The organism is Aureimonas sp. ME7, assembly GCF_903970965.1.
Lineage (GTDB): Bacteria > Pseudomonadota > Alphaproteobacteria > Rhizobiales > Rhizobiaceae > Aureimonas.
This window is the reverse complement of sequence record NZ_CAJCKW010000017.1, coordinates 1-53,160: the sequence shown is the minus strand read 5'-3', so window position 1 is coordinate 53,160 and position 53,160 is coordinate 1. Positions and strand designations below refer to the sequence as shown.

Below are 53,160 nucleotides of genomic sequence, written 5' to 3'. Positions count from 1 at the left end.
CGGCACCTGCCGCCGCGCTATGGCCGGCTGCGCCACCCCAACCCGCTTCGCCGGCCACCTCAACCGTGGTCGCCAAACCTACCATGCATTAGATTTGAACCGGACCACCTGATAGGGGCAGGCCAGCTTACCGCGTATGATGAAAGCCATCTCGCCGCCTATTTGCGACTACTCGACGCAGATTATGCAGGCGCTAACTGGAAAGAGGTTGCGGCGGTTATTCTGGGCATAGACGCAACTGCCGAGCCGCAGCGAGCCAAAGTGATGCACGCTAGGATCAGGCCCCCTTGATTCGATGCGTGCCGTCTGATTCAGGCTTCGTCCGGGGGGACTGGATATGAGCGATCTGTCCGGGTTGACGGACGAGCAGATGGCGCGGTTGCGGCCGTTCCTTCCCAGGAGCCAGGGCAGGCCACGGGTCGATGACCGGCGGGTTCTCAGCGGCATCATCTTCGTCAACCGCAACGGTCTGCGGTGGCGCGATGGGCCCAAGGACTATGGGCCTGCGAAGACGCTCACCAATCGCTGGAAGCGCTAGGGCGAAGCGGGCGTCTTCGTCCGAATGATGGAGGGTCTGGCCGCAGTCGGCGCCGATCCGCAGACGGTCATGATCGAGGCGACCGACCAGAAGGCGCGCCGCACGGCTTCGAGCCTTGCGGTCAAAAAGGGGGGCTTGGTCGCCTGATCGGCCGCACCAAGGGCGGCATGAACACCAAGCTTCACGCCGTCGCCGATGCGAACGGTCGCCCGCTCAGCTTCTTTCTGACCGCGGGGTCGGTGAGCGACCATACCGGGGCCGCGGCGCTTCTGGACGAGTTGCCGAAGGCGCGATGGCTGCTCGGTGACCGCGGCTACGACGCCGACTGGTTCCGGGACGCCGTGCAAGCGAGGGGCATTAGGCCCTGCATTCCAGGGCGCCAGTCGCGCAACGCACCCGTCAAACACGACAAGCGCCGCTATCGGCGCCGCAACCGTATCGAGATCATGTTCGGGCGACTGAAGGACTGGCGGCGCATCGCAACCCGCTACGACCGGTGTCCGACCGTCTTCTTCTCAGCCATCGCGCTCGCAGCCACCGTTCCGTTCTGACTGTGAGCTACGAGCCCGGAGCCCAACCCTGCTTTCCCCGTTATGTCGCGTAGGGGATTCCGACCCCGAAGGGCTTGAAATGACGGGTATGCTGGACCTTCGGCTTTGCCCGATTGCCTGCTCGCCGATAGATTTCCCCGTAAATTCCCGCAGAACACTGAACGCGGCTTCGGAGAAGGGTTCGCTCACGACGTCTTCCTCCGCCAGACAACCCGCAAGGTCGATTTCTGGATCCGAAGCAGAGACTTAGGCTATATAGCGATCGCCTTCCGCGAGGGTTAACTTCTCAGATCCCACAAATCGACGATTCCGACCGCGAAGCTCCTTCTTTTTCAAGTTTAGGTGCTACCGTCGAGGCGCAACGCTTGCGTGTAGGGACGCCGCGACATTCCATCGCGACGGCTCGAGGAGGGGATGTCCGCCGATGCTGGGACGCTTGAACCATGTGGGCTTGGCAACGCCCTCGATCGCGCATGCGCGCGATCGCTATGCCCGGCTCTTCGGTGAGGCGGCGGTGGGCGCGCCTTTCGACCTACCCGAACGAGGGGTGAAGGTCTGCTTCGTCGATGCGCCGAACACGCAGCTCGAACTGATCGAACCGCTCGGCGACGCCTCGCCCATCGCAGGCTTTCTCGCGCGCAACCCGGCGGGTGGGCAGCATCACCTGTGCTTCGAGGTCGCCGATCTCGACGCGGCGATGGCCGATGCGCAAGCATTCGGGATGCAGGCGCTGGGAGTTCCTCGCCTCGGCGCGCATGGCACGCGGATCGTCTTCCTGCATCCGCGCGAGACGGGCGGCATCCTGATCGAGCTGATGGAAGCACCCGATGATGGACACTGATCGTCCGGCGCCGGCCGACTGGGAAGCGCTGGCCGCCCGCGAGACGAAGGGGCGCGACCTCGACTGGCGGACGCCCGAGGGCATCCTCGTCAAACCGCTGTATACGGCGGAGGATACGGCCGGCTGGGAGCCCGGCCTGCCGGGCTTCGCGCCCTTCGCGCGGGGCGTGCGCGCTTCGATGTATGCCGGGCGGCCGTGGACGATCCGCCAATATGCCGGCTTCTCGACGGCCGAAGCCTCCAACGCCTTCTATCGGCGCAATCTGGCAAGCGGGCAGAAGGGCCTGTCGGTCGCCTTCGATCTCGCCACCCATCGCGGCTACGATTCCGATCACGGTCGCGTCCACGGCGACGTCGGCAAGGCCGGGGTGGCGATCGACACGGTGGAGGACATGAAAATCCTCTTCGAGGGCATCCCCTTGGGCGAGATGTCGGTGTCGATGACCATGAACGGGGCGGTGATCCCCGTTCTCGCCTTCTTCATCGTGGCGGGCGAGGAGCAGGGCGTGCCCCGCGCCCGGCTCGAAGGGACCATCCAGAACGACATCCTCAAGGAGTTCATGGTTCGCAACACGTATATCTATCCGCCCGAGCCCTCGATGCGGATCGTCTCGGACATCTTCGCCTACACGAGCGCCGAGATGCCGCGCTTCAACTCGATCTCGATCTCGGGCTACCATATGCAGGAGGCGGGAGCGACGCAGCTCCAGGAGCTGGCCTTCACGATCGCCGATGGCATGGAATACGTGCGCTACGGCGTGGCCTCGGGCCTCGACATCGACCGCTTCGCCGGGCGCCTCAGCTTCTTCTTCGCCATTGGCATGAACTTCTTCATGGAGATCGCCAAGCTGCGCGCCGCGCGCGTTCTGTGGCACCGCGCGATGACCAGGCTCGGCGCGCGCGACGAGCGCTCCAAGATGCTGCGCACCCACTGCCAGACGAGCGGCGTCTCGCTGACCGAGCAGGACCCGACCAACAACGTCATGCGCACCACGATCGAGGCGATGGCCGCGATGCTGGGGGGCACCCAGTCGCTCCACACCAACGCGCTCGACGAGGCGATCGCCCTGCCGACGGAGTTTTCCGCCCGCATCGCACGCAACACGCAACTCGTGCTGCAGGAGGAAACGGGCATGACGCGCGTCGTCGATCCGCTCGGCGGCTCCTACTACGTCGAAAGCCTGACGAAGGCACTGGTGGACGGCGCCTGGGCGTTGATCGAGCGCATCGAGGCCGAGGGGGGCATGGCCCGGGCCGTGGCGGCAGGTTGGCCGAAGGCGATGATCGAGGAAGCCGCCGCCGCCAAGGCCGCGCGGATCGACCGCGGCGAGGACGTGATCGTCGGGGTGAACCGCTATCGGCTGGATGCAGAAGCGTCGATCGAGATCCTCGAGGTCGACAACCATGCGGTGCGCGAAGCGCAGATACGCCGGATCGAACAAGTGAAGGCGGCGCGTGATCCAAACGCCGTCGCCGGAGCGCTGGACGCGCTGCGCGAGGGCGCGCGCGGCCGTGGCAACCTCCTGGAACTGGCGGTCGTCTGCGCCCGCGCCCGCGCAACGCTCGGCGAGATTTCCGCCGCCTTGGAGGACGTGTTCGGCCGCTTCGACACGAGCCCGAAGCCGGTGAAGGGCGTCTATGGCGGCGCCTATCGCGACGACCCGCGATGGACGCGCCTGACGGACGCGGTCGCGGCCACCGGGCGCCGCCTCGGCCGGCGCCCGCGCATGCTCGTCGCCAAGATGGGCCAGGACGGACACGATCGGGGCGCCAATCTCGTGTCCTCGATGTTCGGCGATCTCGGTTTCGAGATCGTACCGGGCCCGCTGTTCCAGACACCGCGCGAGGCGGCGGCGCTGGCGGTGGAGCGCCAGGTGGACATCGTCGGCGCTTCCTCGCTTGCAGCCGGCCACCGGACGCTGATCCCCGAACTGATCGCCGATCTCGCCGAGCGTGGGCGGGCCGACATCAAGGTGGTCGCGGGCGGTGTCATCCCCGCGCAGGACTACGAGGAGCTTCGCCGGGCCGGCGTCCAGGCGATCTTCGGGCCCGGTACCAACCTCGTGGAGGCAGCGGCCGAGGTGCTGCGCCTTCTCGGCCAGAACATGCCCCCGCTCGACCAAGGCGCCGACGGTTAGAAGCGCCGCCCATGTCGTGAGACCGCGATCGCGGCGAGGTCTCGATCGCGCTGGTCGGCCGGCTCAGTGCCTCGCGCGGCGGCGAGTCGCGGCTCGATATGGCCGGTTCAAACCTCCGGCGGATCGAAAAGCGAGCGGCTTGGACGGAGCGAGGCGATCAGCGCGTTTCGATCGACCTGCGCGAGCGAAGCGGGACGCCAGACCGGACGGCGATCCCTATCGATCACCGCCGCCCGCACGCCCTCGAAGAAGTCGTGCCCTTCCAGGATCAGGGCGTCGGCGGCATACTCGCGGTCGAGACACGCCTCCAGCCGCTCGGATCGGCAGGCTTCCCGAAGGAGATGCAGCGTCAGGACGAGGCTCGTCGGCGACCGGGCGTCGAGGGTCGCGAGCGTTTCCGCCGCAAAATTGGAACCATCGCGGCGAAGGGCCTCGCGTATCTGCGTCATCTCGTCGCCGGCGAAGGCCGCCTCGATCAGGGGGGCGTTCGCCAGCAGACGCGAAGGACCGGGATCGACGGCATGAGCTGCCAACGCCTCGTCGGCGAGACGCCCGCCGGCCAGATCCGTTAAGAGGGCCGGAATGGCATCGGAAGGGATCATCGCGTCGGCAAGGCCGGCGGCAAGAACGTCGGCGGCACCGATGCTCGACCCGGTCAGCCCGAGCCAGAATCCGAGACGATGGGGCGCGCGCGACAGCGCGAAGGTGCCCCCCACATCCGGGAAGTAGCCGATGCCGGTCTCGGGCATGGCAAAGCGCGTGCGCTCGGTGACGACGCGGTGGCTGCCATGGACCGAAAGCCCGACGCCGCCGCCCATGCAGATGCCGTCCATCACCGCGACCCAGGGCTTGGCCGAGCGCGCGATGCGCGCGTTGAGGCGGTATTCCTCGGCCCAGAAGCGGAGAGCCGTCTCGGGCTCCGTCCGCCCGGCGCGCCAGATCATCTTGATGTCGCCGCCCGCGCAAAGGCCCCGCCCCTCGCCGGTCAAAGCGATGGCGCGCACCGCCTCGTCGTCCTCGAACCGGTCGAGCGCTGCCGCGATCGCACGGATCATGGACAGGTCGAGGCTGTTCAGCGCCTCCGGCCGATCGAGGTGGATACGCCCGAGCGCGCCCTCGACGCTTGCGCGCACGAAGGGGCGCGTCACGCGGCATTCTCCGAACTTGCGAACGCGACACAGTGGGGTTCGCTCAAGCGGGGCGCGTGCTTGTAAAGGCCTGCGCCCGCACCCTGGCGCCGACCGGACGATGCGAACGGGCGATGAAGCGAGGCGTCGCCGACGCGCCGCGCGGCGCTCGCCCTTACCGGCTGGTTCGGCAAGACGTTCGCAGCGTCGCCAGCGCGCAGGCTTTCGGTCAGGTCAGACATTGGATCTCCCTTGCAGAACTATCGGCGAACACGGGAGGTCATCCCCTCATTCTGTGGCCATGGTTGGCGCCAACGGCGAGCGAGGCGATCGGGAACCTGACTTTACAGCGCTCATACAACTGCGAAACAGCTCTCGGCTTCGATGTCAAAAAAGTATCGAACGCTTGGAATAGTCGAGGTAGTTCGACCCGGCGAAGGCTGGTAGCCTCCCCTTCAATAACAAGAAAGATCGCCGCTCGCAGCGGCAAGGCGCTCGCAAAAGGCCCGAAGAGGTCGAGCGTTGGGAGGATGCGAGATGAATCCGGACCTGGAACTCGTCCAGATCAGGCAGGGTGAATCGTTCAAGGCGTGGGTCCACGGTTATCCGTTCCACACGGTCCGCTGGCACTTCCACCCCGAATACGAGATCCACCATGTCGTCGCCACCAGCGGCCATTGCTTCGTGGGCGACTTCATCGGCTCTTTCGAGCCGGGACAGCTCGTGCTGACCGGTCCCAACCTTCCGCACAACTGGGTCAGCGACGTTCCCGGCGGCACCGAAATTCCGTTGCGCTGCCGGATCGTCCAGTTCTCCGAAGCCTTCGTGGAAGGAGCGATGCGGGCGATGCCCGAGTTCGGCGGATGCGCACCGCTTCTGAGCCTCAGCCGGCGCGGCGTATGCTTCGGTCCGGATGCCGTGCGCGATGTGGGCCCGATCCTCGGCGAGATCGTCGAAGCGCGGGGCCTGCGCCGCCTGACCCTGTTCATGGCGCTGATGGACATCCTGTCGAACGACACCGACGCCCGGCCGCTGACCAGCACGCATTATCTACCGGACCCGTCGGGCTTCATGAGCGGGGGAATCAACGAAGCGCTCGCCTTCATCAGCCGTCACCTGACGGAGCACTTCACCGAAGGCGATCTCGCCGCGATCTCGGGCCGCAGCCCCAGCATCTTCTCGCGATCCTTTCGCCGCCACACCGGCATGACGCTCGTCCAGTACGTCAACCGGCTGCGGATCAACCTCGCCTGCCAGCTTCTGACGAGCGATCCCCATCGCTCGATCACCGACATCTGCTTCGCCAGCGGCTACAACAACGTGTCCAACTTCAATCGGCAATTCCTGCTTCAGAAGGCGATGTCGCCGTCGCGCTTCCGCGCGCTGTCGCAACGAAAGGAAGGCGCGCGTTACGCGGCCTGACCTTCGCCCTCGGCCCCGCATACCTGGACCGGCCGGCGCGGGAGGGCACCGGCGGTCCAGGCGAGACGGCTCCGCCGCGAGCCCTCGCGACGCCCAGCATGCCCAATCACTTCAAAAGGGAGAACAAGTGATGACGTATCGCAATATCAGGATCGCCGGCCTGTCCGCCCTGGCCGGGGCGCTTCTCGCCGGAGGGTCGGCGCTCGCCCAGACGGCGGACGCGACCGTGGCCTTCCTCATGCCCGACCAGGGCTCCACGCGCTACGAGGAGCGCGACTTTCCCGGTTTCAAGAACGAGATGGAAAAGCTCTGTTCGAGCTGCACCGTGGTCTACCAGAACGCCAACGGCGACGTGTCGCTGCAGCAGCAGCAGTTCAACTCGGTGATCGCGCAAGGCGCCACCGTCGTCGTCCTCGACCCCGTGGACTCCAGTGCCGCCGCATCCCTCGTCCAACAGGCCCAGTCGCAGAACGTCAAGGTCATCGCCTACGACCGGCCCATCCCGGACACGCCGGCCGACTACTACGTGTCCTTCGACAACAAGGCGATCGGCCAGGCCATCGCCCAGTCGCTGGTCGATCATCTGAAGGCCGAAGGCGTGCCCGAGGGCGCGGGCGTCCTGCAGATCAACGGCTCGCCGACGGACGCGGCCGCCGGCCTGATCCGGGACGGCATCGACGCCGCGCTCGACGCCTCGGCCTACAAGACGCTGGCCGAGTTCGACACGCCGGACTGGCTGCCCCCGGAAGCGCAGCAGTGGACGAGCGGCCAGGTCACGCGCTTCGGCGACCAGATCAAGGGCGTCGTCGCGGCCAACGACGGAACGGGCGGCGGCGCGATCGCCGCGTTCAAGGCGGCAGGCGTCACCCCGGTGCCGCCCGTGACGGGCAACGACGCGACCACCGCCGCGCTGCAGCTCATCATCGCGGGCGACCAGTACAACACCATCTCCAAGCCGAGCGAGATCGTGGCGGCGGCGGCCAACATCGCGTTCCAGATGATCTCCGGACAGACGCCGAAGGCCGAAACGACGCTCTACAACACGCCTTCGCAGCTTTTCGTCCCGCTCGTCATCACCAAGGAGAACATCAAGGCGGAAATCTTCGACAAGAACATCACGCCCGCCTCCACCGTGTGCACCGGCGACTACGCGCCCGCCTGCAAGGCCATGGGCATCCAGTAGCGCCCCGAGCCGCATCTCGGCCGCCGCGCCCTGCCGGCGGCCGGTCCCGTTCCCCTTCGATCGAACGAGGTTCGCCCATGTCCGTGACCGACGTCGCCGCAAGCCGCCCTGCCCCGCCCCGAGCCGGCGGCACGGAGCCCGTGATATCGCTGCGCAACGTGTCCAAGAACTTCGGCGCCGTTTCGGCGCTGACCGATATCGAGCTCGACGTCCATCCCGGCGAGGTGGTGGCGCTCGTGGGCGACAACGGCGCGGGAAAGTCCACCCTCGTCAAGGTGCTGGCGGGGGTCCATCAGCCGACATCGGGAAGCATCCGGTTCGACGGGCGCGACGCCGCGCTGACGAGCCCCTCGGCCGCGCTCGACCTCGGCATCGCTACCGTGTTCCAGGACCTCGCGCTCTGCGAGAACCTCGACGTCGTCGCCAACATCTTCCTCGGGCGCGAAAAGGACGCCTGGAAGCTCGACGAGGTCGCGATGGAGGTTCGCGCCTGGACCCTGCTCAACGAGCTGGCGGCGCGCATTCCGTCCGTTCGCGAGCCGGTCGCCTCCCTGTCGGGCGGCCAGCGCCAGACGGTCGCCATCGCCCGCTCCCTGCTGCTCGAGCCCAAGCTCATCATGCTCGACGAGCCGACCGCCGCGCTCGGCGTCGCCCAAACGGCGGAAGTCCTCAATCTCATCGAGCGCGTGCGCGACCGGGGCCTCGGCGTGATCGTGATCTCGCACAACATGGACGACGTGCGCGCCGTCGCCGACCGCATCGTCGTCCTGCGCCTCGGGCGCAACAACGGCGTCTTCACGCCCGACGATTCCCACAACGACCTGATCGCGGCGATCACGGGCGCCGCCGACAACTCGGTGTCGCGCCGGGCCGGGCGACGCGCCGTCCACGAGGAGGGAGCCCAATGAGCACGAACCCGAATTCTCTCGCCGGCCGGACTCTCGACCGGGCGGACGCGCGCGTTCGCCAGGACGAGGGCCTCGGCGGCGCCCTGCGCGGCTTCCTCGACCGCGTCCGCTCGGGCGATCTCGGCATGATCCCCGTGGCGGTCGGCCTCGTCCTGATCTCGCTGATCTTCACCTCGCTGAACCCGGTCTTCATCCGGCCGGGCAACATCTCCAACCTTCTCTACGACTGCGCCACGACCGGCATCATCTCGCTCGGGATCGTGTGCGTCCTCATCCTCGGCGAGATCGACCTCTCGGTCGGGTCGATGTCGGGCCTCGCGTCCGCGATCCTCGGCGTCCTCTGGATCAACAACGGCTGGCCGGCGGGCGGCGCGATCCTCGTCGCGCTGGGCCTCGGAGCGGCGATCGGCGCGCTCTACGCCACGCTGCACAACCGCGTGGGAATGCCCTCCTTCGTCGCCACGTTGGCCGGTCTTCTCGCGCTTCTCGGGTTCCAGCTCTATCTTCTCGGCCGGGCCGGCTCGATCAACCTGCCATTCAGCCTGGCGCTCGTGCGTTTCGGCCAGAACGCCTACATGCCCAACGCCCTGTCCTTCGTCCTGGCGCTGGTTCCCGGCGCGGTGGTCCTCCTGTCGGGCCTGCGCGCCCGCACGCGCCGGCAGGCGGCGGGTCTCAGCGGCACCTCGCTCAGCGTCATCGTCGTCAAGGCGCTGGTCCTGACGCTGGTGCTCGTGGGCGTCGTTTCCTATCTCGCACAAGGCCGGGGCGTGCCCTGGATGTTCGCCCTCTTCGTGCTTCTCGTGGTGGCGATGGACTACGCCTTCCGGCGCACGAAATGGGGCCGCTCGATGTTCGCGGTCGGCGGCAACCGCGAGGCGGCGCGACGGGCGGGCATCGACGTGCGCCGCATCTATCTCAGCGCCTTCGTGCTGTGCTCGACGCTGGCCGCGCTCGGCGGCATCTTGTCGGCGGCCCGGCTCGGCTCGGCCTCCCAGCAGGCGGGGTCGGGCGACGTGAACCTCAACGCCATCGCGGCGGCCGTGATCGGCGGCACGTCGCTCTTCGGCGGGCGCGGCTCGGCCTATTCGGCGCTTCTCGGCATCATCGTGATCCAGGCGATCTCCAACGGGCTGACGCTGCTCAACCTGTCGTCCAGCCTTCGCTACATGATTCTCGGCGGTGTCCTCGCGCTCGCGGTCATGGTGGATTCGCTCGCCCGCCGCTCGCGCGCCTCGCACGGTCGCGGCTGAACACCGCCTTCCCACGAGTCCCGCCGCCATGGCGGGACGCCTCGCCGCCCTTCATCCATCAGGAACCTTCCCCATGAGCCAGGATCTTTCCGGCAAGGTCGCCGCCGTCACGGGCGCTGCGTCCGGCATCGGCCTCGAATGCGCGCGCGCCATGCTCGACGCGGGTGTCGAGGTCGTCCTGATCGACCACGCCGAGGACCGTCTACGCCGCGCCTGCAACGAGCTCGGCCCCCGCGCCCATGCGCTGCGCGTCGATCTGACGGACCCCGCCGACGTTTCCGCGATGATGCCCCGCATCCTCGAACGGACGGGCCGCCTCGACATCTTCCACGCCAATGCCGGCGCCTATGTCGGGGGCGAGGTGATCGAGGGCGATCCCGACAGCTGGGACCGGATGCTGAACCTCAACGTCAACGCCGCCTTCCGTTCGATCCACGCCGTCCTGCCGCACATGGCCGAGCGGGGAAGCGGCGACATCATCGTGACGAGTTCGGTGGCGGGCTTCGTGCCGGTGGTCTGGGAGCCGATCTATACGGCCTCCAAGTTCGCGATCCAGGCCTTCGTCCATACGCTGCGGCGGCAGGTCATCAAGCACGGCATTCGCGTCGGCGCGGTCGCGCCCGGCCCGGTCGTGACGCCGCTGATCGACGACTGGCCGGCCGCCAAGCTGGAGGAAGCGCGCGCTTCCAACAGCCTGATGGAGGTTCGCGAAGTCGCCGAGGCGGTGCTCTTCATGTTGACGCGATCGCCCGGCGTGACGATCCGCGACCTCGTGATCCTGCCCAAGGGCGTCGATCTGTAAGGAGCATCCCCTCCCCGGGGATAGCCGTCATTCCGGCATGGGCACCGCAACGACCGGCCGTTGCGGCGCTTCAAGATCAAAGGATCTCCCTGCGGGTCGCCGTCAGCCGCCTGCCGCCGGATGGGGTGACGACGACCGTTTCGGAAAAGCCGAGGCCTTCGGCTGATGTGTACACGTGGAAGACCATGTTCTCCTCCAACGCCCAGGTCTGATCGGGCAGGAAGACGCGCGAGAAGTCGCTGGAACGCGGGGTGCGGATGTAGAGGCCGAGCGTATAGGCGGTGACGTTGGCGTACTCGGCGCGCAGTCCCGCATTGAGGACGCCCTGCCGCACGATGCGGTCGACGTCGGCGGCCACGGTCCCCGGCTTCATCGCCGCGATCTGCGCGTCCTGCAACGCGACGAGTTGCCGGGCGACGTCCCTTTGGCGCGCCGTCGGCTCGCCGACGACGATCGGGCGCATCAGCCGCGCGCCGTAGCGCGAAACGCAGGGGATCAGCTCGACATGGAGGATGTCGCCGGGCGCCAGCGCCTCGGCGCGGAACAGGCCGTGCAGGAACTCGTGGTCGCCGCGCCCGCGCACGATCGGCCCGGTCTCGCCGGTATCGGCGCCGTTGCGCAGGAAGCTGGCCGCCGCCGTCGCGGCCGCTTCGCGCGTCGTGAGACCGACGCGGGGGAGCGCGGCCACCTCCGCCATCGCCCGGTCGGCGATCGCGGCCGCCCGCGCCAGATGCGCGATCTCGGCCTGCGACTTCACCCAGCGCAGCGAGTCGGTCAGCCCTCGAAGATCCACGAAGGCCGCATTCGGCAAGGCGCTGGACAGGGCAGCCATTCGCGCCGGATTCCAGCTGATCGAGTTGAAGTCGACACCAATCCGCGCACGGGCGAAGCCGCGCCGTGCCATTTCACCGGCCATAACGCTTACGGGGGTCGCCATGTCGGGGTAGCCGACGACGTCGCCGACCCAGCTGCCCTCGCGGCAGGGCACGGCGTCGAGCTCGCGCAGGACGAACCAGGGCTCGCCCTCGCGCGGCAGGAACAGGGCGCGATACATCGTCTCCGACACCGAATAGCCGGTTGCCCAGGCGAGGCTTTCGCCGCTGTCGAGGAGGAGCACATCGCAGTCGGCGCGTCCCATCGCGACGCGTGCCTTCTCCACGCGCCAGGCGAACTCCGATGGGATCTCAGGCATCGTCGGCGACGCCGCAGACGTTGAGGATCGTCAGCATGTAGACCTTGATCATGTCGACGTAGTCCACGATGTCGACGCGCTCGTCGGGCATGGTGTTGTAGCGCCCGCCGCAGCCGCACACGATGCCCTCCATGCCGCCGAGCTCGTGGAGATGGCCGGCGTCCGAGCCGTAGAACCGGGTCGGCGTGATGGCGCCGGTCGGCTGCTCTGCGCCGCGCACCTCGCGGTAGGCCGCATTGATCGCCGACACGATCGGGCTGTCGCGCCGCACCTCGTAGGGTGGCATGAGCGCGAGGCCCTTTTCCTCCATCGTGTCCATGGAGATCAGCGTCGTCCGGAGACCGGGGAAACGCCCGCGAAGCGCTTCGAGCTCGCGCTCCATGTCGGCGAGCACCCCTTCGCGCGTCTGGCCGGGCGCGTAGCGGGCCGAGCCCTTGAGTACAGAGAAGTCCGCGACCTGGGGCGGGCGCCATTCCTCCAGCTCGCGCCCGAGCGCGCCCCGGAAGACGCCGACATGGCAGCGGTTGACGGACGCATGCTCGGGCGAGAGCGCGCCCGAAAAGGTCATCGCGTTGAGCCGGGGCACGAGGTCGCAACCGGCGGCGAGCGCATCGACGGCCGCCTCGCGCTTCGACAGGTGGCGCGTGTCGCCGGTTAGCTCGATCTGGAACTTGAGGGCCGCCGCGTGCATCGTCACGGCCACGAGGTCGCTCGGCTCGCCGTTGACGAAATAGTCCGCCCTCAGGCCCTCGCGCAGGAGCGCCTCGGTGCCGACGCCCCCCTGCAGCTCGCCCACCACATAGGTGAGGATCACGTCGCCACGCAGCCGGACGCCGGCTTCGCGCAGCGTCTTCACGGCGCAGAACCAGGCCGCATCCGAAGCCTTCATGTTGGACACGCCGATACCGTAGACGAAGCGTTCGTCGACGAGGCCGCCCCAGGGATCGACGGTCCAGCCTTCCGTCACCGGGTTGGTGTCGAGATGGCCGTTGAAGAGAAGGCTGGGGCCTCCGCCCTGTCCGGCCCAGGTGCCGACGCCGTTGCACCGGCCCTTGTCGCCGAAGGGGCGGACGGCGGCGTCGAGGCCGATGTTTCGCATCTCCCGTACCATCCGCTCGACGAGGACGGTCTCGCCTGGCGTCTCGGAATAGGTCTTGTGCTTCACCATCATCGACACGAAGTCGAGACACGCCGTCTCGTCGACGCGCTCGAGAAGCGCTTTGCGGTCCATGGACGAACTCCCGGAAAAAGCTGTGACGGGGCGCCGTCGCAGGCCCCCTTGGACGGGTCAGGACGGCGCGCGATCGGCGCCGGGGGTCGAGGCGGGCGACGTGACGGCCGCCAGGAGTTCGCGCGTGTAAGGCCGTCGCTCGGGATCGGCGATGTCAGACGTTTCCGCGATCTCGACGAGATCGCCGCGATACATCACCGCGATGCGATGAGCGATCTGGCGCACGAGGTTGATGTCATGCGTGATGAAGACGAAGGCCGCGCCGGTTTCGCGGTGCAGCTCTATCAGAAGCTCGATCACCGACGCCTGAACCGAAACGTCCAGTGCCGAGGTGATCTCGTCGCAGATCACAAGGCGCGGGTTCGCCAGAAAGGCGCGCGCGATCGCGATGCGCTGCTTCTCGCCGCCCGAAAGCTGGTGGGGATAGCGGTCGATATGGCCGACCGGCAGCCGGACGCGCTCCAGCATGGCGGCGATGCGCTGGCGCGCCGGGGTCTTGTCCGCGGACCCGTAGAGCTTGATCGGGCGCGACAGGATCTCGGAAATCTTCTGGCGCGGGTTGAGCGAGGCGTCCGGGTGCTGGAAGACGATCTGCACGTCGCGGCGATAGCGCCGGTCCATGTCGGCAAGGCCGCCGATCCGTTTCCCGTCGAACTCGATCGCCCCCTCGAAGCGGTTGAGACCCGTCATCGCCTTGGCGAGCGTCGACTTGCCCGAGCCGCTTTCGCCCACAACGCCGAGCACCTCGCCGGAACGGATGTCGAGCGTGATCGCCCGGTTGCCCGCCACCCGCTCCGGCTCGCGCCGCAGGAGAGAATCGAGAAGCGTCCGGCGGCCGTAATGGACCGACAGGTCGCGGATCTTCACCAGCGGCTCGACGGCTGTGTTGAGGACAGGCTCGACCAAGGAGCGCTCGGGCCGGGGCACAGCCTCGATCAGGGCTCGGGTGTAGGGATGGGCAGGCGCACGGAACAAGGCGCCGGTCTCGCCGGTCTCGACGATGGTGCCCTTCTGGAGAACCGCGACCCGGCCTGCCGTCTGCGACAGGAGCGCCAGATCGTGGGAGATGTAGAGCGAGGCGACGCCGGTTTCCGCCTGGAGCGCGGCGAAGAGGTCGAGGATCTGGCGCGCGGTGATGACGTCGAGCGCCGTGGTGGGCTCGTCGAAGACGATGAGCTCCGGGTTGCAGGCAAAGGCGGTGGCGATCACCACGCGCTGCTTCTCGCCGCCCGACACTTCGTGCGGAAAGCGCCGCATCATCTCCGCCGGCGTCTTCAGCCCGACATGGGCGAGCCGCGCCTCGCCCTCGCGCCAGGCCTGCGACCAAGTCAGGCGCCGGTGACGCACGAGCACCTCCGCCAGTTGCTCGCCGAGCCGCAGCGTCGGGTTGAGCGAGGTCGCCGGATCCTGGAACACCATGGCGATGCGGCGCCCGCGAATGTCGGACATCGCCCGCTCGCCTTGCGCCCGCAGGTCGGTGTCGCCGAGTCGGATCCGGCCGTCGTTTTCCTCCGCGTTGCCGGGAAGGTGGCGCAGAACGGCGCTGGCCAGGCTCGACTTGCCCGAGCCGCTTTCGCCCACCAGCCCGACGATCTCGCCGCGGCCGATGGCCAGGTCGATGCCCTTCAGCACCTCGACCCGGCCGCCGCCCGTGCGATAGGCCAGCGAATAGTTCTCGATCGACAGCACCGGCTTGGTTTCGAGGGTCATGGCGTCCGCCCTCACGTGCGTGGGTTCAGGGCATCGCGAAGCCCGTCGCCCAGGAGGTTGAAGCCGATGGCGGTGATCGCGATGGCCGCGCTCGGCCACACGAGGATCCAGGGCGAGCGATGGAGGAACTGGCGCGCCTCCGAAACCATCAGCCCCCAGTCGGGCGCCGGCGGCTGGGCGCCGAGCCCGAGAAACGACAAGGTGGCGAACAGCATCACCGCGAAGGATACGCGGATCGTCATCTCCACCACGATGGGCGCCGCGACGTTGGGTAGCATCTCGCGCCAGACGATGTAGCCGGCGCCCTCCCCGCGCGCGACGGCGGCGCTGACATAGTCCTGCTTGCGCACGGTCAAGGCGACCGAGCGGCTGATGCGCGCCATGCTGGGCACAAAGGCGATCGAGATGGCCAGAAGCGCGTTGGCGGCATTCGAGCCGAGAAGCGATACGACGAGAAGCGCCAGGAGCAGCGAGGGAATCGCCATCACTGCGTCCACCGTGCGCATGATGAACTCGTCCGCCCGTCCGCCGAGATAGGCCGAGCCGGTGCCCAGCACCGCGCCGCCGAGCGTGCCGACGACCGTCGCCACCACCGCCATCACCACGGTGGAGCGCGCGCCCGCCAGAAGCCGGCTGAGGATGTCGCGCCCGTACTGGTCGGTTCCGAGCCAATGCTGGGCGGAAGGCGCCTTGTAGCGCGCGAGTGCCTGCATGTCGCTCGCGCCGTAGGGCGTCAGCCAGCCGCCGGCCACCACCGCCACGAGAACCAGGCCGACGATCGCGCAGCCCAGAAGCCCCTGCGGCGTGCGCAGGAGACGGCGCCAAAACTCAGTCATACTGGATCCTCTTGTCGAGCGAGGCGTAGGCGAGGTCGGCCGCGAAGTTCACGAGCGCGTAGGTGGCGGCCATGATCATCACGCCGGCCTGGATCACCGGCAGGTCGCGGGCCTGGATCGCCGACATCAGCGCGCGGCCGATGCCGGGAATGGAAAAGATCTCCTCCACCACGATCACGCCGCCGAGGAGGTAGCCGACGTCGAGCGCGACGATGGTGATCGTCGGCAGGAGGGCGTTGCGCAGTCCGTGGCGAAACAGGACGCGCCGCGGGGCAAGGCCCTTGAGCCGGGCGGCTCTGATGTAGTCGGTGTGGAGCACGTCGACGAGCTCGGAGCGTACCATGCGCGACACGTGGGCGATCATCATCACCGACACGACGAGAACCGGCAGAACGAGGCGCTGAAGGCCGCCCCAGAGGTCCTCGGTCAGCGGAACGTAGCCGGCCGGCGGCAGGAGCTTCCACCAGTCGGCGAGAAAGAGCACGGCGAGCGTCGCGGTCACGAATTCGGGGAGCGACACGCCGACATAGGATACGAAGCCGACGAGGAGATCGGCGACCTTGCCCCGGCGCACCGCCGCCACGATGCCCATCGGAACCGCCAGGATCAGCATGAAGACGAGCGCGAAGGCGGCCAGCGTCAAGGACGTGCCGAGCGCCGAGAACAGGGCGGGGCCGACGGGCTGGCCGGTGCGCAGCGAGATGCCGAAATCGCCCTGGAGGACGCCGCCCGCCCAGTGGAGGTACTGCATCCATACCGGGTCGTTCAGCCCCATGGTCTGGCGCAGGGCGTCGAGCGCTTCCCTCGTGGCGTTCTCGCCCAGCATCATCACCGCCGCGTCGGCCGGCAGGACCTGCGTGATGGCGAAGACCAGAAGCGAGACGACGACCAGCGTATAGAAGGTCAACGCGACACGTTTGAGGAGATAGCTGGCTGACACGTCGGGGCGGCTCCTATGATGGCGGGCGGACAAGTCCTTCCCGGCCGAACGGGCGAAGCGTTTTCATGGCGTCTCGCGGGAGCCGGCAACCCAAGAGTGCCGGCTTCCGCGAAACCGCGGGACTCAAGCCTTGCGGGTCGGGGCGTCGGGCCCTAGCCAGGCGAAGTCCAGCCGGAACACGGAGGCGCGCGGGTGGATCTCGTAGCCCTGCAACCAGCTGCGCTTGGCGCCCAGGACGTCGAAGAAGGCCGGGATCAGCGAGGGCACGTCGTCGTGCATCAGCTGTTGGGCCTGCGTATAAAGCCGGGTGCGCTCGGCCTTGTCGGCCACCGCGCGCGCCTTGGCCACCAGCTCGTCGAAGGCCTTGTTGTTCCAGCGCGTCTCGTTCCAGGCGGCGTCGGAGGTGAAGAGGAGCTTCAGGATGCCGTCCGGCGTCGGCTGCATGTTGTAGAAGCCGACATAGAAGGCGCCCTTGGTCCAGACCTGATCGAGATAGGTCGCATGCGGCATGGTGTTGACGTTGATCGTGATGCCGGCTTCCTGCGCCATCTCCTTCAGCGCCACGGCGAGCTGGGTGCGGATGGCGGGGCGGTCGGAGGCGACGAGCTCGGCCGTGAAGCCGTCGGGGAAGCCGGCCTCGGCCAGAAGCGCCTTGGCCTCCTCGATGTTCTTCTCGCGCTGCGTCAGCGCCTCGAAGAACGGATAGGACGCGTTCAGCGGCGTGTCGTTGCCCTTGGTGCCGAAGCCCTCGGTCATGAAGTCGACCATCGCCTCGCGATCGATCGTGAGCGCCAGCGCCTTGCGCACGCGCACGTCGTTGAAGGGCGCGATGTCGGTGCCGAAGTTGACGTTGCAGAACTGACCGGAGGCGGAGCGCAGCGTGTCGATCCCGTCCTGGCCCTCCAGGCGCAGGAAGTCGTTCGGCTCGACGGTGGACACCATGTCGATGTCGCCGGCGAGAAGCGAGGACACCTGCGCGCCGAGATCGGGGAAGACGTGGAGTTCGATCCGGTCGAGATAGGGGCGCTCGGGATCGTAGTAGTCGGGATTGCGCTCCACCACCAGGAGACGGTCGGGCTCGTAGGACACGAGCTTGAACGGCCCGGTGCCGTTCGCCTTGAGGCGCAGGCTCTGCAGATCGACCGACACCACGGCGGCGGGAACGATCCGGGCGTTGTTGTAGGCCAGCGCCACCGGCAGGTCGGCATAGGGCGTCGACAGGGTGAAGCGCAGCGTCCGGGCGTCCACCGCCTCGACCGTCTCGATCGGGCCGACATTGTTGCGCGCGGGCGAGGCGGTGGCCGGATCGAGGATCGCCCGGAAGGTCACGGCGGCATCCTCGGCCGTGCAGGGGCTTCCATCGTGGAAGGTGACGCCCTCGCGCAAGGTGAAGGTCCACACCGTCAGGTCGTCGTTGGGGGTCCACTCGGTGGCGAGATCGGGCTCGGCCTGCATGTCGAGCCCGAGACGCGTCAGCCCGGAATACAGAAGCTCCACCGCCAGGTATTCCGGGTTCACCCGCGTCAGGAGCGGATGGATCACGCTGATCGCCTGGTCCACCGCCACGCGCAAGGTGCCACCGGCTTCCGCCTTCTCTTGCGCAAAGGCGATCTGCGGCAGGGCGATGCCGACGGCGAGCGCGGCGACGCTGCTTCGGAGGAAGGCACGACGGTTGATCGACATGGGGAGCTCCTGGAGGATCAAAGGTCCGGATTGAGTTCGGGCGCGAAGTCGCGGGCGAGGTAAAGGAGGATCGTCTTCGACAGGGCGGCGAGGTCGGCCCGCGTCGTGTGCTCCTCGGCGCCGTGGGCGTTGGAGGTCGGGCGGATCAGCCCGCCGAGGATGGCCTCGCGAACGGCGCCGGACGCTTGCGCATAGCCTGTGTCGGAGGCGCTGGCGGCGGCGTATTTCACGAACTCGTCCGCCCGGTAGCCGAAGCCGTCACCGACTGCGCGCAGCCAGCGCGGCAGGTGCGGCCCTTCCGGATCGGCGGTCGGCGTCAAGTGTCCGATGAGGTCGAAATGGATCGTCGCACCCTCGGGAGCCGCCGCCCGGACCACCGCTTCGATGCGTTCGCGCGCCGTCTCGAAGCACTCTTCGGGCGCATAGCGCCGCGACACGAGAAAGGTGAAGCGATCGGGAACCTGCCCGCCGCAGGTGCCCCCGTTCGCCACCGTGATCGCGATCTGGGCGGCGAGCGGCGCGGCACCCGGCGGCGGCGGCAGCGCGGACACCTGGGCCGCGACCTCCGGCCGGAGGTCCTGCACAGCCTGCATCATCGGCAAGGCCGCCTCGATGGCGTTGATGCCTCCAGCCGAACGGTCGGCGGCATGGGCGGCCACCCCTTCCACCGTGACCTGCAGGTTGAAGCTGCCGAAGCAGCCGCCCCAGATGCGCGGGGTGGCCGAGCCGTTGAAGTTCAGGAGGTGGCCCGTGATCCGGCCTTCGTCGGCGAGATAGCGGATGCCGGGATGAAGCCCGCCTTCCTCGTCTGTGCACAGCAGGAGCTGCGGGCGATAGGCGAGCGGCAGGCCCAGCGCCTTCGCGCAGCGCAGGGCATGGACGGCGGCCGCGATCGCGCCCTTCATGTCGGCGGCGCCGAGCCCGTAGAGAACGCCGTCCTCCTCGGTGAGGCGCAACGGATCGCGCTGCCAGCCGTTCGCCGCGCAGACCGTATCGACATGGAAGTAGAGGCTGCAGACCGGACGATCGCCCCGTCCTTCGGCAAGCAGATTGACGCGCGGCCCGGACGCGGGCCCGCGCGGCACGAACCAGAGCGCCTCGGGAACCTCGACCCGTTCGGTTTCGAGATCGAGCGGCGCGAGGAGGTCTTCCATCAGGGTCGCGAAGGCCCCGTAGCCTTCGCCCGGCGGGAAGCGCGTATCGATCGCGATCATCCGCTCGAGATCGGCCACCGCCCGATCCAGGGTCGCATCGATCATGGCCGACGCGTCGGCTAGCGACATCTTCGCCACTCCCCTATCCCATTCGAAGCGCCTGCTCATCCACACGAAGCGCAGATGCATTTCTATAAACTATATAGTAATGCTCACAGCAAGCTGAGTTCGGCCCTTTGCTGCGCTCATTTTCGCCAGGAAACGCCGTTTCGTTGGGCATGTGCGCAGCCCATAGTCATGGGCACCGCCGTCCGATAGGCGGTTCGGATGCGAAAGCCGGTGCGGCGCACGCCGAAAATGCTCTAGGGTCGCGCCGATATCGGCGGCAACGCGCGGAGGACCACGATTCTCACTCAGCATTCTCGCCCCCTTCCGATCTATCGATCGGTTTCCGAACAGATCGCCACGCGCATCGAAACGGGCATCTGGCCGGCCGGCACGGTGCTTCCGGCCGAGGTCGCGCTGGCGCAGGAGTTCCGCGTGTCGGTCGGCACGATCCGGCGTGCCCTGAGCGAGCTGACGACCGGTGGGGTGCTGGTTCGTCGGCGCAAGACAGGCACGGTGGTCACGGGCCGCATTCCGCACCACTCGCTGCGCTTCTTCTTCGACTATTTCCGCCTTCATTCGCGCGACGGGCAGTTGCAGAACTCGACGTCCCGGATGCTGGCGTTCGACGAGCGCGCCGCCAGCGCGCGGGAGGCCGAGCGGCTCGCATTGGGGCCCGAGGCCAGGGTGCTGCATCTCCATCGTCTGCGCCTCGTCTCAGAGCGACCGGTGATGCACGAGGTGATCATCCTTCCAACCCACCTCGTGCCGGGCTTCCCGAGCGAGCCGGACGAGGTTCCGCACCGGATCTATCCCATGCTGTGGGACGCGTTCGGGCTCCGGATTTCCGCCATTCGCGAAGAGGTCGAGGCGGAGATCGCCACCGAGACCGATTGCGCTCTTCTCGGCCTGACATCACCGGCTGCCGTCCTGGTTCTCCACGAGGTCGCCTACGACCAGATGGCACGGCCCATCCTCCTCAACGACCACCGCGCGTCCACGCGGGAGGACGTGTATATCAACGAAATCCAGTAGCCGGGGCGCAGCGGCAGGCTCGAGTCCATTTCTCGCGGCGCTGGGGACACGCCACCCCGGGCCAGGGAGCATGTCGGCGGCATCCACGCTCGCAGTGCCGGCTCGCTAGGGATTGCCTTCCCCGGCGCGCGCGGAGGGTCGATCGTTTCGCGAGGGGAGAAAGCGACGCTCGTCCAATGTCGCTCGCCTGGCTGACGGTCTCGATCCCCTCTTCAGGAGCCGCCGTCGTTCGTGCGGCACCGCGCACTCCGATCCCTTCGGGAACAGCCGATTCAGCCGCTCGATGCGCAAAAACGCATGCTGGGCGTCGGGTCGATCTTCGTCGAGGCGTCGGGTCCTCGGATCGCATGCCTGCTTGAGCCGTCGAAGAAGGACGGCTTCATCAGGCAATGGTCACTCGGAATGGTCGGGTCGCCATTAATATGGCGCAAGGCAACATGCGAACCCTTCGGTTGTGTAATTTTCCCGTCGCGTGTAATTCCAATCAATCCTTAACTACAAATCGCTACAACGTGTCGCATCCCAAACGAGGAGACACGCCGTGCTGAAGAGGTTGAAGATCGGAACGAAAGTCGCTTCGATCGTTGTGGCGACGAGTTTGATAGGCTTGGCGGCCTCGTTCTATGCATCCTCTGTCATCATGGGTGCGGACGCGGAATATTCCTCGCTGATCGAGAACCAGAACAAGGCCCAAGTCGCCTCCGCGCGCATCAACCGCGCCGTAAACGTAATGGGCTATGCCGTCTATCGGTCCATCGCCTACAACGGAGCGCAGGCGGACGCATCGGTCAAGACGCTGAACGACGCGGTGTCCCTGGCGCACGCGCAGCTGGACATCATGGCCCCCAGAATGCCCGATCAGGTCGATCAGGTCGAGGACGTCCGCCGCGACCTCGAGACCGTGATCGCCGGCGCGTCGAAGGCGGCCGACATGGGCCGGCGCAACCTCAACGACGATGCGACCACCATCATGCAGACGGTGGATCCGATCATCGCATCCCTATCGGGTAAGCTCACGGCGCTGAGCGAGAACATGGCCAAGCGGGTCGAAAGCCGTTCGTACGAACTCACGACCGCATCGCACACGAACTCCTACATCCTGATCGGGGGCACCCTCCTCGGCGCGCTGCTGGGCCTGTTGGCAGCCCTCTTCGTGTCGGCGAAGGGTATCACCGGACCGCTCCGGCTCCTGTCGAAGCGCATGGAGGAACTGGCCGCCGGGCGCTTGGACACGCCCGTCGAGGGCCAAGAGCGCGGCGACGAGGTCGGCGTGATGGCCAAGGCCGTGCAGGTGTTCAAGAACGCGGCCAACCAGAACCGACAGTTGGAGGTCGAAGCGGAGGCGAACCGGCAGGCGCAGGCCAGCAGCCGCGACCGCCAGGCGGCGATCGACACCGCCAAGGCGGAAGACCTGCGCGTCTTCGTCCATGCGGTGGACACGGGCTTCGAGCGTTTGGCCTCCGGCGATCTGACGGCGCGCATGGATGGAAAGGTCGCCTCGGAGTTCGAGCCGATCCGCCTGCGCTTCAATACGGCGGTTTCGACGCTGGAGGACACGATCGGCTCGGTCGTGGGGGCGGTCGGCACGATCCGCGTCGGCCTCGGCGAGATCACGGTAGCGGCGAGCGACCTGTCCCAGCGCACCGAACAGCAGGCCGCCAGCCTGGAGCAGACCGTGGCGGCGCTCGGCGAGGTCACGCGCGGCGTCAACGAAACGGCCACGGCCGCCGCCGACGCGCAGAAGACGGCCACCATGGCCCAGGCGAACGCGGAAAAAGGCGGTGCCATCGTCGGCCGCGCCGTGGTGGCGATGGGCGAGATCGAACGCTCCTCGTCCGAGATCGGCAAGATCATCGGGGTGATCGACGAGATCGCCTTCCAGACCAACCTCCTCGCCTTGAACGCGGGCGTCGAGGCGGCGCGCGCCGGGGAAGCCGGCAAGGGCTTCGCGGTGGTGGCGCAGGAGGTGCGTGGGCTCGCCCAGCGCTCGGCGGAAGCCGCCAAGGAGATCAAGAACCTGATCCAGGCCTCCACGCATCAGGTCGAACAGGGTGTCGAACTCGTCACCGCGTCCGGTCGAAGCCTGGAGGACATCGTGTCCGGCGTCGGCACCCTGGCCTCGGTGGTCGCCACCATCGCCCGTTCGGCCAAGGAACAGTCCGGGAGCCTGCGCGAAGTGTCCACCGCCGCCAATCAGATGGACAAGGTCACGCAGCAGAACGCGGCGATGGTCGAGGAAACGACGGCCGCGGCACAGAGCTTGTCGGGCGAAACGGAGCAGCTCGCCGAACTCACCGTATCGTTCCGAACGCGCCATGCAGTGCAGGGCGGACAGGGCGGCTCAGCGCGGGCGGCCAGTCCTCGCCCTTCTCAGCCGGCTACGCCGACCGCTCGCCGCGTGCCGCAGCTTCGCACGGTTTCCAGCAATGCCGCTCCCGCAGCGTCCGCCGACGAGTGGACGGAGTTCTGAGGAGCCACGAGGCGACACCGGTCGGCAGCGTCTGTCGGGATATCGACCGTTCGACGCCTTGAAAGAAAATCAGACGAAAGGGGTCGAGGCGCGAGCCGTCCCGGCCCTTTCGTTCGCTCCGTCGACGACAGGCCGGCACGGTGCTACCGTACCGCCCTTCGCATCCACCTACATGAGCTTGTCGAGCGTGATCGGCAGATCTCGCACGCGCTTGCCGGTGGCGTTGAACACCGCGTTGGCGACGGCGGCCGCAACGCCGGTGATGCCGATCTCGCCGACACCCCGCGCGCCCATCGGCGCATGCGGATCGGCGATGTCGTCCCAGATCAGTTCGATGGGCGGCACGTCGAGGTTCACTGGCACATGATATTCGGCAAGGCTCGGGTTCATGATGCGGCCCGTCCGTTCGTCGAACTGCGTTTCCTCCATCATGGCAAGGCCGAGCCCCATGATGATGCCGCCCCGGAACTGGCTCGCGGCCGTCTTGGGGTTGAGAATGCGCCCGCAATCATAGGAGGCGAGGAAGCGCGAAACGCGCAGCTCGCCCGTGACCTCGTTGACGCGCACCTCGGCGAACAGCGCGCCGTAGGAGTGCATCGACCAGCGCTCGGTCTCGAGCGGAAGGGGCGCCTCCCCGAGTGCGCTGACCTCGTCGCGACCCGCACGACGAAGGATCGAGGCGTAGCTCTCGAAGCGCTCGGGGTCGTCGAGCTTGGCGAGCCCACCGTTCACGCCACCGACCTCGTCGGGCTTCAGGCCGGCGAGCGGCGTGTCGTTGCCGGCGAGCTTCAGGAGTTCGGCCACCAGCGCCTGCTGCGCCACGATCACGGACGCGCCGATCGAGGCGGTCTGCTGCGAGCCGCCGGCCAGCACCAGCCCCGGCAGCGCGGAATCGCCATAGGCAAAGGAAACGCCTTCCAGCGGCAGGCCGAGGCGCTCGGCGCAGATCTGGGTCTGCACGGTCGCAGTGCCCATACCCATCTCGTGCGCCGCGATCCCGACATGGGCGGTGCCGTCGCTCCGGATCGTCACCCGCGCCGCCCCACCCGGCATGCGGTGATAGGGATAGGTCGCGGTGGCGCAGCCCATGCCGATCCGCCATTCCCCCTCCCGCTGCGAGCCCGGCTCCGCGAGGCGACGATCCCAACCAAAGCGCTCTGCCCCGGCGCGATAGGCCGCGACGATGTTGCGTGAGGAGAAGGGGGTGCCCTTGAGGGGATCGCGCTCGGGCTCGTTCAGCGCCCGAAGCTCGATCGGGTCAATCCCCATCTCGTGGGCCAGTTCGTCCACCGCCGATTCCAGCGCAAACGTCCCCACCGCCTCGCCCGGGGCGCGCATGAAGGTGTTGGCGAGCATGTCGAGCTTCACCGCGTCGATGCCGAGCTTCAGGTTCGGCGTGCCGTAGAGGTTCATGGTGGCGAGGATGAAGGGCTCGGGCATGCCGTTATGGGCCGTGGTGGCGATCGTGCCGGTGTGTACGATCGCCTGGAAGCGCCCTTCCCCGTCCGCGCCGATCGCCACGCGCTGCTCGGTCAGGGTCCGCCCGCCGACGGTCCGGTAGACGCCCTCGCGCGACAGGGCGATACGCACGGGCCGCCCGGCGAGACGGGCCGCCGCCGCGCCCAGAACCTGATGATCCCAAAGCGTCTTGGATCCGAACCCGCCCCCGACGAAGGGCGAGGTGACGTGGACCCCATCCTCCTCGATGCCGAAGATATGTGCGAGCGACCATGCGGTGTGGGACACGGCCTGGGTGGCATCGTGGACCCGCAGCGTGTCGCCATCCCATCGAAGGGTCGCCGCGTGGGGCTCGATCGGATTGTGATTGTGTCGCGGGGTCCGGTAGACGGCATCGACACGGTGCGCGGCATCGGCCAAGGCCGCATCCGGGTCGCCGATCACGACGCTGAGCGGCTGCCCCATGAACGATGCCGGCTCGGTTCCCTCGGCCTTGGCCGCCGCGAACGAAGTGGTCGCCAGCTCGACCTCGTACTCGATCGCGATCAGCGCGGCGGCGTGGTCGGCCTCCTCCTGCGTCGCGGCCAGAACCAGCGCGACGGGCTGACCGTTCCAATGGACGCGGTCGTCCTGAAGGATCGGCAGGTCGTTGCCGCCGGCCGCCTTCTGCGACGAACCGAAGACCGGCATGGGTTTCATGCGCGGTGCATTGCGATGGGTCATGACGAGGATGACACCGGGCGCGGCTTCCGCGCCGGCCGTGTCGATCCGCTTCATGCGGCCCTTGGGGATCGTCGCGTAACGCACGGCGGCGAAGGCGAGGTCGCTCATCGCGAACTCGGCGGCGAAGCGTGCCTCGCCCTGAACTTTCAGCGGCCCGTCGATGCGCGACACCGAGGCCCCGACGAGCCCGTGCTTCTCGCGTGGCAGCGGGTCGGGCTGGCCGCCCGGTATCCAGCTTTCCGGCGCCAACGCGATCGCCTTCTTTACCACGGCCTGGACCGCGCCTTGAATGAGTTCGCTCATGCCCGGTCTCCCGTCAGGTCGCTCAAGGTCGCCACGATGGCGCGTCGCGCGAGCTCCACCTTGAAGGCGTTGCCCGAAAGCGGCTGCGCCTCGGCGAGTTCGGCGTCGGCGGCCATGCGGAACGCTTCCGAGCCCGCCCGCGCTCCGCGAAGCGCGCTCTCGGCCCGGGTGGCGCGCCAGGGCTTGTGCGCCACACCGCCGAGCGCCAAACGCACGTCGCGCACCGTGCCGTCGGCTTCGAGGTCGAGCACGGCGGCGACCGACACGAGCGCGAAGGCGTAGGAAGCGCGGTCGCGCACCTTGCGATAGGTCGAGCGCCGCGCGGAGGCGAGCGCCGGCAGTTCCACGCCGGTGATCAGTTCGCCCGGCCGAAGCTCGGTCTCAAGATCCGGCCGCTCGCCGGGCAGCCGATGGAGATCCACGATCGGCAACGTGCGGACGCCTTCGGGACCTTCGAGACGCACGAGCGCGCCAAGGGCTGCCAGCGCCACGCACATGTCGGACGGGTGGGTCGCCACGCAGGCCGGCGACGCGCCGAGGATCGCGTGGATGCGGTTGAAGCCCTCGCGCGCGTCGCAGCCCGTGCCGGGCCGACGCTTGTTGCAGCGCGCCGCCTCGTCGTAGAAATAGGTACAGCGCGTGCGTTGCAGGATGTTGCCGCCGACCGTCGCCATGTTGCGGATCTGGCCGCTGGCGCCGGCCAGGATTGCGCGCGCGAGCACCGGATAGCGCTCGCGCACCGCGCGATTCTCGGCGAGCGCGGTGTTGCGGGTGGCCGCGCCGATCATGAGGCCGCCGTCCGCGCGCTCCTCGATCTTGTCCGAAAGACCGGTCACGTCGACCAGCGCCGCCGGACGCTCGATCCCCTCGCGCATCAGGTCCACGAGGTTGGTGCCGCCACCGAGGTATTTCGCGCCGAAGGCGCCGGCCGCCTGCAGAGCGTCGGCGGCGTCGGCCGCGCGTTGGAACTGAAACGGGGTCATGCCGCCGCCTCCGACCGCTCGTCGTGGTGGTCCTTGGCAAAGGTTTCCGCCACGGCCTCCACGATGCCGTTGTAGGCGCCGCACCGGCACAGGTTTCCGCTCATGCGCTCGGCGATCTCCTCGCGGGTGAGATCGATGCGTGACGCCCCGACATCGGCGGTGACCGCGCTCGGTAACCCACGCGCCGCCTCGCCCGCCATGCCCACGGCCGAGACGATCTGCCCGGGCGTGCAGTAGCCGCACTGGAAGCCATCGTGCTCGATGAAGGCGCGCTGCAGCGGATGGAGCCCGCCCTCGTCCGCCAGCCCCTCGACCGTCGTCACCGAACGCCCGTCGTACTGGACGGCCAGCGCCAGGCAGGAGACGATGCGCTCCCCGTTCACCAGAACGGTGCAGGCGCCGCAGGCGCCCTGGTTGCAGCCCTTCTTGGTGCCCGTCAGCCCCAGGCGATCTCGCAGGAGGTCGAGAAGCGAGACGCGGGGATCCGGCGGGATTTCGTGGGAACGGCCGTTGATCGTGATGGTCATGCAACCCTCCGATTCTCGATCGATTCCAAACTAGGGTCCTTGAGATTCTGCCAAGGGGTGCGCGCGGATTTCGCCCCCCCGGCAAAGACAAGCCACGGCGGTTCGGCGAGAAACAAACGCCGATCCTTCGAAGGTTCACCTTGTCGCCGACGGCGATCGAACAGCCCTTGTTCGACGCACAGGTCTTTGCCAAACGGCGGGGCATGCTATGGGTGTGGGGAACCGTTGTTCCGCCCCGTCTCGAAGGATCGCGATGTCGCCGATCGGCCTGAAGCTCGATGCGATCGACATGCGCATCCTTTCGGAGTTGCAGCGCAACGGACGGATGACCAACGTGCTTCTGGCCGATGCCGTCGGCCTTTCGCCCAGCCCCTGCCTCCAGCGCGTCAAGCGCATGGAGCAGGCCGGATACATTCTGGGCTACGGAGCGCAGGTCGCCCTGCCGCGCCTCGGCGAAACCGTCACGGTCTTTACCGAAATCACCCTGACCGGCCACACGCGCGAGTATTTCCAGCGTTTCGAGCAGGCACTGCGCAAGGTCGACGAGGCGATGGAATGCCACCTCGTGAGCGGCGGCTACGATTATCTCGTGAAGTTCGTCACGCGCGGCCTGCCGCACTACCAGGAAACGATCGAAGGGCTTCTGGAGCGCAATATCGGCATCGCCAAGTATTTCAGCTACATCGTCCTGCGAACGCCGATCCTGAAGACCGAGCTTCCGCTGGAAACGCTGTTCGGCGAGTGAGCGGTCCTATCCCAGCGCTTGGTTGGCTAGGGTGAAAACCTGCGCTGGACCGGTCGCGGGCGCCGGACCGCGCGTCATCTGGACCACGCGATCGGCGTTGCCGAGACCAGACGCTTCCATGAAATCCACGAAGGCACCCTCGGCCTCGGGCGTATCGGCGCGAAGGAACGTGCCGGCATGGGCGCGCATGTGCGGACTGGCAAGGGCCACCGCTTCCGTCGCATCGCGCGCCACCAGCGGCCCGATCACGTGCCCGCGGCCGAAGGGCCGGCAGACGGAATAGCCCCGAATGCGCCCCCCGTCCTCCAGAACCTCGACCGAGCCGACACGTGCCAGCGCCGCTAGCATCCGCGACCGGTCGCCGCCGGAGGCCTCCCTGTCCAGCGCGGCGATACCCGGCCGGTCGGCCTCGCCCGCGGGGCGGACGCGCGCGTCCCGCACCGTTGCCCCGGCCGATGCCAGCCCTTGGTACTGGGCGATCGCGGTCGTGGCGCGAAAGCCTTCCGACTCGTAGAGGCGCTGCCCTGCGGCCGTGGCGACGAGGCGGATCGTGCGCGCACCGGCGCGCGCGAAGAGTTCGCGCATCATCCGCCGACCCGTCCCCTGTCCCTGGAGGCGCGGCGAGACGATCACCATGCCGATCGTCGCCAGATCCGGCCCGAACGGCCACCACATCGCCGATCCCATGACACGCCCGCCCTCGTCGGCGGCGACGATCCCCTCGCCGATCTCGTGGACCAGCCGCCAGTCGTCGGGCCGGTGCGGCCAGTTGACCTCGACCGAAAGGGCGTGGGCGGCGCCGAGGTCTTCTGCCGTCATGGAGCGAAGCTGCGTCAGGTCGATCGTCGATCGTTGCGTCATGCGCGCGGTCCCGTGGCCTTTACGAGATCACGCGCTCCCGCCATTCGATCCGAGCCCTCTTGTGGCGAAGACGGGTCTCGAAGGGCCACCGGGTTCGCGGCAAAGCGCCGCGTCCGGTTGGTCATGCCTTGATGGCGCAGGAGCGTGAGCGTCGCTTCGATCAGCCCGGCATCGGCATCGGTTCGGAAGGCGAGTTCCTCCAGGACGAAGGCGTGGAAACCGCTGTCGATCGCGTCGTAGGCGGAGGCCAGCACGCAGTCGTTGATGTCGAAGCCGACGAAATGCAGCTCGTCGATGCGGTGGGCGCGTAGAAAGGTCCTGGCATCTTCGGTCTTGAGGACCGAACGGATGGTCTTTTCGATCGAAAGCTTGGGGCGTCCGCTCGCTTCGATCGCCGCGAGGATATCGGCGTCGCTCGGCCCGGCCGCATCCGCATTCAGAATCCAGCCGCCCTGCCGGGCGAACATGGAATCGGGCGGCGCGTGGTAGATCGCGACGAGATAGGCGTCGTAGGGTGCGGCGCGGACATAGGCCCGGATCCGTTCCAGCACCTCCCATGCCGCTGGCGCCTTCAGCGTCGCGGGCTGCGCGTCCACCACGACGAGGGCGCGGCGGGTTCCGGCAAGCGGCTGGTCGATCCGGCCGTTCACGGGAGCGATCCTCACGCCGGACGGTGGATGGCATAGACCTTGGCGACGTCCTCCCGGCTTTCCCACGAACACGCCGCGCCCGCTTCCACGAAGAACACGTCGCCGGCCCGGAAGGTCGCCTCGTGCCCCCCTTCGTCCACGAAGGTGACCGAACCCTTCAGGAGATGCATCAGCTCGCAGTGCCGATAAAGCATCGTCTTGCGGACATAGGGCGTCGCCTCCCATGTGCCGCAGACGAAGGTGCCGTCTTCGGACAGGTAATCTTGATGGCTTCGGCATTTCGGCGTCTCGCCGACGAGCAGCGTGGCGCTTGGCGAGGCGGACGGGGCGCGCTCGGCTTGGGGATCGACCGCGTGAAGCGCCCCGTTACCACCGCCGGCCGGATAGGACAGGACGATCAGGACGGCATCGCGCGGGGCGCTCCAAGTGAACCGCGTGCCCTTCACGAGGACGAAGCTCTCGTTCGGCCGGATATGGCGCGTCGCCTCGCCCTTCGGCGTCAGCAACACTTCGCTCGACAGGACGATGACGAACTCGTCGGCGGGAAGTGCAGCCGCTTCGCCGGAGCCGGCTGGAAGGTCCACGGCGAAGACGTGCGTCGGCGCATCCGCGAGCACCAGAGGCCGGCGCGCCGCGATGAAGGCGTCGCCGTTTGCCGGCTGGGCCGCGCGCGGCGCCTCCGCTGCGAAACGGCGGAGGTCGTGGAAGGTGCGGACCAGGTCGGAGGCTTGCATGCTCATCACCCGATAAACTCCGGCCTGCCACGACCGGCGAGGCGCGCATGAGCGGCGGGGAGCATTCCGGCGTGGACGAGCGTGGCGTCGCGGCGGAAGGCGACGGAACGCGGCGAAGGGCAAGTCATCGGCGATCTCCGTTGAAACGAAGCGGGCGGCGGCGATGCCAGCCCGCTCCCAGCCTAGGCCCTGTCGGCAGGCCGTCGCTGGCGAGCGGGAGCGTTGCGGGAGCGCGGATGTTTCGTTCTGGCGTATCGCGGCGGCAGGACCTGCCGCCTCCGGCCGAATCCCCGCTTCCGCGCGGCGGGTGGGCACGGGTAGCCTGGATCCGCCCTCCATCGGCTCCGGAGACACCGCCCCATGACCCTCGTCGCCTATAAATCGGACCCGGTTCGCGGCGCGATCTGGCACGAGGTGTTTCGCCGGGAAGCGCCGGACCTCGTCCTGACGGACTGGTCGACCAGCGGCGAGGTGGCACAAGCCCCCTATCTCGTCGCCTGGACGCCGCCGGCGGACCTTGGCGTCGCCATGCCGAACCTGCGGGCCTTCTTCTGCATGGGCGCGGGCACCGATCACCTGCCATGGGCCGAGTTTCCACCGGGCCTTCCGGTGGTGCGGATGGTGGACGAGGCGCTCACGCAGTCCATGGCGGAATATGTCGCGATGGCGGTTCTGATGCTGCACCGGGACATGGCTTCCTATCGGGCGGACCAGGCGGCAGGCCGCTGGTCCGCCCGCCCGGTGCGCGCGGCCGCCGATCGCCGCGTCGGGGTCATGGGCCTCGGCGTCATGGGGCAGGCCGCACTCCAGATCCTGAAGCCCTTCGGCTTTCCGCTCGCCGGCTGGAGCGCCTCGCGCAAGAGGATCGACGGCGTGGAAACCTTTGCGGGGATGGCGGAACTGGACGCGTTCCTCGACCGAGCCGACATTCTCGTCTGCCTGCTGCCGCTGACGTCCGAAACGCGCGGTTTGCTCGACGCCGACCTCTTCCGCAAGCTGCCCGAGGGCGCGATGCTGGTGAATGCGGGGCGCGGCGGACATGTCGTGGAGGGCGACCTTCTCCGCGCCCTGGACGAGGGCAGGCTCGCCAGCGCCGTGCTCGACGTCCTCCTCTCGGAGCCGCCAAGCGCGGACGATCCGCTTCTCGCCCATCCCGCCGTCGTCGTAACGCCGCATGTGGCGAGCGCCACCCATCCGGCCGGGGCGGCGCGGCAGGTCATTGCGGGGATCCGCGCTCAACAGGCCGGCAGAACGATTCCCCACACGGTGGATCGCACCCAAGGGTACTGACGCGACATCCCTCGCTCCATCCCGCGAGCCGACTACCGCGAGGGAAATGATCTCCTTTGCGCGAAAGAAGCGTCCGCTTCGCCTCACCGCCGGCGGGTACGCACGAGGCATCGACCGCATAGCGAACGCTCCGGGACGGTCCCGCCCGACGCTCTCGCCCCGCCCAACAGGTTGCGGCGCGCTGCCTCATTGAATTCGGCCGGCAGCGCGGCAACCTGATGGAAGATCGGGCATGGGTGGATTGCGAGACTTGGCACGAAAGCACACGGGACGACGGGGCGCCTGGCGCGAGGCGGACGAGGCCGAGGCGCCAGCGCCGGAGCCGAGCGAATGCTGGCTCTGCCGCCGACCGCTCGGCACCCGGGTCGAGTGGCATCATCCCCTGCCCAAGAGCCGGGGCGGTCGCGAGACCGTGCCGGTGCACCCGATCTGCCACCGCGCCATCCACGCCTCGTTCACCAACACCGATCTGGAGCGGCACGCGGAGGCCGGCCTTTCCCTGGCCAGTCATCCCGATCTCGGCCCGTTCTTGCGCTGGATCGCGGGCAAGCCGCCGGATTTCCACGCGCCGACACGTCGGGCGCGCTGAACCCTCCCTCAGGGCTCAGCGCAGAAACCCCTCGGCATCGAACTCGTCCCATTCCCGAAGGTTCGGGCGCTCGTTTGAACGCCTGCCGCCCTTTGGAGCCGCGCGCGGCTCCTTCGCCTCGCTCTTGGCGGCTCTCGTGAGCGCCGCCTTGGCCGCCGCCCTTCGCCGCGCTTCCGCGATCGCCAGCGCATCCTCCTCGCGCCAGAGCGTGGGAAGGTCTCGGTCGAGCACGTCCTCGACATGCCGGGGGTCGAAGACGTGGAAGGTCACCGCCTTGGAGCGTCCGCGCAGCTTCACGGTTCGCGTGCCGGCGCTCATCAAACGCCCGTCCTTGACCCATTTCTGGCGCTCGCGCGGGGAAATCGTCAGGATGTCCTCCGCCTCGCCCGGCAGCACGGCAAGGGTCGCGATACCCGAAAGCACCCGCTCGACGACGGCCGACGCGTTCGCCAGGCGCTCCGCCCCATCCGCTTCGAAGGCAAGGCGGATGACGCCCGCTTCGACGACCATGTGCTTGCGGTCGGGAAAGGCGAGCTTGGCGCGGATCTCGCGCTCGATGCCCAGCGCGCGAACCGACGAGCCGAGCCCCGCCGCGGTCGGAAACGCCCATTCGCGAATCAGGGAAGCGGTGTCGGTTTCGATGGGGCTGCGGGTCATGGAGCGGGAAACGCCGTTCCCCACCGGTTCTTTCCCGAAATCCTGTCGAAAACCGGCGCTCGGCAGAGGCGTGGCCACGCCGAGCTTCGGCGCCGGTGGATCACATCGCGAGCGCGGCGGAGATGGGCCTGGAAGCCTCCGGCGCATGGGAGCCGCTGATTTCGCTGAGAAGGCGCTGCATGCCGTCGGGCGGGGACAAGGGTCGGTCGAACAGGTAGCCCTGCCCGAACTCGCACCCGGCCCGCTCCAACAGGCGTCTCTGCGCCTCGGTTTCGACGCCCTCGGCCACGATGGCAAGGCCGAGACGCCGGGCGAGCGAGCAGATCGTCTCGATGATGGCGTTTCCGTCTTCCCCGTCGACGGCATCGCGAAGAAAGGACTGGTCGATCTTGATCTTGTCGAACGGGAACCGGCGCAGGTAGCTTAGGGAAGCGTAGCCCGTGCCGAAATCGTCGAGCGAAACCCGGCATTCCGCCGCGCGCAGCTGGTGCAGGACGTCGAGCGCTGCGGCGTCGTTCTCGATCAGCGTACTTTCCGTGATCTCGATCTCCAGCCGCTTCGCCAGGATACCCGCATCGCGCAAGCCCGCCTGGACGTCCGCCATGAGGTCGGCCTGCGTCAGTTGCCGGGCCGACACGTTGACGGCGACGAATACGTCGCAAGGCCAGAGCGCGGCCTGCGCACAGGCCTGCGCGATGACCCAGCGGCCGATGGACAGGATCTGCCCACTGTCCTCGGCGATGGGAATGAACTCGGATGGCGGTATCAGCCCCAATTCGCGGTGCCGCCACCGCAGAAGCGCCTCGAACCCCTTCGTTCGCCCGGAGACGAGATCCACGATCGGCTGAAAGGCCAGGAACAGTTCCTCGCGCTCCACCGCCTCGGCGAGATCGTCCTGCAGGCGCTGCCGGCGAAGGAACAGGCGCTTGTCGTCGGGATGGAACAGGCGGAACCGATCGCGACCTGCCGTCTTGGCGACATAAAGCGCGATATCGGCATCCTTGAACAAAGTGGCCTGTTCCGCCGGGTTTCCTTCCTCGGTGTGACGAACGCCCATGGTCACGCTGGAGCGGACCTGCCTGCCGTCGATCACGAACGGCCTGCGCGTCGCAAGAAGGATACGCTCGCAGCAGGCGAGGCTTCGCCGCTGCGCTTCCGGCCCCCGGTACAGGACGGCGAACTCGTCTCCCCCGATCCGAGCCACGAGCTCGGCATCCACGCAGGCCCGGCGCAGGCGAGCGGCAAGCTCGATCAGAAACCGATCCCCCGCCTCGTGGCCCCAACTGTCGTTCAAGGCCTTGAAGTGATCGACATCGACGATCACCACCGCGCGATGGTCCGGCGATGGCTTCGCCAACAGGCTGTTGAACGCGACGCGATTGGCGAGCTTCGTCATGGTGTCGGTGCGCACGACGCGGTCGAGCTGGTTGTTCTGGCGGAAGAAGAAGACGATCAGAACCGCGCCGAAGAGAACCAAAGCCATCGTCACCGCGCAGATCAGCGCGAACACGAACTCGAGCTCCTTCTGATTGCGGGACACCTCGTCACCGGTTCTGGCATGGGACAGCGAGGAGAGCGCCAGCATCGGAGGGACGTAGGCGGCCAGGGCCTTTCCCGTCGCCGCGCTCCGGCTTTCCGGGTCGCCGGACCGGAGGGCCCGCCCGATCGCATCGATCTCGCCCTGGATCCGGTCGACCATCTCGCGTCGGTCGAGCCCGTCGAGAAGCGGGTTCGATCGAATGACGGTCAGCCGGTTCTGCACGATGCCGTAGCGCAGCTCGACCTCCTGGGGCTTCGAAACCGCGCCCCCTTGTTCCAGGAGGAGCTGCAGACGAAGGATCTCGACGGTGGCCTGCTCGAAATCGAACGTTCCGTTGTATTTCGAAGCTTCGATGATGCGGTGCTGATAGCGCACGGCCAGAAACGAGCAGACGATGGCTACGAGCGCCAGGGCGGCGGTGACCCCCGTCAGGATCGATCGCACCCGCCGATAACGGGATGGCAGCTCGGCGGCGACGCGCAGTGTCACGGCTGGATCTGCACTTCGGCCAGCTGCCAAACGGACCGGCTGTAGAAGCTCTGATGCTGCAAGGCGGGGCGAGCGTCGAACGGAAAGACGAGGAAGATCGGCCCCTTGTCGCTGATCGGCATGGGCTCTCCGTCCTGGCGCGTCGCCAGAAGCGCATCGGCCGCTTCGAGTTCGGCAAGGTCCGCTTCCACGACGTAGTCGTTGAGGGCGACGAGCCGGAGAGTCTGGCCCTGCGCGCCCGCCGCGCGTAGGCAATCGCGCAGGGAAACGCCGGAAAACTCCACCACGCCCGGATGCCACGGCGTCGACGTGCGGAACGAGGTCCTGGGAAGTGCGTCCAGCGCCGCCAGGGTCAGGCCGACGGGCATGCCGCCCGGCATACCGGACCCGGTCAAACGCAGAATGTCGTCGTTTGCCGTTGCTCGCCTGGCGGAAAGCGCCACGCCGCCCAGGCAGGCCACGGAGAAAAGCACAGCACGGCGAGACAGCATGGGGATATCACCAGCGATTCGATCGCGCACGAGCCTATCGCCGATCTCTTACGTTTCCTTCTACGGCCCGCCCCTTCCCCAAGGGAACGTTTTGCGTGAATACATCCCTGAATTTCAAAACCGCCGAATACTTTGATCTCAAGTTGTAATTATCGCAGGAGTAGCATATTATAACCATTGGTTGTCGGAGCGCTGAGTAAATTCTTCAGTATTGCAAGTCATATTTTCCCTGAAGCCGCCGGATGGGCGCGGCACTCGTCGGGACGCGCTTGCGCAAGACCATGCTTCAACACTTGAAAATCTCGACCAAGATCATCGGAACGGTCGCCAGCGTCAGTCTCCTGAGCCTGGCGCTGTCCGGCTTTGCAGCCACGCAGATCGCGGGGGTGGACGCTTCCTATTCCCATATGATCGATGTGGAATCGGGAGCTGTCGTCCAACTGGTTCGCGCGGGACGCAATGTCAGCGACGTCGGGTACACCACCTACAAGGTGTTCACCTACGACGGGAACAGCCCGGAGGCACGGTCCGCGGCCGGCGCGAGAGCCGAGACGATCGAGAAGACGAAGTCGCTCCTGCACGCCGGCCCCCTCGCCTTCCCTGCTCAGGATGCGAAGTTCCGCTCCCTGGACAACATCCTGACCCAGGTCGACAGCGCCAGCGCTCGGGCCGTTGCCCGCGGACTGGTCAACGACGAGGCTGGAGCAAGGCCCTATCTGTCGCAGATGGACGCGGCCACCCTCGAGTTCGCCAACCAGTATCAGGTGCTTCGCGACGAACTCATCGCCTACACCGCCGACAAGTCGGCTCGCCTCACCGCCGACACCTGGGCCACGATCGCCACGCTCCTCAGCGGCACCGTGATCGCGATGCTGCTGGGCATCGGCGGCGCTCTCCTGGTGTCCTCGAAAGGCATTACCGGGCCGCTCGGCAGGCTCGGTCGCCGGATGAGCGATCTGGCGGCGGGCAATCTTGAGATCGAAATCGACGGCCAGAACCGCCGCGACGAAGTCGGCTCCATGGCCAAGGCCGTCCAGGTGTTCAAGGACGCGGCGATCCAGAACCGGCTTCTGGAGCGGGAAGCGGCGGGCGCGCAGGCAGCCCGAACCGCCGATCGCGAACGCCAGTCGGCGATCGACCAAGCGAAGGCGGAGGATCTGAAAGCTTTCGTGCATCAGGTCGAGCGAGGGTTCGAAGCCTTGTCGGCAGGCGACCTCACCGTGCGCATGCACGGTTCCGTAGCGCCCGAGTTCGAGCCGATCCGCGCGCAGTTCAACGCCTCGGTCGCGCAGCTCGAACAAGCCATCGGATCGGTCGGGGCTGCGGTCGGGACCATGCGCACGGGCCTTGGCGAGATCACCATCGCCGCGACCGATCTGTCGCAGCGCACCGAGCAGCAGGCGGCAAGCCTCGAACAAACCGTGGCGGCGCTCGCCGAGGTGAGCCGCGGCATCAACGATACCGCCGACGAAGCGGAAAAGGCCCGTGCCGTCGCATCGACGGCTCAGGTGAACGCCGAAAAGGGCGGAAAGGTCGTCGCCGAGGCCGTGCGCGCCATGGCCGAGATCGAGCAGTCGTCGGCCAAGATCAGCCGCATCATCGGCGTGATCGACGAGATCGCCTTCCAGACCAATCTTCTGGCCTTGAACGCGGGCGTCGAGGCGGCGCGCGCCGGCGAGGCGGGACGCGGCTTCGCAGTGGTGGCGCAGGAGGTGCGAGGCCTTGCCCAGCGCTCGGCGGAGGCCGCCAAGGAGATCAAGGATCTCATCTCGACCTCCTCCGTGCAGGTCGGACAGGGCGTCGAACGGGTCACGGCGACGGGGCAGTCGCTCGACGACATCGTCAACCGGGTGGGCGAGGTCAGCGCCGTCATCTCGCGCATCGCCCGCTCGGCCGCCGAGCAGGCCGTCAGCCTCAAGGAAGTCTCGACCGCGGCCGACAACATGGACCGCGTCACCCAGCAGAACGCCGCCATGGTGGAAGAAACCACTGCCGCCGCCCAGAGCCTCTCGGGCGAAACCGAGGAACTGGCCGGCATGATGGATCGCTTCCGCACCGGTCGGGACACGGTAGTTCAGCTGAAGCATCCAAGGCCCACGCCCGCGCGAGCTGCAGCCAAGGCCCCACGCCTTCGTGCGGTCGGCGGCGGCGCCCCTGCCGGTGAGTCGCGCGGCGGCGACGATTGGGTGGATTTCTGAGGCTGCCCCTGAAAACGACACGATGACATCGAAGGTGTGCGGACTGCGCACCTTCGATGTTTGCACAAGGGCCTGTCGAAAGGCGGGAGGGCCCCATCGAGCCGGGAAATCACCTCGACACGCTCCGCGTGATCGAAGCGGCCGCGTCACCGGATCGGCTATTGCCTGAGTATCACATCTCGCCGCTCCGTCGGCGGAGAGCCCGGCCGGCCAATCCGAGACGGTGCCGCGTGATTTGAAGCGTCCCCAACCTTTGAGTTTCGACCAAACGCACGATGCGCTGCGTTCGAGACGCGGCCGGTTCGCAAGCTCTGCTCATGTCGATAAGCCAACAGGGCCGAGGCAGGCTGCGCATGGCGTTGGTGCAGCGATATCGATTGCAGCCGCCACCCGGTCCGAGGCCACGCGACGATCCCTTCCCGATTCCGGAAGGCAAAGAAGAGCGACAAAGAACCGCTACGAGTGCTTAGATCCCACCTCCCGAGGTTCAGTGCGACGCAGAGGGTTCGTTTACGTGGCGAGCGGAACGCTCGAAGGAACCGGAGCCCATGCGGTGAGTCATGGCAAGCACCTGTGAATGTGCTTCGATCTTTACGATCCACCACCCGAAAAGCCGCCCCCCCCCTGCCTGCCTGACAGACGATCCGGCAACTCTTCCAAGATGAGTTTGTCCTGGAATTCGGCGGTCCGATGCCCAACCGCTGCATGCAACGATCCGGTGCCTTCATTCATGCTGGGCGATGTGGGAAAGGGGCGATCCTCCCGTATTCGAAAAGCCGCGATAGCGATGATGGCTGCGTGTGAGGTGGCGCTTCATCGCCTCGCGAGCGCCATCCGGATCGGCTGCCGCGATCGCTTCGCAGATCGCACGATGTTCAGCAACGGTCTGCCGGATGTAGGGCTCGTTGATCAGGGTCGGGTTCAGATCGCGAGAAAATGCGGGCTGGGGCAGCATGCGAGGGCCCATGATCTCGAAGAACTCGCGGAACGCCTGGTTGTTCGTTGCCTCGGCGATCGACCTGTGGAAATCGAAGTCGAGCGAATCGAGCGCCTCCTCCCGATCGAGTGCCTCCTCGAAGGCACGTTCCGCATCCCAGATCCGCGACTCCTGCCCCCATGAGCGCCGCGTCGCCGCAAGTCCGGCCGCATGCACCTCGAACGCCATGCGCAACTCGAGCAGATCCATCAAGGCGATCGGCGATTGCGCAAGTCCCTCGAAGGACGTCAGCGACGCCTGAGACGGGGGCACCTCTGCGTCTGCCGACAGCACGAAGACGCCGACGCCGTGCCTGGACTGGAGCAGGCCGTCCGATTGGAGCGCGGCCACGGCCTCACGGATCACCGTGCGGCTGACACCGAACTCGGCGGCCAGAACTGCCAGGGTCGGCAACTTGTCCCCGATCACGAACGTACCGTCCAGGATCTTCGCGCGAAGGGCAGCACTCGTTCGGTTGGTGAGGTTCGTCAAGGCGCGTCTTTCGTAGGGGTCCCTCACCGATAGCGCGTTACGGCACCCTCCACAAGATAATACCACTCCTATGTAATATTATCTCTTGCGCCAAATCGAATCCTACGCGTGCGCCGAAGGCCTTCATTTCAAAGTCCACACCGCGAAAGGCTCTTTCTATAGCGTGCTGGGATCGACATGGTCTTCCCGGTAAAATGATGATTTTACGTGCATTCAGCTGAGATTACGAGCATTTCGCTTGATACCCACCCGACAGACTAACTCGTCAAAAATCATCATATTGATTTTTGGAGTGGTTGACATGAGATCGTATGTCGTTCAGCATTCTCAGCGACACACAGTTGTGAATTCGACGCATTCGGGCCTCAGGCATGAGCACAATCGCAACCCGCCTCGAAGAACTGAACATCCGCTTGCCCCGGTTGGCGCCGGCAAGCGGCACCTATGTTCCCCACAGACGGGTTGGATCGCTGCTGTTCGTGTCCGGGCAGGTGCCGCGGGTGGACGGCGTCGATGCCTTCATCGGTGTCGTCGGAGATACGATGACATTGGAGGAAGGCTACGACGCAGCCCGCGCCGCCGGCATCAATCTGATCGCCCGTGTCGCGCTCGCCCTGGATGGCGACCTCGATCGGGTCGCCTCGTGCGTCCAGTTGCGGGGTTTCGTCAACGCGGTCCCCGGCTTTCAGAAGCATCCGGCGGTGATCGACGGTGCCTCCGATCTCCTCGTCGCGGTCTTCGGCGAAAAGGGCCAGCACTGCCGCACGGCGCTCGGCGCCGGTTCGCTGCCGCGCGGCTTCGCCGTGGAGATCGACGCGATCTTCGAGGTCGAAGGCTGAGACGCCGTCGCCGTCATCCTGATCCAGGAGGAATCCAATGACCGAGAATGCGATTCAGATGGTGGCCGTCGACAAGTGGTTCGGCCCCCTTCACGTTCTCAAGAACGTCAATCTCGACGTCGCTCCCGGCGAGCACATCGTGCTTTGCGGCCCCTCCGGATCGGGCAAGTCAACGCTGATCCGCTGCATCAACCACCTGGAGGAGATCGAGAAGGGCACGATCACGGTCAACGGCACGGTGCTCGCCCAGAAGGGCCGGAACGCGAATGCGGTGCGCCGCGACGTCGGAATGGTGTTCCAGCAGTTCAACCTGTTCCCTCATCTGACGGTTCTCGAGAACTGCATGCTGGCGCCTCGTCGCGCACGCGGGGTGTCGGTCGCCGACGCCAAGGCGACGGCGATGCGCTTTCTGGAGCGTGTCCACATCGCCGATCAGGCCGGCAAGTATCCCGCGCAACTCTCGGGCGGGCAGCAACAGCGGGTGGCGATCGCACGCGCGCTCTGCATGGGCCCGAAGATCATGCTGTTCGACGAGCCGACCTCCGCCCTCGATCCGGAGATGGTCAAGGAGGTGCTCGACACGATGGTCTCGCTGGCCGACGACGGCATCACGATGATCTGCGTCACGCACGAAATGGGTTTTGCCCGCGCCGTCGCTCACCGGGTCATCTTCATGGACCGCGGCGAGATCATCGAAAGCGCGCCGCCGGCCGAATTCTTCGGAAGCCCGAAACACGAGCGTACCCGAGCCTTCCTCGGGCAGATCCTGAACCATTGAGCGCGGCGCGGTCAGCGGAACCGGGAGTGGGCAAATGAACTACACGTTCGATTTCGGACCGGTTCTGGCGGCTTGGCCGACCCTTGCGGCAGGGGCCGGGCAGACGCTGAAACTGTCGGCGATCGCGATGATCCTCGGCATGGCTTTGGGCATCGTCTTCATGCTGATGCGATTGAGCAGGAGCCGCGCCTTGAGCGCCGTCGCGCTCGGCTATATCGAACTGATCCGCAACACGCCGTTCCTCGTGCAGATCTTCTTCATCTATTTCGGCCTGCCGGCGATCGGCCTTCGGATCGGGCCCGAATCCGCAGCGATCGTCGCGATGACCCTGAATTGCGCCGCCTATGCCGCGGAGATCATTCGCGGGGGCGTCCAGTCCATCCGTCCCGGCCAGATCGAAGCCGGAAAGGCCCTCGGGCTTTCGCCGCTCAGCATCTACCGCTTCGTAGTGTTCCGTCCGGCGATCCGCGCCGTATACCCGGCGCTTTGCAGCCAGTTCATACTCCTGACGCTCAACTCGAGCCTTGTCGCGTCCATTTCTGCGATGGATCTGACCTATGCCGGGCAGATGATCGACAACCAGACGTTCCGCTCCTTCGAGGTGTATTGCGTCCTTGGCGCTCTCTACCTCGCGATCTCGCAGATCTTCTCCCTGGCTCTCCAGGGCGTGGGCAAGCTCTACTTCTCGTATCCGGTCAAGTGAGGGTCGTTCGATGATCCGTGCCTTCGGCTTCTCCGAGTTCCTCTTCATTCTGGACGGCGCACGCTGGACGGTGATCCTTTCGCTCCTGGCCTTCGTGTTCGGCGGCTGCGGCGGCCTCCTGGTGGCCTTGGCGCGCACGAGCCGCCTGCGCCCCTTGCGCATCGCGGCGGCGATCTACATCCAGATCTTCCAGGGCACCCCGCTCCTGATCCAGCTGTTCTTCGTTTACTTCGGCCTTCCGCTCTTGGGCTTGCGCCTCGACGTCTGGGTCGCGCTGACGATCGGCCTCTCGCTCCATGCCAGCGCGTTTCTCGGCGAAATCTGGCGCGGCAGCATCCAGGCGGTGCCCAACGGCCAAAGCGAGGCGGCACGCGCGCTCAGCCTGGGATACGTGTCGCTGATGAAGGACGTGATCCTCCCGCAGGCCTTCCGCATCGGTCTTCCGGCAACGATCGGCTTTCTCGTGAACCTGATCAAGGGCACGGCGCTGGCCGCTCTCGTCGGGCTGACGGAACTCACGCGCTCGGGTCAGCTGATGTCCAACATCACCTTCCAGCCCCTGCAGGTCTACGCCGCGGTCGGCGCCGTCTACTTCGCCATCTGCCTGCCGCTCACCTGGTACGCGGCCCGCATCGAGAAGCGGCTCCACACGGGCCGGTAAGTTCAACATCTGGTATCAGCAAGAGGTGAATCGCATGCCCTTTCGTCCAATGCGCATGAACACCACATCCCTTGCGGCTCTTGTCGCCGCCGCCGGTCTCCTTCTTGGAGCTGCGGGAACGGCCGGTGCCGTCACGCCCGAAGAGCTCAAGGCCAAGGGGACGGCCCGCATCGGGGTCCAGATGGACCAGTTCCCCTGGGGTTTCATCGACGAGGCCGGCCAGAACGAAGGCTTCGACATCGAGATCGCCAAGATGATCGCCAAGGAACTCGGCGTGAAGCCGGAGTTCGTGCGCATCACGGGCCAGAACCGCATTCCCTCGCTGGTCAACGGCGAGGTGGACTTCCTCGTGCCCTCGATGACCGTCACCGCCGAGCGAGCGAAGGTCATCCAGTTCGCCTATCCCTATTCGGCGAACGACATCACGCTCTGGGGCCGCAAGGATGCGACGATCTCAGGCAACGAGGATCTCGCCAACTACGTCGTCGGCGTCAATCGCGGCAGCGCTTTCGAGCCGATGCTGCGCTCGGTCGCGCCAGCTGAAACGCAGATCCGCGGCTACGACGACGACGCGACCACCGTTCAGGCTCTCCTGTCCAGCCAGGTCGATGCCATTCTCGGATCGGTGACCTACGGCATCGTGATCGCCAACACCGGACGCGCCGATCAGTACGAGGCCAAGTACAAGGTCTCCGACAATTTCCAGGCGATGGCGGTGCGCAAGGGCGATGGGGAGATGCTCGACTTCCTGAACGACTTCGTCACCCGTCACGGCGAGGACGGAACGCTGGACGCCCTCTACACGAAGTGGATCGGCGCCAAGCGCCCAGATCTGCCGCGCACGATGGACGGCGTCGACTTCACCGGCAAGCAGTAGCCGCACGGAGGGCGCGCGGAGCATCGCCCGGACGCGCCCTCCCCCGATACGACATTCCGAAACGAGACAACCGGCGCGCACTTCGCGCGCCGGATCGGACGAACTCGCGCCATCGCATCGCCCTTCCGCGGCGATCGGGACGCGCCGACCCAACCGAATGCTGAAGGCATGGGTGCTGAAATGACGATGGATGGCAAGCAGATCAGGGTGGGCGTCGATATCGGCGGGACCTTCACCGATGTCGCGATGGAGATCGGGAGCGAACTTCATTCGATCAAGGTGCTGACCGACTACACGGCGCCCGAGGAAGCGATCGTGAAGGGCCTGCGACAGGTGGCGGAAGCCGGCGGCGTCGCCCTGGCCGAGATCGATACGATCATTCACGGCACGACGCTAGCGACCAACGCGCTGATCGAGCGCCGCGGTGCACGCACCGCCTTCATCACCACCAAGGGCTTTCGCGACGTCGTCGAGATGCGGACCGAAAGCCGGTTCGAGCAATACGATCTCGACATCGTGCTGCCGGCACCCTTGATCAGCCGCGACGAACGCTTCGTCCTCGACGAGCGCATCGGCGCGGACGGAACGGTTCTGCGCGCACTCGACGACGCCGAACTCGACGCCTTGTGCGAGCGCATCGTCGCGAGCGGCTACGAGAGCGTCGCGATTGGCCTCATCCACTCCTACCTGAACGGCGAAAACGAGCGGCGCGTGCGCGATCGCCTCCTGGCGAAGAAGCCGGATCTCTTCGTATCGATCTCCTCCGAGGTCTCGCCGCAGATGCGCGAGTTCCAGCGCTTCAACACGGTCTGCGCCAACGCCTACGTGAAGCCGCTGATCGCCTCCTACCTGAACCGCCTCGCGGGACGCCTGCGGAGCGAGGGCGCCGCGTGCCCGGTGTTCATGATCCACTCGGGCGGCGGGTTGATCAGCGTCGAGAGCGCCATCGAGTTTCCCGTGCGCCTTCTCGAATCGGGCCCGGCGGGCGGCGCGATCTTCGCCGCGCATGTCGCGACGCAATACGGCCTCGACCAGGTCATTTCCTACGACATGGGCGGCACCACCGCGAAGATCTGCCTGATCGAGGGGCAAACGCCGAAGACCTCCAAGACCTTCGAGGTCGCCCGCACCACGCGCTTCAAGAAGGGCTCGGGCATGCCGATCTCGATCCCGGTGATCGAGATGGTGGAGATCGGCGCCGGCGGCGGCTCGATCGCCTCGGTGGATTCCATGCGCCAGATCCGGGTCGGCCCGCATTCGGCCGGCTCCGAGCCGGGTCCTGCCTGCTACGGGCGCGGCGGCGAGGGCGCGACGGTGACGGATGCCGATCTCGTTCTCGGCCGTCTCGACCCCGAAGCGTTTGCCGGCGGCACGATGAAGCTCGACGGCGCCGCCTCGCAAACTGCGCTCGACCGCGCACTGGCCTCGCCGCTGAGCATCGACACGCGCACCGCCGCCTACGGCCTCAGCGAAGTGGTCGACGAGAACATGAGCAACGCCGCGCGCATGCACGCGGTGGAAAGCGGCAAGGAACTCGCCGAGTTCACGATGATCGCCTTCGGCGGCGCGGCGCCCATCCATGCCTCGCGACTTTGCGAGAAGCTCGGCATCGACAAGCTGATCGTGCCGCCGGGGGCGGGCGTCGGGTCGGCGATCGGCTTCCTGCGCGCGCCCTTCGGGTTCGAGTCCGTACGCTCCGCCTACCAGCGCCTCGGCGCCTTCGATGCCGAGGCGATCAACACCGTAATCGACGCGGTGCGCGAGGAAGCGGTCTCGTTCGTGCGCTCCGGCGCACCCGATGCCGAGCCGGAACTCGAGTGCACCGCCTACATGCGCTATGCCGGCCAGGGCTGGGAGCTGCCGATCGCGGTCGAGGTCCGCCCTTATGCGCAAGGCGATGCCGACCACTTCCGCGACATGTTCGAGCGTGAGTACGCGCGCTTCTTCGGCCGCGGCATCGACGGTCTCGACGTCGAGATCGTGTCATGGTCGCTGCGGGCGAGCTCCAAGATGACCTCGCCTGAGACGGTCGAGCAGGCCAGCAAGGATCGCCGCGTCGCGGCATCCGAGACGCGCGCGATCTTCGACGTCCAGGACGGTGCGATGCGCGATGCGGCCGTGGTGGAACGGCGGACGCTGAGACCGGGCGACTGGATCGAGGGTCCGGCTGTGATCACCGAGCGTGAAACCTCGACGATCGTCACCAGCAGTCGAGAAGTGATCATGCAGCCCGACGGCTGCCTGCTCGTCCAGTCGAAGCGCGCGGCCTAAAGGGATCAAGGACGATGACCAACGCCATCCTTTCCGAAGTCCACAACCAGATCATGTGGAATCGCCTCATCTCGGTGGTCGAGGAGCAGGCCCTCACCCTGATCCGGACCGCCTTCTCCACCTCCGTACGCGAATCGGGCGACCTGTCGGCCGGCGTCTTCAACCGCGGCGGCCAGATGATCGCTCAGGCCGTCACCGGCACGCCGGGCCACGTCAACGCGATGGCCGAGGCCGTCGGCCACTTCATCCGAGACATCGGCCCGGAGAACATCTTCGAGGGCGACTGCTACATCACCAACGACCCTTGGAAAGGCACCGGCCACCTCCACGACTTCACCGTGGTCTCGCCGAGCTTCCGCAACGGCAAGCTCGTCGGCTACTTCGCCTGCACCGCACATGTGGTGGACGTCGGCGGGCGCGGGTTCGGGCCGGATGCCAACGAGGTCTACGAGGAGGGCATCTTCGTGCCCATCATGAAGTTCGCCGAGCGTGGACGTGTGAACAAGGACCTCGTCAACATCCTGCACAACAACGTGCGCGAGAGCCATCAGGTGGTCGGCGACGTCTATGCGCTCGCCGCCTGCAACGAGATCGGCCATCGCCGTCTGATGGACATGATGGAGGAGTTCGGCCTCGCCGATCTCGAAACGCTCGCCGAGTTCATCTTCGAGCGCAGCCTCGAGGCGACGCTCGAGCGCATTCGCGCCCTGCCCAAGGGCTCCTTCGCCAACACGATGCGCGTCGACGGCTACGGCTCGCCGATCGACATCGCGGTGCGGATCGACGTCGGCGAGGAGGAGATCACGGCCGACTTCGAGGGCACCTCGCCGCCGAGCCCCAAGGGCATCAACTGCCCGCTGATCTACTCCACCGCCTATGCCTGCTACGGCCTGAAATGCTCGCTGGCGCCGGACATTCCCAACAATTACGCCTCGCTCCTCCCCTTCAAGGTGACGGCGCCGGCGAACTGCATCCTGAACGCACAGCATCCGGCGCCCGTGTCCGTGCGCCACGTTCTCGGCCATCTCGTGCCCGACGCGGTGCTCGGCGCCGTGCACAAGATGCTGCCCGGCCGCGTCCCGGCGGAAGGCGCCGGTGCGCTGTGGAACCTCCATGTCAGCGCCCGTCCGCTCTCGGGCGACGCCGCGCCTGCGGACGGCGGACGGCGCGCCGAGGTGCTTCTTTTCAACTCCGGCGGGGCGGGCGCTCGCTCGACGCTCGACGGCCTCAACGCCACGGCTTTCCCGAGCGGCGTTCATTCCATGTCGATCGAGGCGACCGAGCATGTCGGCCCGGTGATCTTCTGGCGCAAGGAACTGCGTGACGGATCGGGCGGGGCCGGCGAGTTCCGCGGCGGGCTCGGCCAGGTCGTCGAGATTTCGCCGACCGAGGGCCATGAGATCTACTTCAACGCCATGTTCGACCGTGTCGAGCACCCGCCGCGCGGCCGGGAGGGCGGCGAGGACGGCGCGCGCGGAGCGGTGCTCCTCGACGACGGCACGGTTCTGGAAGCCAAAGGCCGGCAGCACGTACCGGCCGGGCGCCGCCTGATCCTTCAACTGCCGGGCGGCGGCGGCTACGGGGCGCCCGACAAGCGCGACCCACAGGCGGCGGAGCGCGATCGCGCCTACGACTACGTCAAGGCCAGTTGAGCATCGGAGCGGATCGGAAAGGTCCGCCCCTTCATCGTTTCCATCCCCTTCGCATGCATCAGGACGGATCTTCCAAGCATGACCTTCGAGAATTCGCGCGCTGCCGCCGTCAAATCCTCGCCGTCGATGGCTGTTTCCATGGCGGCCAAGCGCCTGATCCAGGAAGGGCGCGACATCGTCGACCTGTCGCTCGGCGAACCGGATTTCGAGCCGCCGGCGCACGTGTCGGATGCGGCCTGCGCCGCGATCCGCGCCGGGGGCCTGCGCTACGGTGTCCCGGCCGGCAACGAGCCGCTGCGCCGGGCGATCGCCGCGAAGTTCAGCCGCGACAACGGCCTGTCTTTCGGTCTCGACGAGATCGTGGTCGGCAACGGCGCCAAGCAGCTTCTCTTCGACGCCTTCCTGGCGACGCTGGAAAAGGGCGACGAGGTGGTCATCCCGACGCCGTGCTGGGTTTCCTACGGCGACATCGTGACGCTGAACGGCGGCACGCCGGTCTATGTCGAGTGTCCGGCCGCGAGCGGCTTCAAGCTGACGGCAGCGCAGCTCGAGGCGGCGATCACGCCGCGCACGCGCTGGCTGATGCTGAACTCGCCCTCCAACCCGACCGGCGCGGTGATGACGCGGACCGAATACGAGGCGCTCGGCGCGGTGCTTGCGAAGCACCCGAACATCCTCGTTCTGTCCGATGAAATCTACGAGCATATCCTCCTGGCCGATCAGCCCTTCGTTTCGTTCGGCGAAGCCTGCCCCGCGCTTCGCGAACGCACGCTGATCGTCAACGGCGTGTCGAAGGCCTATGCGATGACCGGCTGGCGCGTCGGCTACGCGGCGGGGCCGAAGGGTCTCATCGCGGCGATGGCCAAGATGCAGTCGCAGAGCGTCACCTCCGTCTCGGCCCCGGCGCAGGCCGCGGCGCTCGCAGCCCTCGACGGCGACCAGTCGCCCGTCGGCGAGGGCGTCGCGCTCTTCCGTCGCCGTGCCGCGCTCGTGGCGAACCGCCTCGGCACGATACCGGGCATCGACTTCGCGCCGCCGCCGGGCGCCTTCTATGCGTTCATCGGGATTTCCGGCCTTTTGGGTCGCCGGAGCCCGGCCGGCGCGCAGATCGTGGACGATACCGCCTTCGCGCGGGTGCTTCTCGAAGAGTTCGGCGTTTCCAGCATCCCCGGCATCGCGTTCGGCGCTCCGGGCCATATCCGCTTCTCGATCGCCGCGTCGGACGCGCAATTGGAAAAGGCCTGCGATCGGCTGGAAGCGATGGTGCGCGCGCTCGCCTGAGGCATGTCGGTTCATCTCGGAAGCCAAGACGAAAGAAAGGGGCCGAAAGGCCCCTTTTCCCGTTTGCCGAAGGGATGTGCGGTCAGCGCTTGTAGGGCGCGATCAGCGTCTCCATCATCCCTTCCTCTTCCGCCGTCAGGTCGCAGAGCGGCGCACGGACCGGACCGGCGTCGAAGCCCTGCAACCGGACGCCGGCCTTGATCGCGGCCACCGCATAGCCCTTGCGACGATTGCGGATCGCCATGAAAGGATAGAAGAACTCGTTGAGGATCGTCTCGCACTTCCGGCGCTCGCCGGCACGAAGCGCGTCGTAGAACTCGATCGCCAGACCCGGCACGAAATTGAAGACGGCCGAGGAATAGGTCGTGAAGCCGGCACCGAGATAGGCTTCGGCGAAGAGCTCGGCCGTCGGCATGCCGCCGAGATAGGTCAGCCGGTCGCCCATCCGCGCGGTGATCTGGCGCACGAGGCCGATGTCGCCCGAGCCGTCCTTGAAGCCGACGAGGTTCGGGCAGGCCTCGCACAGACGCGCCAGCGTGTCGGCCTGGAGGATCGAGTTGTCGCGGTTGTAGACCATGACGCCGATGCCGATCGACTGGCAGACGCGGCGGACGTGGTCGTAGAGGCCTTCCTGCGGCGCGTCGATCAGGTAGTGCGGCAGAAGGAGGATACCGTCGGCCCCGGCCTTCTCGGCCGCGCGCGCGATCTCCACCGCCATTTCGGTGCCGTAGCCGCAGCCCGACACGATCGGCGTCGAGCCGGCCGCTTCCTTGGCCGCCGAGACGATCTCGGGGATCTCCGCCGGGCTGAGGGAGAAGAACTCCCCGGTACCGCCGGCCGCGAAGAGCGCCGTCGCGGGGAAACCGGACAGCCACTCGACATGGCGCCGATAAGGCTCGGCGTTGAACCGACGCTCGCTGTCGAACGCGGTGACCGGGAAAGAAAGAAGTCCTGCCCCCAGGGCGGTTTTGAGCTGATCGGGCGTCATGGAAAATCCGTCGGTTGCGAGATAGCCATCCGTAGCAACCTGTAGGATATCCGTCAACAACTTGTATTATGAATTAGCGACGACTTTGCAGGAGCTGCCGATAGCGAAGCTGGCTGCCCTTCAGGTGAAGGCGCATGCCTTCCCGCGCACCATCGGCATCGCCATCGAGAATTGCAGCTACGATGACGGCATGTTCCCGATGAATCAGCGCCAGATCGACGCCGCCATTGTTCGTATCGCGCGCGGCCAGGGCCGAGCGAGGAATGATTCCGCGCCCCATCATCGTCAGGAACTCGCGGAAGCGCGAATTGTTGGTCGCATCGGCGATGGCCAAGTGAAGGTTGAAATCGGCGTCGACGGTCGAAGTCCCCTGCTGCTCGCACGATTCGATCTCGTGCTGGCGGCGCAGGATGGCCTCTTCCTGTCCCGGCGAGCGACGCACAGCGGCCAGACCCGCAGCTTCCACCTCGATCGGAAGCCGCAATTCGAGAAGCTCCAGAACGTTCGAAATCTTGTCGTAGTCGATCCCCTGGAACGGAAGGCTGGCGGGCTCGGGCTGGGGTAGCACGAAGACCCCTGCGCCTTGACGCGGCTCGACCAGTCCGTCAGCGCGAAGCGCCGCGACGGCCTCGCGGATCACCGTGCGGCTGACGCCCTGTTGCACCGTCATCTGTGCTTCGCTCGGGATGCGCTCGCCCGGCTTGTAGGCCCCTTCCGCAATCGCCTTGCGCAGGTTCGCGACCGTGCGGGCGACAAGTGTGCCGGACTGCGGGGTGTCGTTCCGTGGCATGGTTCTCGGCTCCGGGCCAGCATTCATGTGGTGCGATTTAAAGCGACACCCCGACGCCCGACAAGCCGCTTGTCGTCCGACATCAATTATCTCATAGCATGTATCGAGAACTCATATTACTACTTTGCCATGCTTGGTTCGGACATCCATACTCGAGCGTCAGCTCAAGGGAAGCATATGATGCGGACGACCGGTCACCTCCCGCCAACCGGAAGGAGGATGACAGGCTGTTTGGCGGCCGACGGATTGGCGCCGGGGTCGAGGTCCTCGGCGGCTTTTGTCCTGCGCGCCTCGATGAACGCTCGGCCTCCATCGAAACGCTCACGATCTCCCACGTCCCGTCTGCCGCCGGCTTCCCGGACTTGCCGGAAGCCGGCCTGCCGAACGGCACGACAGGCCTGCCGTTGCCATATCAGTCGCCAAGAGGACCCATTGATGAAGCTTGCGTTCGCTCAATTCGCGCCGATCCACGGTGATACCGCAGCAACGATCGATCTTGTCGCCGCAAAGGCTCGCGAAGCCTCCGCTGAAGGGGCCCGCTTCATCGCGTTTCCGGAATGCTTCCTGACCGGCGGCTCGTTCGAGAACCGCGAAGCTCTGCTTGCAGCCAGCGTGGATGTGGAGCGTGGCGATCTTGCGCCGATCATCGATGTTTCTCGCCAGACCGGCATCCTCGTGGTCGTCGGCTTCTACCAGACGCGCGGACCGCAGGCGCTGAACACCGCGGCGCTGATCGGCCCGGACGGCATCATCGGCCTGCACCACAAGATGCATCTGCCCTTCATGATCGGCGATCGTTTCGTCGATATTCCGGAAAGCTCGGGTCCGTCGGTCTTCGAAACGCCCATCGGCAAGGTGGGTCTTGCGATCTGCTACGAGATCCGTTTCCCCGAAGTGGCGCGTACGCTGGCGCTGCATGGCGCGGAACTGGTGGTCCTGCCCGCTGCCTGGCCGGAGGCCGCACGCATTCTCCCGGATATCTTCAGCCGGGTGCGGGCGTCGGAGAACTTCGTCTACTTCCTTTCCTCGAACCGCAACGATCTCGACGACGGAATGCAGTTCATGGGGTCGAGCCACCTGATCGGCCCGGACGGGGTCGAGCTCGTCAATGCCGGCATGGCGGACGGCATCTTCACGGTCGACGTCGATCTTGCGAAGGCGCGCGTCAAATCGATCATCCGCGATCCCGGCGTCTATGAGGTTCACCCGTTCCGCGATCGGCGACCGCAGGACTACGGCATCTGCGGAACCACGCCATGAGCGACTTCACCCTTCGCCAGAAGCTGACCGCCGGCCGGAAAACCTACGGTATCAACGTCTACTCCGGCAGCCCCGCGGTGGTCGAGATCGCGGCTCATTGGGGTCTTGACTTCGTGTTCATCGACACCGAGCACACCGCGCTCGGCATCGACTTCGCCCTGGAGCGGATGATCCTGGCCGCACGGCTGGCCGGCACGGCGCCGCTCGTACGCGTAGCCGACCACGGCGCGACGGCCCTTCGCAAGACGCTCGAACTCGGCGGCGCCGGCGTCATCGTTCCGCAGGTCCATTCCGCCGACCAGATGCGGGCGATCGTGGCTGCGACGAAGTTCCCTCCCTTGGGCCGCCGTGGCGGCGACAGTTCGGTGCGATCGGCCGCCTATGGCGGACCCGGCTTCGACTGGACCGACTACGCCGCGCGGGAAAACCACGAGACGCTGCTCGTGCCCATGGCCGAAAGCTTCGAGTTCTTCGAGGAGATGGATGCGATCCTCGACGTGCCCGGCATCGATGCGGTGCATTTCGGTCCGGCCGACTACGCGCTCTCGATCGGCGTTCCCGTCGACTATTCGATGAAACATCCCGTGGTTCGCAACGCGATGCGCCAACTCGTTTCGGCGAGCCATGCGCGCGGGATCGCGGTCATGTTGCCCTGCTTTCCGGCGGATGCCGACCAAGCCGACGATCTCCTGCGCGAGGGAGCCGACATGCTGCTTGTCGGCAACGATCTCAACTTCATCAACTCCGGCTGTCGAAACGGAAAAGCGCTGGCGGATATCGGACGTAGCTATCCAATCCGGGAGACCTGACGTCGTCGTTTAGAAGAGTTGGGCTCCTCCATACGAAGAGCTTGTATCGGACGCTCCCCATATCCAGCTGGCTTCTGGTCCTTTCTTTCAGGACTCGCAGAGCGCTTATCTCCTCACTTCGCAGGAGTACCGCGTCTTACTTCATTCCGTTCGATTGCATTTCTTTGTAGATCGGCCATAGATTCGGAAATTATCCGTTGCGACGCAAGTTGCGTCTACGTGTTCGAGCCCCTGATCCCGTAGCTCTTCCTTGCACGAAACTCGACGCTGAAGAACTTTCTGGGATCAGGATCCAAGGAGGTAAGAGCACCGCCTATTGCGGGATCCATGGTGTGATCGGATTTGCGCGACCTATTTCCTCGAGTTGTTGAACAAGAAGCTGGCATACCGGCGGGGTTCCTTCCCAAGCGACCTGTCAGATCGTGTAGCACACGCGGAAGGACTACGGCCCGGCTAAGACGCTTTTCAAACGCTAGAAGCATTGAAAGGAGAGCGACATCGTCACCCGGATGTCGGTTCCAAAACGCTTCGTGCAAAAATGCACTGGGCTCAGCCGTTCAAGGCTAACATCCTGAAATGCCTCCGTAGGGCATGACAAGCGCCACGACATCGGACGCGACGGCATGGAGAACATGTTCGTGTTGGCTGGAAGATCGACGACGGATGGTCAGCCGATACGACTGATGAACGGCCGCTTCCTCTCCGCCATCACCCGCGCAACCACCATACTGCTCCGACTGTCCGGAATGGAACCTCAGCCTGCTACGGCAGCGCACACGGGGCCACGTTCGCGATCGAAGCCTGTTGAATCTTCCACCAGCAATGCGGAAAACGACGAACGCAGCCCTTTCGCAATGCCATTGCGAGATCACGATCGGATCGGACTGCTTAGCCATCGGTTTGGCTGGTGATCCCAGTTGGATTCGAACCAACGACCCCCAGATTAGGAAGCAGATGCGGGCCGTTGTTTTTGCTGATGAATTTCGCAAAACGGTTCACCGCAGCGCCTAAGTCGATCAATGACTTGCGCCTCGTTTGCAAAGGGATCTCGGGCGGCTCTGCCCTCTATGCTGGAGGTGCAGCATGAGCGCGCCTCTGCGCGTCCTTGATCTGTTCAGCGGCATCGGCGGCTTTGCCCTCGGCCTAGAGCGCACGGGCGGCTTCCAGACAGCAGCCTTCTGCGAGGTTGCCGACTTCCCCCGCCGCGTTCTTGCCAAGCACTGGCCGGAGGTGCCCTGCTATGCCGACATCCGCGACCTCACGGCAACTCGACTTGTTCGCGACGGGATCAGCGTGGATGTCGTCTGCGGCGGCTTCCCCTGCCAGCCGTTCAGCACCGCATCTCGAGGTCGTCGCGTCGCCTTCGACTTCTGGCCCGAGATGTACCGTGTCGTCGGAGAACTGCGACCCGAATACGTCATCGCCGAGAA

General features: G+C 66.6%; 44 protein-coding genes and 1 pseudogene. 25 read left to right on the top strand and 20 right to left on the bottom strand.

What is annotated here, in order from left to right; all coding sequences use genetic code 11:
- The first annotated feature begins 337 nt into the window (after nucleotides 1–337).
- The 3 genes and pseudogenes from H7A85_RS19170 to scpA all read left to right on the top strand — a co-directional run bounded on the left by H7A85_RS19170 (nucleotide 338) and on the right by scpA (nucleotide 4,067).
- Nucleotides 338–1,089, top strand: a pseudogene (locus H7A85_RS19170) (IS5 family transposase).
- Nucleotides 1,090–1,513: 424 nt separating this feature from the next.
- Entirely contained in the window at nucleotides 1,514–1,930 is a 417-nt protein-coding gene (gene mce, locus H7A85_RS19165; protein WP_182422129.1) for a methylmalonyl-CoA epimerase, read from the top strand.
- Nucleotides 1,917–4,067: a methylmalonyl-CoA mutase gene (scpA, locus tag H7A85_RS19160; protein WP_182422128.1), complete on the top strand. Its 2,151-nt coding sequence runs from the start codon at nucleotides 1,917–1,919 to the stop codon at nucleotides 4,065–4,067. Before mce ends, scpA begins: the two co-directional genes overlap by 14 nt.
- 107 nt (nucleotides 4,068–4,174) lie before the next feature.
- Here scpA and H7A85_RS19155 read toward each other — a convergent pair whose 3' ends face one another.
- Complete coding sequence (locus H7A85_RS19155) at nucleotides 4,175–5,215, bottom strand: enoyl-CoA hydratase/isomerase family protein (protein WP_182422127.1); 1,041 nt, start codon at nucleotides 5,213–5,215, stop codon at nucleotides 4,175–4,177.
- A 516-nt stretch (nucleotides 5,216–5,731) separates the two neighbouring features.
- On the opposite strand from H7A85_RS19155, the gene H7A85_RS19150 reads away from it, so the two are divergent.
- From H7A85_RS19150 to H7A85_RS19130, 5 genes are all read left to right on the top strand, one after another.
- Nucleotides 5,732–6,616, top strand: a complete 885-nt coding sequence (locus H7A85_RS19150) for an AraC family transcriptional regulator (protein ID WP_182422126.1) — start codon at nucleotides 5,732–5,734, stop codon at nucleotides 6,614–6,616.
- Between the two features lie 130 nt (nucleotides 6,617–6,746).
- Complete coding sequence (locus H7A85_RS19145) at nucleotides 6,747–7,799, top strand: sugar ABC transporter substrate-binding protein (RefSeq protein ID WP_182422125.1); 1,053 nt, start codon at nucleotides 6,747–6,749, stop codon at nucleotides 7,797–7,799.
- 77 nt (nucleotides 7,800–7,876) lie between these two features.
- Nucleotides 7,877–8,707, top strand: a complete 831-nt coding sequence (locus H7A85_RS19140; RefSeq protein ID WP_182422123.1) for an ATP-binding cassette domain-containing protein — start codon at nucleotides 7,877–7,879, stop codon at nucleotides 8,705–8,707.
- Nucleotides 8,704–9,957, top strand: a complete 1,254-nt coding sequence (locus tag H7A85_RS19135) for a sugar ABC transporter permease (RefSeq protein WP_182422122.1) — start codon at nucleotides 8,704–8,706, stop codon at nucleotides 9,955–9,957. The genes H7A85_RS19140 and H7A85_RS19135 overlap by 4 nt, the downstream gene beginning before the upstream one ends.
- Before the next feature lie 73 nt (nucleotides 9,958–10,030).
- Nucleotides 10,031–10,759, top strand: a complete 729-nt coding sequence (locus H7A85_RS19130; RefSeq protein WP_182422120.1) for an SDR family oxidoreductase — start codon at nucleotides 10,031–10,033, stop codon at nucleotides 10,757–10,759.
- Between the two features lie 76 nt (nucleotides 10,760–10,835).
- Here the strand turns inward: H7A85_RS19130 and H7A85_RS19125 are convergent, their stop codons facing one another.
- From H7A85_RS19125 to H7A85_RS19095, 7 genes are all read right to left on the bottom strand, one after another.
- Nucleotides 10,836–11,951 (bottom strand): Xaa-Pro peptidase family protein, encoded by a 1,116-nt coding sequence (locus H7A85_RS19125; protein WP_182422119.1) that lies wholly within the window; start codon nucleotides 11,949–11,951, stop codon nucleotides 10,836–10,838.
- On the bottom strand, nucleotides 11,944–13,182 hold the full coding sequence (locus H7A85_RS19120) for a M20/M25/M40 family metallo-hydrolase (protein ID WP_182422118.1): 1,239 nt from the start codon (nucleotides 13,180–13,182) through the stop codon (nucleotides 11,944–11,946). The genes H7A85_RS19125 and H7A85_RS19120 overlap by 8 nt, the downstream gene beginning before the upstream one ends.
- Before the next feature lie 57 nt (nucleotides 13,183–13,239).
- Nucleotides 13,240–14,892 carry an ABC transporter ATP-binding protein gene (locus H7A85_RS19115; RefSeq protein ID WP_182422117.1) on the bottom strand — a complete coding sequence of 551 codons (1,653 nt, stop codon included), beginning with the start codon at nucleotides 14,890–14,892 and terminating at the stop codon, nucleotides 13,240–13,242.
- An 11-nt stretch (nucleotides 14,893–14,903) separates the two neighbouring features.
- Nucleotides 14,904–15,728, bottom strand: a complete 825-nt coding sequence (locus tag H7A85_RS19110; protein ID WP_182422115.1) for an ABC transporter permease — start codon at nucleotides 15,726–15,728, stop codon at nucleotides 14,904–14,906.
- Nucleotides 15,721–16,668 (bottom strand): ABC transporter permease, encoded by a 948-nt coding sequence (locus tag H7A85_RS19105; protein ID WP_182422114.1) that lies wholly within the window; start codon nucleotides 16,666–16,668, stop codon nucleotides 15,721–15,723. The genes H7A85_RS19110 and H7A85_RS19105 overlap by 8 nt, the downstream gene beginning before the upstream one ends.
- A gap of 123 nt (nucleotides 16,669–16,791) precedes the next feature.
- The gene (locus H7A85_RS19100) at nucleotides 16,792–18,351 is read right to left on the bottom strand and encodes an ABC transporter substrate-binding protein (protein ID WP_182422113.1); all 1,560 of its coding nucleotides are present in this window, start codon (nucleotides 18,349–18,351) and stop codon (nucleotides 16,792–16,794) included.
- Nucleotides 18,352–18,368: 17 nt separating this feature from the next.
- Nucleotides 18,369–19,634 carry a M20/M25/M40 family metallo-hydrolase gene (locus H7A85_RS19095; protein ID WP_244631289.1) on the bottom strand — a complete coding sequence of 422 codons (1,266 nt, stop codon included), beginning with the start codon at nucleotides 19,632–19,634 and terminating at the stop codon, nucleotides 18,369–18,371.
- A gap of 249 nt (nucleotides 19,635–19,883) precedes the next feature.
- Here H7A85_RS19095 and H7A85_RS19090 point away from each other — a divergent pair, with 249 nt between their 5' ends.
- Nucleotides 19,884–20,645: a GntR family transcriptional regulator gene (locus H7A85_RS19090; protein WP_348519706.1), complete on the top strand. Its 762-nt coding sequence runs from the start codon at nucleotides 19,884–19,886 to the stop codon at nucleotides 20,643–20,645.
- A 541-nt stretch (nucleotides 20,646–21,186) separates the two neighbouring features.
- Nucleotides 21,187–23,115: a methyl-accepting chemotaxis protein gene (locus tag H7A85_RS19085; RefSeq protein ID WP_244631288.1), complete on the top strand. Its 1,929-nt coding sequence runs from the start codon at nucleotides 21,187–21,189 to the stop codon at nucleotides 23,113–23,115.
- Nucleotides 23,116–23,283: 168 nt separating this feature from the next.
- Here the strand turns inward: H7A85_RS19085 and H7A85_RS19080 are convergent, their stop codons facing one another.
- The 3 genes from H7A85_RS19080 to H7A85_RS19070 are packed head-to-tail and all read right to left on the bottom strand — an operon-like array spanning nucleotide 23,284 to nucleotide 27,109.
- Complete coding sequence (locus H7A85_RS19080; RefSeq protein ID WP_182422112.1) at nucleotides 23,284–25,599, bottom strand: xanthine dehydrogenase family protein molybdopterin-binding subunit; 2,316 nt, start codon at nucleotides 25,597–25,599, stop codon at nucleotides 23,284–23,286.
- The gene (locus tag H7A85_RS19075; RefSeq protein ID WP_182422111.1) at nucleotides 25,596–26,582 is read right to left on the bottom strand and encodes a xanthine dehydrogenase family protein subunit M; all 987 of its coding nucleotides are present in this window, start codon (nucleotides 26,580–26,582) and stop codon (nucleotides 25,596–25,598) included. The genes H7A85_RS19080 and H7A85_RS19075 overlap by 4 nt, the downstream gene beginning before the upstream one ends.
- Nucleotides 26,579–27,109, bottom strand: coding sequence for a 2Fe-2S iron-sulfur cluster-binding protein (locus H7A85_RS19070; RefSeq protein ID WP_182422110.1), 531 nt, complete (start codon nucleotides 27,107–27,109; stop codon nucleotides 26,579–26,581). The genes H7A85_RS19075 and H7A85_RS19070 overlap by 4 nt, the downstream gene beginning before the upstream one ends.
- A gap of 253 nt (nucleotides 27,110–27,362) precedes the next feature.
- Here H7A85_RS19070 and H7A85_RS19065 point away from each other — a divergent pair, with 253 nt between their 5' ends.
- Nucleotides 27,363–27,854 carry a winged helix-turn-helix transcriptional regulator gene (locus H7A85_RS19065; RefSeq protein ID WP_182422109.1) on the top strand — a complete coding sequence of 164 codons (492 nt, stop codon included), beginning with the start codon at nucleotides 27,363–27,365 and terminating at the stop codon, nucleotides 27,852–27,854.
- Between the two features lie 6 nt (nucleotides 27,855–27,860).
- On the opposite strand, the gene H7A85_RS19060 is transcribed toward H7A85_RS19065, so the two are convergent.
- From H7A85_RS19060 to H7A85_RS19050, 3 genes are read right to left on the bottom strand one after another with little or no spacing between them, the layout of a single operon-like run.
- Nucleotides 27,861–28,715: a GNAT family N-acetyltransferase gene (locus H7A85_RS19060; protein ID WP_182422108.1), complete on the bottom strand. Its 855-nt coding sequence runs from the start codon at nucleotides 28,713–28,715 to the stop codon at nucleotides 27,861–27,863.
- A complete protein-coding gene (locus H7A85_RS19055) occupies nucleotides 28,712–29,365 on the bottom strand; it encodes an isochorismatase family protein (protein ID WP_182422107.1) in 654 nt (217 codons plus the stop codon). The genes H7A85_RS19060 and H7A85_RS19055 overlap by 4 nt, the downstream gene beginning before the upstream one ends.
- 11 nt (nucleotides 29,366–29,376) lie before the next feature.
- Nucleotides 29,377–30,105 carry a cupin domain-containing protein gene (locus H7A85_RS19050; protein ID WP_210270271.1) on the bottom strand — a complete coding sequence of 243 codons (729 nt, stop codon included), beginning with the start codon at nucleotides 30,103–30,105 and terminating at the stop codon, nucleotides 29,377–29,379.
- 354 nt (nucleotides 30,106–30,459) lie between these two features.
- Between H7A85_RS19050 and H7A85_RS19045 the strand changes: the two genes are divergently transcribed.
- Together H7A85_RS19045 and H7A85_RS20905 are read left to right on the top strand one after the other, a co-directional pair.
- The gene (locus H7A85_RS19045) at nucleotides 30,460–31,389 is read left to right on the top strand and encodes a glyoxylate/hydroxypyruvate reductase A (RefSeq protein ID WP_182422106.1); all 930 of its coding nucleotides are present in this window, start codon (nucleotides 30,460–30,462) and stop codon (nucleotides 31,387–31,389) included.
- 232 nt (nucleotides 31,390–31,621) lie between these two features.
- Nucleotides 31,622–31,978 carry a hypothetical protein gene (locus tag H7A85_RS20905; protein ID WP_244631287.1) on the top strand — a complete coding sequence of 119 codons (357 nt, stop codon included), beginning with the start codon at nucleotides 31,622–31,624 and terminating at the stop codon, nucleotides 31,976–31,978.
- Nucleotides 31,979–31,993: 15 nt separating this feature from the next.
- On the opposite strand, the gene H7A85_RS19035 is transcribed toward H7A85_RS20905, so the two are convergent.
- From H7A85_RS19035 to H7A85_RS19025, 3 genes are all read right to left on the bottom strand, one after another.
- Complete coding sequence (locus H7A85_RS19035) at nucleotides 31,994–32,635, bottom strand: hypothetical protein (protein ID WP_182422105.1); 642 nt, start codon at nucleotides 32,633–32,635, stop codon at nucleotides 31,994–31,996.
- A gap of 100 nt (nucleotides 32,636–32,735) precedes the next feature.
- Complete coding sequence (locus H7A85_RS19030) at nucleotides 32,736–34,664, bottom strand: bifunctional diguanylate cyclase/phosphodiesterase (RefSeq protein WP_182422104.1); 1,929 nt, start codon at nucleotides 34,662–34,664, stop codon at nucleotides 32,736–32,738.
- On the bottom strand, nucleotides 34,661–35,155 hold the full coding sequence (locus H7A85_RS19025) for a molybdopterin-dependent oxidoreductase (RefSeq protein WP_182422103.1): 495 nt from the start codon (nucleotides 35,153–35,155) through the stop codon (nucleotides 34,661–34,663). The genes H7A85_RS19030 and H7A85_RS19025 overlap by 4 nt, the downstream gene beginning before the upstream one ends.
- A 242-nt stretch (nucleotides 35,156–35,397) precedes the next feature.
- Here H7A85_RS19025 and H7A85_RS19020 point away from each other — a divergent pair, with 242 nt between their 5' ends.
- Complete coding sequence (locus tag H7A85_RS19020) at nucleotides 35,398–37,353, top strand: methyl-accepting chemotaxis protein (RefSeq protein ID WP_244631286.1); 1,956 nt, start codon at nucleotides 35,398–35,400, stop codon at nucleotides 37,351–37,353.
- A 724-nt stretch (nucleotides 37,354–38,077) separates the two neighbouring features.
- Here H7A85_RS19020 and H7A85_RS19015 read toward each other — a convergent pair.
- A complete protein-coding gene (locus H7A85_RS19015; RefSeq protein ID WP_182422102.1) occupies nucleotides 38,078–38,821 on the bottom strand; it encodes a FadR/GntR family transcriptional regulator in 744 nt (247 codons plus the stop codon).
- 371 nt (nucleotides 38,822–39,192) lie between these two features.
- Here H7A85_RS19015 and H7A85_RS19010 point away from each other — a divergent pair, with 371 nt between their 5' ends.
- The 8 genes from H7A85_RS19010 (at nucleotide 39,193) to H7A85_RS18975 (ending at nucleotide 47,883) form a co-directional block, all read left to right on the top strand.
- Entirely contained in the window at nucleotides 39,193–39,660 is a 468-nt protein-coding gene (locus H7A85_RS19010) for a RidA family protein (RefSeq protein ID WP_182422101.1), read from the top strand.
- 37 nt (nucleotides 39,661–39,697) lie between these two features.
- Nucleotides 39,698–40,438 carry an amino acid ABC transporter ATP-binding protein gene (locus H7A85_RS19005; protein ID WP_182422100.1) on the top strand — a complete coding sequence of 247 codons (741 nt, stop codon included), beginning with the start codon at nucleotides 39,698–39,700 and terminating at the stop codon, nucleotides 40,436–40,438.
- Between the two features lie 34 nt (nucleotides 40,439–40,472).
- A complete protein-coding gene (locus tag H7A85_RS19000; protein ID WP_182422099.1) occupies nucleotides 40,473–41,141 on the top strand; it encodes an amino acid ABC transporter permease in 669 nt (222 codons plus the stop codon).
- A gap of 10 nt (nucleotides 41,142–41,151) precedes the next feature.
- On the top strand, nucleotides 41,152–41,802 hold the full coding sequence (locus H7A85_RS18995) for an amino acid ABC transporter permease (protein ID WP_182422098.1): 651 nt from the start codon (nucleotides 41,152–41,154) through the stop codon (nucleotides 41,800–41,802).
- Between the two features lie 55 nt (nucleotides 41,803–41,857).
- On the top strand, nucleotides 41,858–42,679 hold the full coding sequence (locus H7A85_RS18990; RefSeq protein ID WP_244631285.1) for a transporter substrate-binding domain-containing protein: 822 nt from the start codon (nucleotides 41,858–41,860) through the stop codon (nucleotides 42,677–42,679).
- Nucleotides 42,680–42,859: 180 nt separating this feature from the next.
- Nucleotides 42,860–44,950, top strand: coding sequence for a hydantoinase/oxoprolinase family protein (locus tag H7A85_RS18985; protein ID WP_182422131.1), 2,091 nt, complete (start codon nucleotides 42,860–42,862; stop codon nucleotides 44,948–44,950).
- Between the two features lie 14 nt (nucleotides 44,951–44,964).
- Nucleotides 44,965–46,602 (top strand): hydantoinase B/oxoprolinase family protein, encoded by a 1,638-nt coding sequence (locus H7A85_RS18980; RefSeq protein WP_182422096.1) that lies wholly within the window; start codon nucleotides 44,965–44,967, stop codon nucleotides 46,600–46,602.
- A 78-nt stretch (nucleotides 46,603–46,680) separates the two neighbouring features.
- The gene (locus tag H7A85_RS18975; RefSeq protein ID WP_182422095.1) at nucleotides 46,681–47,883 is read left to right on the top strand and encodes a pyridoxal phosphate-dependent aminotransferase; all 1,203 of its coding nucleotides are present in this window, start codon (nucleotides 46,681–46,683) and stop codon (nucleotides 47,881–47,883) included.
- A gap of 82 nt (nucleotides 47,884–47,965) precedes the next feature.
- Here H7A85_RS18975 and kdgD read toward each other — a convergent pair whose 3' ends face one another.
- Both kdgD and H7A85_RS18965 read right to left on the bottom strand, forming a co-directional pair.
- Complete coding sequence (gene kdgD / locus H7A85_RS18970) at nucleotides 47,966–48,871, bottom strand: 5-dehydro-4-deoxyglucarate dehydratase (RefSeq protein ID WP_182422094.1); 906 nt, start codon at nucleotides 48,869–48,871, stop codon at nucleotides 47,966–47,968.
- Between the two features lie 73 nt (nucleotides 48,872–48,944).
- Entirely contained in the window at nucleotides 48,945–49,661 is a 717-nt protein-coding gene (locus H7A85_RS18965; RefSeq protein WP_182422093.1) for a FadR/GntR family transcriptional regulator, read from the bottom strand.
- Nucleotides 49,662–49,730: 69 nt separating this feature from the next.
- On the opposite strand from H7A85_RS18965, the gene H7A85_RS18960 reads away from it, so the two are divergent.
- From H7A85_RS18960 to H7A85_RS18950, 3 genes are all read left to right on the top strand, one after another.
- Complete coding sequence (locus tag H7A85_RS18960; RefSeq protein WP_244631284.1) at nucleotides 49,731–50,921, top strand: carbon-nitrogen hydrolase family protein; 1,191 nt, start codon at nucleotides 49,731–49,733, stop codon at nucleotides 50,919–50,921.
- Nucleotides 50,918–51,730, top strand: coding sequence for an aldolase/citrate lyase family protein (locus H7A85_RS18955; protein ID WP_182422092.1), 813 nt, complete (start codon nucleotides 50,918–50,920; stop codon nucleotides 51,728–51,730). The genes H7A85_RS18960 and H7A85_RS18955 overlap by 4 nt, the downstream gene beginning before the upstream one ends.
- A gap of 1,083 nt (nucleotides 51,731–52,813) precedes the next feature.
- A partial coding sequence (locus tag H7A85_RS18950; protein WP_182422091.1) for a DNA cytosine methyltransferase occupies nucleotides 52,814–53,160 on the top strand: 347 nt, incomplete at its 3' end.

What these genes read in the sequence shown, in the direction of transcription:
- mce (WP_182422129.1), top strand. Translation starts at nt 1,514, where the DNA reads ATGCTGGGACGCTTGAACCATGTGGGCTTGGCAACGCCCTCGATCGCG.
- scpA (WP_182422128.1), top strand. Translation starts at nt 1,917, where the DNA reads ATGATGGACACTGATCGTCCGGCGCCGGCCGACTGGGAAGCGCTGGCC.
- H7A85_RS19150 (WP_182422126.1), top strand. Translation starts at nt 5,732, where the DNA reads ATGAATCCGGACCTGGAACTCGTCCAGATCAGGCAGGGTGAATCGTTC.
- H7A85_RS19145 (WP_182422125.1), top strand. Translation starts at nt 6,747, where the DNA reads ATGACGTATCGCAATATCAGGATCGCCGGCCTGTCCGCCCTGGCCGGG.
- H7A85_RS19140 (WP_182422123.1), top strand. Translation starts at nt 7,877, where the DNA reads ATGTCCGTGACCGACGTCGCCGCAAGCCGCCCTGCCCCGCCCCGAGCC.
- H7A85_RS19135 (WP_182422122.1), top strand. Translation starts at nt 8,704, where the DNA reads ATGAGCACGAACCCGAATTCTCTCGCCGGCCGGACTCTCGACCGGGCG.
- H7A85_RS19130 (WP_182422120.1), top strand. Translation starts at nt 10,031, where the DNA reads ATGAGCCAGGATCTTTCCGGCAAGGTCGCCGCCGTCACGGGCGCTGCG.
- H7A85_RS19125 (WP_182422119.1), bottom strand. Translation starts at nt 11,951, where the DNA reads ATGCCTGAGATCCCATCGGAGTTCGCCTGGCGCGTGGAGAAGGCACGC.
- H7A85_RS19120 (WP_182422118.1), bottom strand. Translation starts at nt 13,182, where the DNA reads ATGGACCGCAAAGCGCTTCTCGAGCGCGTCGACGAGACGGCGTGTCTC.
- H7A85_RS19115 (WP_182422117.1), bottom strand. Translation starts at nt 14,892, where the DNA reads ATGACCCTCGAAACCAAGCCGGTGCTGTCGATCGAGAACTATTCGCTG.
- H7A85_RS19110 (WP_182422115.1), bottom strand. Translation starts at nt 15,728, where the DNA reads ATGACTGAGTTTTGGCGCCGTCTCCTGCGCACGCCGCAGGGGCTTCTG.
- H7A85_RS19100 (WP_182422113.1), bottom strand. Translation starts at nt 18,351, where the DNA reads ATGTCGATCAACCGTCGTGCCTTCCTCCGAAGCAGCGTCGCCGCGCTC.
- H7A85_RS19095 (WP_244631289.1), bottom strand. Translation starts at nt 19,634, where the DNA reads ATGTCGCTAGCCGACGCGTCGGCCATGATCGATGCGACCCTGGATCGG.
- H7A85_RS19080 (WP_182422112.1), bottom strand. Translation starts at nt 25,599, where the DNA reads ATGAGCGAACTCATTCAAGGCGCGGTCCAGGCCGTGGTAAAGAAGGCG.
- H7A85_RS19075 (WP_182422111.1), bottom strand. Translation starts at nt 26,582, where the DNA reads ATGACCCCGTTTCAGTTCCAACGCGCGGCCGACGCCGCCGACGCTCTG.
- H7A85_RS19070 (WP_182422110.1), bottom strand. Translation starts at nt 27,109, where the DNA reads ATGACCATCACGATCAACGGCCGTTCCCACGAAATCCCGCCGGATCCC.
- H7A85_RS19065 (WP_182422109.1), top strand. Translation starts at nt 27,363, where the DNA reads ATGTCGCCGATCGGCCTGAAGCTCGATGCGATCGACATGCGCATCCTT.
- H7A85_RS19060 (WP_182422108.1), bottom strand. Translation starts at nt 28,715, where the DNA reads ATGACGCAACGATCGACGATCGACCTGACGCAGCTTCGCTCCATGACG.
- H7A85_RS19050 (WP_210270271.1), bottom strand. Translation starts at nt 30,105, where the DNA reads ATGAGCATGCAAGCCTCCGACCTGGTCCGCACCTTCCACGACCTCCGC.
- H7A85_RS19045 (WP_182422106.1), top strand. Translation starts at nt 30,460, where the DNA reads ATGACCCTCGTCGCCTATAAATCGGACCCGGTTCGCGGCGCGATCTGG.
- H7A85_RS20905 (WP_244631287.1), top strand. Translation starts at nt 31,622, where the DNA reads ATGGGTGGATTGCGAGACTTGGCACGAAAGCACACGGGACGACGGGGC.
- H7A85_RS19035 (WP_182422105.1), bottom strand. Translation starts at nt 32,635, where the DNA reads ATGACCCGCAGCCCCATCGAAACCGACACCGCTTCCCTGATTCGCGAA.
- H7A85_RS19025 (WP_182422103.1), bottom strand. Translation starts at nt 35,155, where the DNA reads ATGCTGTCTCGCCGTGCTGTGCTTTTCTCCGTGGCCTGCCTGGGCGGC.
- H7A85_RS19020 (WP_244631286.1), top strand. Translation starts at nt 35,398, where the DNA reads ATGGGCGCGGCACTCGTCGGGACGCGCTTGCGCAAGACCATGCTTCAA.
- H7A85_RS19010 (WP_182422101.1), top strand. Translation starts at nt 39,193, where the DNA reads ATGAGCACAATCGCAACCCGCCTCGAAGAACTGAACATCCGCTTGCCC.
- H7A85_RS19005 (WP_182422100.1), top strand. Translation starts at nt 39,698, where the DNA reads ATGACCGAGAATGCGATTCAGATGGTGGCCGTCGACAAGTGGTTCGGC.
- H7A85_RS19000 (WP_182422099.1), top strand. Translation starts at nt 40,473, where the DNA reads ATGAACTACACGTTCGATTTCGGACCGGTTCTGGCGGCTTGGCCGACC.
- H7A85_RS18995 (WP_182422098.1), top strand. Translation starts at nt 41,152, where the DNA reads ATGATCCGTGCCTTCGGCTTCTCCGAGTTCCTCTTCATTCTGGACGGC.
- H7A85_RS18990 (WP_244631285.1), top strand. Translation starts at nt 41,858, where the DNA reads ATGAACACCACATCCCTTGCGGCTCTTGTCGCCGCCGCCGGTCTCCTT.
- H7A85_RS18985 (WP_182422131.1), top strand. Translation starts at nt 42,860, where the DNA reads ATGACGATGGATGGCAAGCAGATCAGGGTGGGCGTCGATATCGGCGGG.
- H7A85_RS18980 (WP_182422096.1), top strand. Translation starts at nt 44,965, where the DNA reads ATGACCAACGCCATCCTTTCCGAAGTCCACAACCAGATCATGTGGAAT.
- H7A85_RS18975 (WP_182422095.1), top strand. Translation starts at nt 46,681, where the DNA reads ATGACCTTCGAGAATTCGCGCGCTGCCGCCGTCAAATCCTCGCCGTCG.
- kdgD (WP_182422094.1), bottom strand. Translation starts at nt 48,871, where the DNA reads ATGACGCCCGATCAGCTCAAAACCGCCCTGGGGGCAGGACTTCTTTCT.
- H7A85_RS18965 (WP_182422093.1), bottom strand. Translation starts at nt 49,661, where the DNA reads ATGCCACGGAACGACACCCCGCAGTCCGGCACACTTGTCGCCCGCACG.
- H7A85_RS18955 (WP_182422092.1), top strand. Translation starts at nt 50,918, where the DNA reads ATGAGCGACTTCACCCTTCGCCAGAAGCTGACCGCCGGCCGGAAAACC.